Consider the following 57,671-nt stretch of genomic DNA (forward strand, 5'->3'; position numbering starts at 1 on the left):
TTTTCGGCCATTACCAGACAGGTGACATTACCCACCGCCACACATTATACCCGGGAACTCTACGAGGCAGGGTATCAGCTTCTTAAGAAACACTGGCCGTCAAATCGGGGGGTACGGTTAATCGGGATCAGTCTCAGCGGATTTCAGACAGAAGCAGTCCCGCAACAACTTTCTATTTTTGATTTATCCCCGGCGAAGGCCACCGAAAATGATGACCGCCAGCGGAAACAACAAAAAATTGATGAAATCATGGACCAGGTGCGGCTCAAACATGGAACCGATAAAATTGCCCGCGCCTCACTCCTGCATCGCAAACCCAAACACCCCTGAAAAAGCCGTTTCATTCCAGCGGCTTTTCCAGAATGTCTTCCATGATTTCATTTGAAAGACGCAACGCATCCTTTCGACTGTCTGCCGGTGCGCTGATCATTTTTCCTGTTTCCTGATTCCAGAACTTTTCCGAACTTTCTATCCCAAACATTCTGACAGGTTCCAACACGGCGATGGTGACCCTGCTCATGGACTCATCCACATAAATTGCGCCAAACTGATCCCGCTGACCACTTTCAGGGTCGCGGGCCATCAACAGTTCCCCTGACTCACGCAGCAGAAAATCCAAGTCTGTCAGCGCCCTGTCATTCAGCCAAATGGTCCCTCGAAATCGTTTGTGATCAAACAGACGGCGTTGGATAACGCCTTCAATCCTCAGCTGATAAGATGTCATTTCTTCGGGCCGTCCCAAACGATATTCAACGGCAGGCAGTTCCCGCTCAATGCTGCGGGGTATTGTATACAGCAGGCCTGTCGATGGTATGGCCAGTATAATCAGGTAGATGAATGCTCTTTTTAACTTTGACACCACATCCGCTCCTTTGACTTACCCATTGGTTGTCACATAATAGGTGCTTTTCAGATCCTTCATCTCATTATAACCCGACAAATTTACTCGTGCAACTTGGCTAATGATCACAAAACCCCGGCAGTTTGAAGTGTCATCACTTCAAACTGCCGGGGTTTTTGATGTTATAACAAACCTTTTTGCCGCAGGTCACGCTGACGATTCAAGATAAATGCCAGAATTTGATCCTGCTGTGTTTCGCTAATTTCACTGAATCGCATGCCCAGTTCATAATGACGCTCATCTGCCTGATGCTGGCATCGAATGATCTCTGCCTTGACTGTCAATTCTTCCGGGTCAAGATAAAGAGTACATATCACCTGATCTTTTTCAGCAAATGGCTTGTGTGAAATGCCCTTAGCCCCTGAGCCACTGATATCATGAATAATGGCTTCGACCTCATCGAAGGTGACCCGGCTAATCACGCCTGTGGACAGGCTTTTCAGTCGGGCTGTCAATAGACAGGGCAGTCGGAAGTAGTCCCTGCGCTGCATTTTGACAGGTTCTCCATCAACCGCCAGCCGGCAGGCCTCCACTTCGCCCAGTCTGACTTTTTGGAGAAAACGGGCTCGAAAGCTGAAAACCCCATTCTCCCGATAATACACCACATTCAGTTGCTGCCCCTGGTGCAAAGCGTACTCCATCCCCCGGTGGATGGGGACTGCCAGATATAACGCTTCTTCATCCTGCTCCAACAGAAGGGATTTCAATACCAGTGTTTCTCCTGTATTCCTGTTCGTTACCTCCATGTTTACTTTTTCAGAGACAAGCAGCTCCAGATTCATCGGCGCCTTCCTTTCCATGGTGTCCTGGTTTAAAACGATTCGCTCATAAAAGTTATCTACCCTTTTAGCAGCGACATATACTTATTATACCATTCTATTGGAAGGATAACGCCGGATCAACCTTCTTATGCTGTTGTTTGAAATTTTTTCATTAATAGGTAAACTGCATGATCCCCTGATTCATTTCTTCTGCCAGTTGAGCCAGGGTTTCACTGGCACGGGCAATTTCATCCATGGCAGCTGTCTGTTCTTCGACAGAGGCTGAAGCCTGTTGAGTACCGGCAGCATTTTCTTCAGAAATTGCCGACAAGTTTTCCATCACATGTATCATTTCCTGTTTTTTCTGCTCCATGGCCTTTCCCGATGCGTTCAAATATTGAATCACCACTTGCATTTGCTGCACAGCTTCGTCGATACCTTCAAATTTACCGGCAGTTTCCTGCACACTTTCATGCTGCATCTCCACCAGCTTTTCCATTTTATCCATGGTAACCACTGCTTCTCCTGTCCTGTCTTTCAGCGACTTGACGATCCCATCAATTTCAGTTGTAAATTGACTGGACTGCTCTGCCAGTTTGCGAATTTCTTCTGCCACCACCGCGAATCCCCGCCCGGCTTCCCCAGCCCTGGCTGATTCAATAGCGGCATTCAACGCCAACAGGTTTGTTTGTTCTGCAATGCTTTGAATCATGGTACTGGCAGTTTCAATCTGTTTGGCCCCTTCATCAGTCATTCGAATAATCTGTTTCACCGCTTTGGTGGCTTCACCACTCTCTGTTGTTTTCGCCACCACCAGTTGCAAACTCTTGTTGCCTTCATCCTTTAAGGCACCTACTTGTTCTGCCGCCCTGTTAAGCAGTACCACTTGCTGCTGATCATCTTCAATCAGCCCCCCCAGTTCAGAGATATTGACAACGCCTGTTTCAGTGTCACGTGCCTGCTGAGAAGCACCGTCGGCTATTTCTTCAATGGTTTTGGCCACTTCATTGGCGGCTGTGGACGACTGATGACTGGTGGCCGTCAGTTCTTCCGAAGAAGAGGCCACCTGCTGGGCGTTTTCGCTGATCTGTTTAATGAGGGTAATTAAGTTTTGCTGCATCGTGGCCAGAGAGCTGGCAATAATGCCAATTTCATCGCTGCGGTTGCGGTAGCGCATTGCTTCGCTGTTTTCATCAAAAGACAGATCATATTGCGCCAGTTGTGCGAGCGCTGTAGAAAGCCTGGTAATGGGAGTGGCAATGGAGCGGCCTATGAAAAAGGCAATGGCAGCTCCCAACACCAGAAACACCAAACTGCCGATCAGCAGAATAGTACGGAGCTCATTGAGTCCTGACAACACTTCTGCCCGATTGGCTGTCACCACCAGAATCCAATCGGTGCCGGCCACAGGCGCATACCCGTTGTAAAGGTTATTGCTATTGAAGCTATAACTGCCCACCCCGGTTTCATTACGCAAGATCGATTCAAAGGTTGCCGCCAGAGGCGTCAGTGAAGCATCCTCCTGCGCCTGGACAATGGGCGTGAACTGGCCCATCACATACTCCCGGTTGCCATGAGCCACCACCGTGCCTTGACGGTTAATGGCATAAGCATAGCCTGTTTCACCAAATCCCATGGTATCGGTGATCAGACTGAGGGCATTGCCGTCTCTTCTGGCAATCAGCGCTCCGTGAACCCGGTCTCCATCCATGATGGGAACCGCATATGTCAACACCGACTGATCGGTGACCCGGCTGATGATCACATCTGACACATTCCGTTCTCCTGCCAGCGCCCTTTTGACGTATTCTCTGTCTGCCAAATTTGTTGTGTTACCATCAGAAATATAACGAACGTTACCATCGGGCGTGACAATACCGAAATCAAGATATCCCAGACGCTGAATATCTCTACTCAAGCTCTCCACCTGTTCATCCCAGTTCATTCCACTTACAGCGGCCCGGGTGGCCAGTTCCTGCAAAATTTCCAGCCGGAGCGACACCATTTCAGAGACCAGCCGCGCCCCATCTTCCGCCTGACTCAGCAGTGCCTCTTCTGCCTGGCCGGTAATGATTCGATCACCAAAAACCAGGGCTGTTACTCCCAAGCCTGCAGAAATCAACAATACCAGCAGACTCACGTACAAAATAATGCGTTTTGATAAATTCATGATGCCCAACCCCACTTTCTCATTTTATTATTTTTCATGTACCCTTCTGTACCTTTCGTTCATTTTGGTCATGCGTCATGAACAATATGTACGTTAGCCATAACTAACATTCCATTGTTATTATATTCATAAATTGTCTCATTGGCAAGAAAAACCAATCCGATTTTTATATTGTTGTCAATGACTCAATATTGCCTGTCATCACTGAAAACGCCACTTTTTGAATGATTTTCGTATTTTTCTTAAAATGATGACAATTTCACCGAGTTTTATTCAAAATAGTCTTGCAACATTGAAATTCCGGGTATATAATGGTGCTGGTACCTGTCTGTTTATTAACAACTCAGCTTTTGGAGGTGACCGATCTGGATATGATTTTTATCGCCCTGGGGTGCGTTGCCTTCCTTTTTTTCACGCTTTTCGACCTGCATAAATTGTTTTTTATTCACCGCATTTTTCACGGAACATTTTTTCTCGGTATATTTCTGGTGATCGCCGCCACTGCAGGTATTCTGATAACGGCAGAAGCCGCCTTCCATCTGTCGCCCATTCTGCGTTTGATGTGTGGGGTCATGATGGCGGCAGGATTTGCCTGGCAGTTCTACGCACTATTCTGGGCATTGCCTTTTCAGGCCACCTACCTTCATGGCGAGCTTCAGTCGCTGGTCATCACTTCAGGCGCTTTTGCCCTATGCCGCCATCCGGGTGTGCTGGGTTTTGGCGTGTTTTACTTTTTTTTCTGGCTTGCTTCGGGAGTTCATTTCATTCTGGTTGCAGGTGTGATCTGGACCATCATGGACATCATCCACGTATCTATTCAGGACCGCTGGCTGTTCCCCCGCAGTTTTCCGGGCTATGGTGCCTATCAGAAACAGACTCCGTTTCTGGTGCCCACCGCCGCCAGTTTAAAACTGTGCATCGATACATTTAGAGAGGGCCGATGGGATGAATCTGGACAGAAAGCTTAAAGAAAAACGCTATGAAGAGATTTGGCAGGAATACTGCGGTTTTCTCGACCTTACCATTGATGAGTTCATGGACATTCAAAAGCGCCTTCTCATGGAGCAAATCGGCCTGTACGGCAACTGTGAGCTGGGGCGCCGAATCATGGGTGACCACCTTCCCGAAACCGTGGAGGCGTTTCGCCGCACAGTTCCGCTGACAACTTATGACAATTATGCAGATCTGCTGCTGGCCAAGGCAGAAAACGCCATGCCCTCCAAGCCGCTGCTGTGGATTCAAACTACCTGGGAAGGCGGCACCAACCCGATTAAACTGGCACCCTACACTGAAAGTATGATTCAGTGCCATAAGGGCACTTTCATCACCTGCATGATTTTGGCAACCAGTCGAAAACGGGGGGAGTTCAGCCTGCGCAGCGGCGAGAAATTCCTTTATGGAATGGCACCCCTGCCGTATCTGACAGGAATTGTCCCCCATATGATTTCTGATGAATTAACCGTTCACTTTCTTCCTCCCACAAAAGAGGCTGAAGCCATGAGTTTTGGCCAGCGGAACAAAGTGGGGATGAAAATGGGGCTCAGCCAGGGTGTGGATCTTTTCTTTGGCCTTAGCAGTGTCATCATGGTCATCAGCCGCCTGTTGGCTGAGAAAAAAAACAGCTCTGAGAAAACGGGTTTTTGGGGTCGTTCTCCCCGGGCTACTTTTCGGCTGCTTCGCGGATGGTTGCGCAGCCGGAAGCAGAAGCGGGGCATCCTTCCCAAAGATCTCTGGCAACTGAAGGGCCTGATTTGCGCCGGTACCGACACTGCCTCTTTCAAACCGCAGATTGAAGCCTATTGGGGTATCAGGCCCCTTGAAATTTTTGGTGGTACAGAGCCCACCTGTATCGCAAGCGAAACCTGGGCCCGGGACGGTTTGGTTTTCTTTCCTGATGTCTGTTTTTACGAGTTTATTCCCCGTTCAGAAATGGATCGGGATTTTCAGGACCCCGACTATATCCCCCGCACCTATTTAATGGATGAGCTTCGGGCCGGCGAGGAGTATGAACTGGTGATCAGCAGCTTAAAGGGTGGCGCATTTGCCCGTTATCGGGTGGGTGATGTTTTTCGGTGCCTGCGTGTGAAGAACCCGGAACAGGGTGTCATGCTGCCTCACTTTACTTATGTGGACCGCGACCCCCATGTGATTGATATTTCCGGATTTACCCGCATCTCTGAAAAAACCATCCTGAAGGCCTTTGAGCTGTCACGGCTTCAGATTGGCGAATGGTTTGCCGTGAAGGATTTTGATGAACAGGATCGTTCCTTTTTTCATTTGTATCTGGAACTTCATGAAGAAAGCAACAGTTACGCTGTTTCCAGGGAAATTATCAAAGATCATCTGGCCATCTATTTCCGTTATGTTGATGCCGATTATAAGGATTTGAAAGCATTACTGGGAATCGACCCACTGGTGGTGACCATTTTGCCCGGGGGTACTATCAAACGTTACAGGCTGAAATTCAATCGTAAACTGAGACGAATGAATCCGTCTCATTTTGATGTGATTGAAATAAATAAACTGGCAAATGACAGTCTCTAGAAAGCAGGTGAGTGCATGCCTTTAAGCCAGTTTTTATTCTGGGGAGTGCCTATTATTGCATTGGTCAGCTACTGCCTTCTGATGCTGTTTCTTGTGCTGTCCACCAAAGACAGGTACATAAAAACATTTATGCTGGTGCTGGGGGCCCTTATTCTCTGGACGGCTTCTGCACTGTTCATGCGGATGGACCTGTCTCCCGGCTCTCTTTTCTGGAATCGAATCATGGTGACCGGCATGTTTTTCGTGCCCTTTCTCATTCATGTATTTGTTTCAGTCTTGGGGGGCCGTCTGCGGAAACTGCCTCTTTTTGTTGCGGGCATTGCCCTGACAGCTGCCTTGGCTGCCAATTTCAGTGGCATGGTGGTACAGGAAGCAGCCATCATCAGCACCCCCATTTTCATTCATCAGCAGCCCACCCTCTATCGGGAACTCACCTATAAACTGGGACCCCTGGCCATTCCTGTTTATATCCTCTTTTTCCTGACCATTTTTTCGGTGCTGGTGCAGGCTCGCAAAGCTTCTCAGGCAGGCACAGCTCCCGTTGGCTCCATTCGACTGGTGGTCACCGGAACCATCATCATGTTTGTCGGCGTTGTCCTCAACCTGGTACCCATGCTTGGCCGCTATCCCCTGGATATTCTGGCCACTTTTATCAATGCCCTTTTACTGGTGGTGGCAATCTACAAGTACCGCATGCTGGAGCTGCGTTTCATGATCACCAGAGGGCTGGCTTTTTTTGCTGTTGTCGCCGCTCTTATCACCGTTTATCTGCAAGGTCTGTTATGGGTTGACCATCGGTTCACCCTCTTTTCCGGCAACCACAGCACCCTCATCACTTTAATGCTCATTATGCTCATTGCAGCCACCTTCCAGCCGCTGATCATTCTTTCCCGAAAAGTGGTGAGTCTCATCTTTCAAAAAGCGGATTACTCCCGTCGCCAGGCTTTGAAAAATTTCAGTCTCACCATTTCAGGTGTTTTAAGCCTTGAAAAAATCTGCGAGTCTCTCACCGACGCAGTTCAATCGGTACTGCGAACGCGCAAAATATTTGTGATGACTTATAGTGAAAATTCGCAGACTTATGATGTTTTCCATTCGTCATCCCATATCTATCACCCTGAGCTAACCCTTGAAACCGACCATCCACTACCCGTTTGGTTTCGAAAAAATGAAACCAGCCTGACCAGCCAGGCCATGAAGTCACTGCCATACTTTAAGTCCATGTGGGATCAGGAGAAACGTCTTTTGGATCAACTGGATATTGAGGTCATTGTCCCTGTCAAAAGCCGCAACGAACTCACCGGAATGATCTTACTTTCCAGCAAAGAGGATAACCGCCCCTACCAGCCGGATGATCTGGATCTGCTCACTTATCTGGGCACTTCCACCGGGGTGGCCTTTGATAATGCCCGGCTGTATGCAGCTGCTCAGGCAGAAGCGCACACCGACAGCCTGACCAAGCTTTACAACCACCGGTATTTTTGCCGTTCACTGGCTGAACAGATTGAGCAGGTTGGTTCCGGAGACTTATCGCTGCTGCTCATCGATTTGGATTACTTCAAGCTCTACAATGACCTTTATGGTCATTTTGACGGTGACAGAGCACTGCAGCAGATCGCAGCGATTCTTACACGTCTGGTGGGCACCAGGGGCATTGTCTCCCGCTATGGCGGTGAGGAGTTCACAGTTTTACTTCCCCATCATCCCACGCAACAGGCCTATGAGATGGCAGAAAGAATTCGCATCGAAATTCAGCAAACCTTTATGAATTCCGACGACGTGACTCAGCAGTTTTTAACTGCCAGCATTGGCATCTGCACCTACCCCCGATCCGCTCCCAATGGTGATGAACTGTTGAAGCGCGCTGATTTTGCCATGTATACCGCCAAAAACAAAGGGAAAAATCAAACGGTTATTTATACGCCCGCATCGGCAACAAACCCATCTTCGCCTTCAAAGAGCCAGCCCGGGGGTAACTTCGACGCCGAACCTTCCTATGCCGCCACCATTTATGCCCTTACTGCTGCCATCGATGCCAAAGACCAGTATACCTTTGGGCACTCCCAGCGGGTGGCAGAATATGCTGTCACTCTGGGAAAATCACTGAACCTTGACCCTTCTCATTTAATGATTCTAAAAGAAGCAGCCCTGCTCCACGATATCGGTAAAATTGGAATTCCAGAGCAAATCTTAAATAAAACCGGACCGCTCATTCGCGATGAACTGGAAGTCATCCGAAAACATGTTGAGATGTCCATTACCATCGTCAAACATCTGCCTTCGCTGACCTATGTGCTCCCGGCTGTTATCGGCCACCACGAACGCTGGGATGGCAAAGGGTATCCCCGGGGAACTCAGGGAGAGAACACACCCTTGCTGGCCCGCTGCCTGGCCATAGCCGATACCTTTGATGCCATGACCTCCGACAGGCCTTACCACCGGGGAATGGGCATTCATGACGCGTTGCATGAAATTGAACGCAATGCCGGCACGCAGTTTGATCCCGAACTGGTGGTGCTTTTCAGCAAGCTGGTCAAAAATAAAACCATCAGCATCAACCAAAATTACCGAAACTCTATGGTGGGCTAATATTCATCATCCAAAACAGCACTGTCCCTATGAGAACAGTGCTGTTTTGCTTGTTTCGGTTACTTTTCCTGCTTATGATGTCGGGTTTAGTGGTATGAGTAAATGGTAAGAAACAGCTAAATGGAAAGGAGTTTTTACCCATGAAGGTCGTTGCGTTTAATGGAAGTCCAAATCCCAGGGGAAATACCTTCCAGGCACTGGGACTGGTTTTGGAAGAGCTTGAAAGTCAGGGAATCGAAACCCAGATCGTGCAGGTCGGCAGTCAAATGATTCGGGGATGTACTGCCTGTAATCAGTGTCTCAAAAACCGGGATGAAAAATGCGTGCTTCCCAATGATCCTGTCAATGACTGGATTCAGTTGATCAAAGAGGCTGACGGTCTTTTACTGGGTTCACCGGTTCATTATGCAGCCCTGGGTGCCACCATGAAGGCTTTTCTTGATCGGGCCTTTTATGTGGCAGGTATGAACCGCAGTCTCTTTCGCCACAAGGTGGGGGCTGCTCTGGTAACAGTTCGGCGTTCAGGAGGGCTGCCTGCCTTTCAGCAGTTGAACAGCTACCTGCTGTATTCAGAGATGCTGATACCCACTTCCAATTATTGGAATGTGATTCACGGAGCCCGCCCTGGCGAAGTGCATGAAGACGCCGAAGGTGTTCAGATTATGCAGGTGCTTGGTCAAAACATGGCATGGCTGCTTAAACTGAAGGATCACGGCAATACCGTGATCGAACCACCGCCACTGGCCCGCAAAGTGATGACCAATTTTGTGCGCCCACTGGAATGAATCGACAACACTGCAAAGGATGATGTGCCATGATCCCCCTCCGCGACGATGTTCCCAGCCGCAGTGTCCCCTGGATGACCTGGTTGCTGATTGCCATCAACTTGTTGGCTTTTCGTTATCAACTCTCACTGTCACCGGAAGCACTTTCCTCTCTGGTGATGAATTATGGCTTTATACCGGCAGACTTTAATCGCCTGCTGGTACCCGGCACCGGGTTTCCCGCCGCGCTTCAGGTGGTGCCATTGGTCACCAGCCTGTTTCTCCATGGCAGTTGGCTTCATCTCATCAGTAATCTGTGGAGCCTGTGGCTTTTTGGTGATAATGTGGAGGACACCGTGGGACATTTCAGATTTTTTCTCTTTTATCTGACAGGCGGCGTGGCGGCATCGCTGGTTCATTTTCTGTTTCAGCCCGCTTCCACCCTGCCCACCATTGGTGCTTCCGGCGCCATCGCGGCTGTGATGGGTGCTTATGTGATCATGTTTCCTCTGGCCCGCATTACAACACTGGTGCCCATTTTCTTTATCCCGCTGTTTTTTCAGGTTCCAGCACTGTTGTTTATCGGTTTCTGGTTTATTTCCCAGGTTTTTTCAGGGGTTTTCACACTGTTTGCCCCCATGAATGGCGGCGGTATTGCCTGGTGGGCCCATATCGGCGGATTTCTTTTTGGCGTGCTTGTCATCCCCTTTATAAGAAGAAAGCGCTGGCAGTACCGGTGCTTTTATGAAGACGGACATTATCACTGCCAGTATGATTAACCTTTATTCATTTTCATATAAAAGCACCTGCCGGTTAACAGCAGGTGTTTTTCGTTACATGAGTTTCAGCGTGGGCAGTTCCAGATCTTTCAGAAACATCTTTTTCGTCAGCTTCACTTCCACCACATTATCCCGAAAAGTCATGACCGGGCTTACAAAGAGGGTAATGTCGTGATAGGGAAGCTCCATGAACTTCGAGGTATCCTTTGGCTTGTTAAAGATCAGATTCGGAATCATTGTTCCCCCACAACAACCCGCCGGCACCATCAGTTCCATGGTTAACTTTCCGCCTTTTTTACGCAGGTACTCATACGTGGCCTCATCCATTTTGACATCCATTATCAAACGCCCCTTTCATCCTATCGAATGACAAAGACCTCATGCCATCCAGTATTAGATGAATATCCATTCATAGTTGTTTTAAACACAAAAGAAAACCCACTTGTCGGATAGCATGTACGCATTTCCAACAACCGGGTTCTCTGAGGGGCCATTTCATCATTTTGTCTTTGTTTTCATGCAAGAAAAACTCAGACCAGCATTATCCTGCCAGCCGCTTCCCCAGGGCACGGCAGTTTTCAAGAGCTTCATCATCAGGGTTCAGCCGGGTAATCAGCCCGTCATCCACCAGTTGGGCTCCAGCTGCCTTCATGCGTTCCTCCCAATCGTGCATCCATTCACCATTACCCCAGTCATAGGAGCCGAACAGTGCCATGGGTTTCCCCGTTAGTTCGCCACCCACCAGTGTTTCCACAAATGGTTCCATCTCGCCTTCTTCCAGCACTTCGGCACCCATTGATGGGCAACCAAGTGCAGCTGCATCGGCCTTCCACACATCTTCAGGGCTTGCATCTGACACATTCAGCAGCACCGCTTCGCCGCCGCCCGCTGTGATACCTTCTGCAACGGCCTGTGCCATTTGTTCTGTATTGCCTGATCCTGTCCAGTAAACCACTGCCACTTTTTTCATATGTACTGCCTCCTTATATGTGAATGGTTCATGTGTTACCGTCAGCAGGCGGCTTGTATAACGCCGCGGGGGTCCAGCCTTTCCATTTGAAGCCGCATTTGCCTTCTGGCTTCCTGAATCAACCGATATCGCCGGTCTGAAGGCTCAGGGTCACCATATACTCGCCAGCCCGTCACCTTTGTGAGTTTCAGTGAAGGGTGTCCAATAAATCCCATGACGTCTTTCAATGGATATCCCAAAAATAAACCGATTTCATGAGGTAATGTCCCATTTTCCATATTATCAACCAATTGATCAAGCAATTTTTCCAATGTGTCATTCACCACATAACCCCGCTGTAATAAGAAACGTTGATTGCGGTGGTCATCCACCATGTTCTGCAGACTCTCAAAATGGTAGAAGAGCACTCTGTATCGTCCGTTGACAGTTTCAAAAGTGCGATAACCCACCTTATCACTCTGGTCAAGAAGTGCGGTAATGCTGCTCAGGTGACGAAGCTGCTCTTCGGCAGTCAATCGAAAACACAGCAACTCAGCAGTTTTAGCCCCTAAAAGCACTGGTGCAAGTTTATCTGCCATCCATCGCAAAAAAACATGATGATGGCTTAAGCTGGTCTGAGAACACTCTTTTTCTCTGCTTTCATCGCAAACCTGCCACCAGCACTGGTCTTTTGTCGGCGTCATAAACACCCTCCTCGCCTGCATATTGTGATAACGATTATCATTATCGCAATCAAAACTTTATCATACTCCTTGCTTCATTGTCAAGGCTTTGCTTTTTAAAATAATGGATATTCTGCGAACATGTCATCTTACGTTTGCGAGATAATTTTCATGCTGAGTGATTGATACCAGTTTTTTCCTCCTTTGTTGCATTACCTTGTGAAGCGGGATCACTTCTGCTATCATGGGAAGTGTGTTCATTCACTCTATTTCATCAGAAATTGACAAAGGATGCTGCCCATGAACCTGATTATCTTCGGCTTACATTACCAGAAAACACCATTAACCATCCGGGAACGGGCTGTTTTTCGTTCCTCAGAGATGGAGCATGCGTATGCCCGCCTGCTTCAAAGTCAGTATATTGAAGGCGGTGTGATTTTATCCACCTGTAACCGCAGCCAGCTGATTTGCCATGTCTCGGATCTTTCAGCCGCTGCCACCACTCTTTTTCAGTTTTACCTGGATTTCTTCCATTTTTCGAAGGATGAGTTGTCTCCCTGCTGTCAGACTCTGACAGGTCGAGAGGCCGTCAGTCATTTTTTTGAGACTTGTTGTGGCCTCAACTCTCTGGTCTTGGGTGAAGACCAGATTCTTGGACAGGTGAAAGAAGCCTGGTTCAACGCCCGGGATTTTCAGGCAACCAATAAAGTGTTGAACCGGTTGTTTCAGGAAGGCATTACTTTGGGAAAAAAAGTGCGTGCTGAGACGAAAATCTCTGAGACCCCCCTCTCTGTGGCTTCCATCGCCGTTCGAATGGGCCAACAGTTTTTCACCGATCTCTCGGACAAACGGGTACTGGTCATCGGAAGAGGCGAGATGGCCCGGCTGGCTCTGAATCATCTCGGTGATACGGCAGTTTCAGAGATCTATGTGAGCAGCCGGCAGTCTCTGATTCTCAGCGATCTGGAAAAACGCAGACGGTTGATTCCCGTTTCTTATGAGGATCGGTACCGTATCGCTGCCGGAGTGGACTGGGTGATCAGCGCCACCGCCGCCCCTCACATTGTTTTTGAGAAAAATGCTTTTCTCCGGGAATACCGGGGGCATGCCTTGCTGTTGACAGACATCGCACTTCCCCGGGACATCGACCCGGCTCTTTCAAAGGAGCCCACTATTCAGCTGTATGATCTTGACATGTTGGAAACCGTTGCTCAGGAAGGAATGGAGCACCGATACAGCCAGCTCTCCCTGATTCGACAGCGCCTCAATGAGGCAATGAAACAGTTTGAGGAGTGGTGGCACTGTCTGCCGGTTTTCCCCCGCATTCAGGCCATTCAGGAATACTCCCACGCACTCACTACTGGAGAGCTGAAGCAACTTTTCCAGCAAATGCCTCATTTAACACCTGGTGACCAGGAGCAGATCACCGCTTTTGTGTTCAGCCTGACAAAAAAAATGTGGCGCACCCCCATTCATCAGTTAAAGCAGGAGGGTCTTGAAGGCCGGGGAGAAGCTGCCGGTGCTCTATTGGATCGCCTGCTGAACAAACCCGAACCACATGAAGAAATATTGCCTGCACTGAAAGGAGAATCTCAATGAATCATTCCGCCTCACAACAGCTTTTTCAGGAGGCCAAAACCCTCATGCCTGGCGGCGTAAACAGCCCGGTGCGTGCCTTCTCTGCCGTAGGTACCGATCCGGTATTTATTCGAGAGGGTAACGGTCCTTTGATCACCGATGTCGACAATAATACCTATCTGGATTATGTCCTTTCCTGGGGTCCCATGATTCTGGGCCATGCCGACCCGGATGTGGTGGCGGCCCTGCAGAACGTGATCGGCAAAGGCACCAGCTTTGGAGCGCCCACCGAAGCAGAGAATCAACTGGCCTCCCTGATGATCGAAGCCGTTCCTTCTCTGGAAAAGGTGCGTATGGTAAACTCTGGTACTGAAGCTGTCATGTCCGCATTAAGACTGGCCCGGGGTTACACCAACAGATCTAAAATCGTTAAGTTCAACGGCAATTATCACGGGCATTCCGATGCACTGTTGGTGAAAGCCGGTTCCGGTCTGCTCACCCATGGCATTCCAGGCAGCCCGGGTGTGCCTGAAGGAGTGGTTCAGTACACCCTGACTGCCCGTTTTAATGATGAAGCCATGATCAGAGACATTTTCGAAACTCATGGAAACGATATTGCCGCGGTGATTGTGGAACCGGTGGCGGGAAACATGGGTGTGGTGCCCATGACCCAGTCTTTTGCACACCTGCTGAGATCCTTAACCAGTCAGGCCGGCAGCCTGCTGGTTTTCGATGAGGTAATGACCGGCTTTCGACTGGCTTTCCAGGGAGCTCAGTCACTTTATGGCATCACTCCAGATTTAAGCTGTTACAGTAAGATCATTGGAGGCGGTCTCCCTGTCGGTGCCTTTGGCGGCCGAAAAGACATCATGGATCACATGGCGCCAGAAGGGCCTGTTTATCAGGCTGGTACACTTTCCGGCAATCCTCTGGCCATGACTGCCGGCCATGCCACTCTAAAAAAACTGCAGGAACACCCCGGCTATTACGACCAGCTGAATCGACAGGGGAGCCGGCTTGCTCAGGGCCTGCGGGACCTCATCAAAAAACACAGAACACCTGCCCAGGTAAATCAGAAGGGCTCCATGTTATGCCTTTTCTTCACTGAATTCACTGAAAGCGAAGTCACCGATTTTGAATCGGCGGCAGCCTGCGATACCCAGCGATTCGCCCGTTTCTTCAGGGGCATGCTTTCACGGGGCATTTATTTGCCCGCATCCCAGTTCGAAGCCTGGTTTCTCTCAGTACTGCATACCGATTCACAGATTCATCAGACACTGGAAGCTGTTGATGCCACGCTCAGTGAAATCAACTGATAACGCACAGCAGGCGGCAAATGTATCGCCATGCATTTCGACGAATATCTCATCTGTTTCTGCATTTCGTTTCCTCAACGCTAAAAAAGCTGAAAGCCCCCAATCAGGGACTTTCAGCTTTTGTTTTGTTCATTTGCTCAATCGTCGTATCTTACAATCAACATGTCGCACCCTGTATGATGAAGCACTTTTGTGGAAACACTTCCCAGCATCACCCGGCCAAAACCACTCAGGCCGCGGCTTCCCATTACCAGCAGGTCTGGTTTTTCCCGTTCTGCCACCACCAGTATTTCTTCTGCCGGTTCACCGTAGGCCAACAGGGTTTCATATTTACCCTCATACGATTCAAACTGCTCTTTTGCTCCATCAAGGATTTTCTTAGCACTGTCTTCAATGACCCTGTCAACCTCATCACTCAGCTGAAAATCGCTGCCCGTGTGATAATGAATGGCCCTCAGCTTTTTCACCACTGTTAATATCAATACTTCCGAACCAAATTTTTCTGCCATGGTTCGGGCTTTCTGCAGGACTTTCAGGGACATTTCCGATCCGTCGACGGCCACCAGAATTTTTTTCATCGTTGATCCCTCCTGCAACTCATCTACCTGAAGCATCTTTAGACGGAGACTATCACTGGTTTCCGATTACCAACTCTCATTGGTAGCATACCCATTATGTGGGGTATTATGCCGCCAGTTCCTTTTTCATTCGATTCATTTCCCGTTTCATCCAGATGGAGGTGAAAATGGTGGAAAGGCCGTCTGCCAAAGGAAAGGCAAGCCAGATTCCCATGAGACCCAGGCCACCAACCCGGGGAAGTATGGCCACCAACGGAATGAAGAAAAGCACCTGTCGTGACAGGGTCAGCACCAAGGCAGGAACAGCTTTCCCCAATGATTGGAATAGAGCGGCACCAATGATCTGCACTCCCACCACCGGCACCATGGCAATGACCACACGAAGGGCCAACACGCCGTATTCCAGCAATGCCGGATCATCGTTAAAAAGACGGATGATGGTTTCAGGAAACAATTGCCCAAAAATGGTACTGAATAAAGCCAGCGCAGTAGTGCCAATGATGGAAAGACGCACCACCTCGCTGACGCGATCCATCCTTTTGGCACCGTAATTAAAACCGGCAATGGGCTGCATTCCCTGAACAATGCCAAACATGGGCATGAAGAGGAACATGATCACCCGCTGGATGATGCCGTAAACAGCCAACGCAAGCTCACCACCATAAAAACCCAGGGAGTTGTTCAGGACGATGGCCATGAGACTTCCCGCCGCCTGGCGGGCAAAAGATGATGACCCCACCATCATCATATCCTTTTGAATCTGCCAGTTCAGCTTCATATGCTTCCATTGAACTTTCAGACTGCTATGCTCTCCATAGAAGTACGCCAGTATATAAACCAGAGAGATAAACTGGGAGATGATGGTGGCCAGTGCCGCGCCCCGAATGCCCATCTGCAAGGGGAAAATAAAGAGGTAATCCAGAAATATATTGGCAATGGTACCCACCAGCATGGAAAGCATGGCGGCACGTGCATTCCCTTCTGCACGAATCAGGTTATTGGCAGAAATCACAAAAGGAAAGTAGAGGCTGCCAACGAGTATCACCTGCAGGTAATCTTTCGCGTAGGGCATCAGCAGATCGGTGGCTCCAAAAATACGCAAAATAGGATCTATGAAAATCAGTCCCAAGGCGCAGATGATTATGCCCATCAGTACGACGGCGATGTATGAATTGCCCACCACATGAAGGGCCTTTTCCCGGTCTTTTGCCCCCAGATATCGGGAAACTGCTGAAGCTGCACCGATCCCAATCATTTGAGCCATGGCCATGATCCCCATCTGAACAGGAAAAGCAATGGTGAGCCCTCCAAGGGCCATATACCCCACGCCCTGTCCGATGAAAATACTGTCGACAATGTTGTAAAGGGCATTCACCATCATGGCAATGGTTGCAGGAATCGACAATCGCAGCAGAATAGTACTCATTTTTTCATGTTCCATTTGATGACTACGACTCAAATTAGGTCAGTCCTCTCTCATTAATAAAACCCTGTGATGGCCTACTCAGTGGTGTGTGTCCCTTCACATTCTTTCAGGTTTTTAAGTGTATTGTCCGAAATTCGTTTCAACATGCTGTACAGCTGTAGACGTTCCTCAGGAGAAAGCACCTCCAGCATTTTTTCATTCCACTCCATGATTGCCTGGTGAAGTTCTGGCTGAAGCTCACGTGCTTTGTCTGTAAGAAACACATGATAAGCTCTTCTGTCTTCTCTGTTTTTCGTGCGCCGGACATACCCTGCTGCTTCCAGTTTACTGATGGCGCGGGCGGTGGTGCCCTTGTCAATTAAGAGTTTCGCAGAAAGTGCTTCCTGGCTGAGACCATCGTGATGATACAAAATCAGCAAAAAAGAGTACTGACCACTGCCTATGTCATGAGCCTTCATTTTTGCCGCCAGATGTGCCTGTCCCAGACGGTTCAACATGGAGATATATTTTCCCGTGAGCATTTCATCAGGGGTCATGATGCCACATCCCTTCTTTTTGAAAATTCCTGGTGTTCACATCAATGGAAACAGTTGCATCAGCAACCATTAGTAGTATACGCCTATTTGGTTGTTGATGCAACTGTTTTTTTCCTTGCACTGAAAAAACCTGCAGATATGACACTGCAGGTTTGACTGTGGCAAAGTACGATGAAGGTAAGGGTTTATGCAGCTGCAGATTTGATTTTGCCAGAATATGATGAGATCACTAATTTTGATAGCAGTAAATCTTAGAATAGTGAAAAGGACCGGCTGTGACATTCAGTTGCTTATGAGGCATCCCGGGTTCTCATGGCTGTTGCATTAACATGAAGGCCTTTTAAAACATACTTAGCCACCAAGCCCGTCATAATCCCCGTCACAACACCGGCCACCAGCAACACCGGGAAGTACAGCACAAGACTTCTTGTCTGCACCACCGTTGCTGCCATGGCCAACTGCCCAACATTATGAAAGACAGCCCCGGCAACACTGATTCCCAGAATACTAATTCCCTGAACTCTTTTCAGGAGCAGCATCACCACCAGGCTCAGCAGCCCTCCTGCAAAACTGTACATGGCGCCTCCAAGACCAGCAAAGAGCAATCCGCTGAGCACCACTTTCAGCACCATCAGGCCGAAGGCATGGCGGTTACTCATCATGTAAATGGCATAAAGCAGCACCGTGTTTCCCAGTCCCAGCTTAATACCCGGCATGGTGGCCGTCAGGGGAATAAAGCGTTCAAAATACCCCAGCACCAAAGCCACCGCCGTCAACAAGCTCATTCTGGCAATGGTTTGTGTATTCATTTTCATTCATCTTCACCTTCATCTTTCACCAGTTCGATGGCAATTTCATTGGGAAGGCAAATGATCCAGCCACCCAAAATACGGGTTTCCAGATTCTCCAGAGTCACTTCTCCCTGATGAATGCAGTCCTGACTGTCACAGTTGGACGCATGCATCACGACGCCTTCCTCCCATACCCTGATTTCATTGTGTTTGCCGTTTCTGTCTATGATTACCGTCTGGGGTTCACTAAGAGGGATTCGCTGGTATTCCTCCTGCCCGGCATAAATCACTGCATAATGTTCATCGACATCACGGTCGTTCAGCATTAAGCGTCCCACCGCCAGCGCCGCAAGGGCCACCAACAGCACCATAACAACCAGCTGTACATCTTTGGTCTTCATTAATCCTTCACTGCTCCTGTCTTTCAATCAATTTGTTTTGAGTTGATGTGACGCTATGAAAGCAGACTTCTTTTTAATATGATTATTCTGCAGGTACTAACCTCCATCAGGTTATCAGATTGTGAACAAAATCGCAAGTGCTCTCACTGGCGAAAGTTCGACGAAATTGATCAATACATTTGCATATGCCTGCCCATTTCTACGCTTCCCTTAAACGGCTTAACCGTTTTTCAAGCAATCCGGTGGTGGTATACACCCCGATGAAGACCAGTAGTCCGCCGGTTAATTGCACCAGTGTCACAGGAACACCCAGCATGAGATTGATCCCTGCAGTAAATACGGGGATCAAATTCAAAAAGATGCCTGCCTTCCCGGCATTGATCTCCCGGAGAGCCACATTCCAGAAAATAAAGGAACCCACGGAGGGAAACAGAAAAATGTAAACAATACCAAGAATTGCCATGGGCGGCAACTGATACAAGGTTGAAAACTGAGGTGCGGCAAAGGGAGTTAAGATCACAATGGCCATAAGGGCAGACAGGGCTGTGGCCGTGATGGGAGGCACCTGGGCCAGTCGTTTTCCAATGATGGAGTAGATGGTCCATACGGTAATGGCCCCCAGCATCATCACATCTCCCCGATTAATTTGCATGGCAATGAGCTGCGCAAGACTTCCCCCAGTGATGATCACCAGCACACCGGTGAACGACACAAAGATCCCCAGGCTCTGAATGCGTGTCAGTTTTTCCCGCAGCAACACCGCTGATACTATCACCAGCAGCGCCGGGTTCAAGGCACTGACCACTGCCGCATTGGTGGATGAAGTATACGTAAGCGCCGTATATAGAATCATATTATAAGCAATGATGCCGGACACAGCCATGCCAGCCAGTACCCGCCAGGATTTCACCGCCATTTTCCAGTCTGGTTTCTCCATTTTCTGGGCAATGACCAGCAGCAGTGCTGTTGCCGGTACCCAGCGAACGTAGGTGAGCAACAGGGGACTCATCTCCCCCACCACATATTTTCCAAACACATAGTTGCCTGACCAGAACAAATTGCAAAATATAAGCAGGAGCCATGCTTTCCGTTGATTCATAATGTGATTCTCCTTGTCAAAAGTCTTATGTACCAGTATGCATTTTTTTGATAAAAAATGCAAGGGTTCAACGACTTTCTTTCAAAGACCGGGGGGCAACTCAATTAGAGATATGGATGACCATGCAACTGCCGGTACTCTGTGGGCGCCATCCCGTAAGTATTCTTGAAAATCCGGCTAAAATAATGTTGAGAACGGTAACCCACCTCCACTGCCACTTCATAAATCGAAGTGCTGGGATGTCCTGTTGCCAATATTTCAGCTGCTTTTTTCAGGCGAATGTCCATGAGATACTCTGTAAAGGAATGCCCCATTTCCTGCTTCATCAGTTTGCTGATGTGGCACTTGCTCACATTAAAATGATCAGCCAACCGGGTAAGGCTCAGTTGATTATCCTCGTAATGACTGTCGATATAGGCCTTAATACTGCGCACTAAACAGGAATAGTGTTGTTCAGCAGCTTCAGGGGCTGCCAACACCTGTGTTCCCAGTTTTTCAGAAAGCTGGTCGAAGAGACGGTCAAAATCCTTTTGACGTACCGGTTTTAGAAAAAAGTCAAACACACGAAGTTTGATGGCCCGATGGGCATATTCAAAATCATCATGTCCGGTGATGACCACAACAACAGCTCCGGGGGCAGTGTGTCTTATTCGATCAATGGCTTCCAGCCCGTCCATTCCCGGCATGCACACATCCATCAAAATCACATGAGGCTCGCACGCCTTCGCCACCTTCAATGCCTCTTCCCCATCATGGGCTTCTCCCACCACCGAAAAAGGTCCTCCATACATCGATACCCACTGAGAGAGGCCGCGTCTGATTTTAGGTTCGTCATCGACTATGAGTACACGATACATGTCAAATCCCCTTTCTGATTTCTGGAAGAGTCGCCACCACACGGGTTTGCCCATTTTCAGAGACGATTCTTATTCCATAGACCTCCCCGTATTCCAGCCGAATTCGATGATTCACGTTATAGAGTCCCATGCCTTTGATTCGGTGATCCCGCTGGTTTGATTGAAGCATTTGATTCAACAGGGCCACTGTTTCAGGATCTGTCTGGGCATCATTGGTGACTGACAATTCAATTCCCGCAGCTGTTTTGACAGCGTTGACCATCACTTCACCGCCCATTTCTTTTTTGGCAACCCCATGAATAACTGCATTCTCAATGAGTGGTTGAAGCAATACCCGAATCACCAGGCAGTCCAACAACGATTCGTCGTAATGAATGGTATAGTTCAGGCGATCTTCGTACCTGACCTTTAAGATTTGAAGATAACTGTCAGCGTGTTCCATTTCCTGATCCATGGTAATTTTTGATTTTCCGCCGCTGAGTCCAATGCGAAAGTAACTGCTGAGGGCATCGATCAGCGCCACCACTTCTTCGGTATTTTCCTCCATTTCAATCCACTTGATGGTATCCAGTGTATTATAGAGAAAGTGAGGTTTAATTTGTTCCTGCATAATTCTCAGGCGCATCTCTTTTTCCTGGTAGTTCATTTTATCCAGGGTGGAGACCATTCCGTTGAAGTTACCAATCAGTCTTCCGATTTCATCCTGTCGGCGTGTTTCAAGTCGTACCGTCAGATCTCCTTTTTCCACCTGTTTCATACGTTCTTCCAATTGTTCAATGGGTTGAATAATCGTTTTGAACCCTAACGTCGTCAAAAAACTCATGATAATGGAAACCAGAATCCCAAAAATAATCAGGGAATTTCGAATGCGATGGTTCAGCCCGTTCATGTTGTCCTGACAAATGAAATACTTTAGAGACCAACCTCTGGCAGCCTGGATCTCTGTCTGGAAAACCTGGCATTCATCCACACATCTCTTTAGATTTTCCTCCTCTTCACCTAACAGCAGTGGCTCGCCTCTGATCATCAGCTCACCCACGCCATCGTACACCTTTATTTTACCAATAATGCGCAGAATGCTCTCCATGGAAATTTCAGCAAACAAAAACTCGATGTCCCGATTGACACCTCCCACCCGGTAAAGTAGTGTCACGGTTCGTTTTCCTTCACTAAAATTCAACCTGCTTAGTTTAAACCGGGCACTCTCCAACAGTGCCTCCCGATAGTGAGATTCCTGGGCAATGGATTTGCCTATACCATCTTGCCCCACTTGATATCCACCGTATTTGACGATTCCCATATCCAGATAATGATCGTTTTTTTGAACATACGTCTCATTGATATAATCACGTGCTTCAATGCCGGACATTTCAGAGTTAATGATATGATCGGCCATCATCTGCATCTCAATTTTTCGCTGTTCAATCCAGTGGGAGATCTGGTTCGCCCGGGCGTCCACCAACTGACTGGTTTGCTGATGGGTGATTTGACTCACATCTGCTTTTATTTTTTGGTTCATGACATAGAGATATCCTGTTAACAGGATGGCAAAAGTTAACAGGATGACAGTGATCATTTGTGCTTTGATGGAATACCTCATGGGGAATGCCTGCTTTCTTAATGGAGAATGAGGTTGGGTAATAGTGGAAAGGATGCAGGGCATGGCCGGCAGTTTAAGATATTTTTTGGATGTGATTGTTCCATGTAACTCCTGTTACCTTCATGGCCGCTTCAAGAAGGGTGCGGGCATACGGGTGCGCCACCTGATCCAAGGCCTTCATATCTCCCACTTCTTCAATAATCTCTCCCTCTTTCATAAACAGCACCCGGTCACACAGGTAAGTGACTGCCAGCAAGTCATGGGTGATGAAAAAATAGGAGAGTTTCATCTCTTTTCTCAGCTTGACAAGCAAGTCAAGGATCTGCAGTTGAATCGTGACATCCAGAGAGCTGATGGCTTCGTCCAGTATCACCAGGTCTGGCTGATTGGCAATGGCCCGGGCAATGCAGACTCTTTGCAGTTGCCCCCCACTTAGTTCATGGGGGTAGCGGTCCATGAATTTTTCAGATAAGCCCACCGTTTCCAACAGACGTATGTTATGTGACTGAAAGTCCTTTGATGCCATTTTATTGGCAATTTTCAAGGGTTCCTCCAAAATGCTCTTCACCCGGTAACGCCGGTTCACACTGGTGCCATAGTCTTGAAACACCACGCTCATTTGTTGTCTCACCTGCTGATAACCAGTGCTGTTTACCAAATGATTCCGAAAATAAACGGTGCCGCTGTCTGGCTTCTCAATGCCCATCAACAAGCGCCCCAGGGTGCTTTTGCCACTGCCGCTTTCTCCCACCAGCCCCACGCATTCACCCTGCTGAATGGTTAAGGAGACTCCTTTGAGAACTGTTGTCTGTTCCGGTTTCAACCATCTACCCGGCTTTCGATAACTTTTTGATACCTGATCTGCCCTTAATAGCATGAGTGTCACCTCCGTTTCACATATCGATAAAACTGATTTACCAGCGCCTGGCGTGTTTCCACTAGTTGTTGAGCTTTCGGATGCTGAGGATGATGTAATACCTCTTCTACCTGGCCCCGCTCCACAATGCTGCCTTCGTTCATGACCACCAGCTGGTCAGACAGGCGTGCCACCACGTTCAGGTCGTGGGAGACAAACACCAGGGCAGTTTTTCTCATTTTTTTGAGACTCTCAAAGAGTTCCACCACCGTTGCCACATTCACCGCATCCACTGCGGTGGTGGGTTCATCGGCAATGATTACGGCCGGCTCCATGACCAGCGCAATTGCGATCATGACGCGTTGCAGCATACCGCCGCTGACTTGATGGGGATACTTTTGAATGACTTCCATCGGTTGATGAATGTTTAGCTTTTCAAGGGATGCGGCCGAAAGAATCAATGCCTCTTTTTCTGATATCCCCTTATGAAGGGTGATGGATTCTGTCATCTGTTTACCAATTGGTTCAAGGGGATCAAAGGCAGTCATTGGGTGTTGGAGAATCATGGCAATTTCGCTTCCCCTCACTTTTCGCAGGGTTGTATCTTCTGCGAGAAGCAAATCCCTGCCCAAAAAACTGACTTTTCCTGTCACATGAAAGGGCGGACGCAGTAATCCTAAGATGGCCTTACAGGTAATGCTTTTACCACTGCCGCTTTCTCCCACAATTCCCAGGCATTGGTTCTTTTCTATTTGAAATGAAACATTCTGAACCAACATGTCTCTCTGACCATTTTTTTCAAAAGAAACACTCAGGTCTTCCACCTGCAATATTGTTTCAGCCATGTTACCCCTCCTTCGGGTCAAGGGCATCCCTGAGACTGTCACCCAGCATATTGAAGGATGAAACCACCAATACCAACGCAATACCAGGCCCCAGCATCTGAGTCGGATGTGTCATCAGCGCATTTTTGGCTTCGCTGAGCATTGCTCCCCATTCCGGTGCCGGTGGCTGTATTCCCAGCCCCAGAAAAGAAAGTGTCGAAATACTGATCATCACCCAGCCCATGTCCAGCGATGCCAGCATGACTATTTCTGACAGAACTGCTGGAATCAGGTGATTGATGATGATAAAACTTTGACTGGCACCCACTGCCTTGGCGTAATTAACGTAATTCTGGTGTGTATGGCGTTTGACGCAGGATCGAATCATACGGGCGTACCAGGCCCATTTGATTGCAATGGTGGCGATCACCACATTTCTCATGCCCACGCCCAGCATGCCCACCACCGCCAGCACCATCACCTGACTGGGGAAAGACAGCATGACATCCACTGCCCGCATAATGATTTCATCCAACCAACCCTTGCTGTAACCGGCAATCATGCCCACCAGCCCTCCCAATGTAATGGTGCATACTGTTGTGAGCAGCGAAAGAAAAATGGTGGGTCGAATACCATGCAGAAGCCGCGATAATTGGCAGCGCCCTAAATGATCTGTTCCCAGGGGAAATTCTCTGTCGGGGGATGCATATTTTTGAATGATGCGTGTTTCCATCGGATCGTTGGGAGCCACCACAGGAGCGAAGATTCCCAATAGCACTGTGATGAAAATAATGGTCATCGATACCAAAGCAACCTTGTCTTTCAGCAGTTTACGGATCATTTTATTTCACCTCTTGCAGTCTGGGATCCAGCATGGCCTGTGTGATATCTGCCAATAAATTACACAGGATAAACAGCACCCCCATCATTAGTATGTATGCCTGTATCACAGGATAATCCCGGTTAAAAATGGCAGAAATGCATAAGCGGCCGATACCAGGCCATGAAAATATATTCTCTACCACCACTGTCCCTGAAATCAGTTGCGCCACACTCATTCCCAGTGCAGCAATGGATTCATGCAGCGAATTTTTAAGCACATGCCGGCCGATGATGCTTTTTTCTTTCAGCCCCCGGGTTCTGGCATAATACACGTAATTCTCTGTCAGGTTTTCCAGCATGCTGTTACGGATCAGCCGCATATAGGTGGCAATATAAGTAAGACTCAGGGTGACAGCCGGTAAAATAATGGCCCCTGACTGCTGATTTCCACCTGTCGGCAGTATTTTCAACTTAACGGCAAACAGCCAGATCAGTAAAATTCCCATCCAGTAATTGGGTACCGCAGTGGCCACAAAAATGAAGATCCGCATGGCTCTGTCTATCAGCCGGTCTTTATACACAGCGCATATGATCCCCAGTGGAATACTGACACCCACAACAATCATAAAGCTCATTCCCGCCAGTTTTAAAGTGGCCGGCAGACTTCTGAGAATTTCGCCGGAAACAGACCGATTTTTGTTGATATAGGATTGCCCAAAATCAAAACGAGCGATCTGTTTCAGCCACGAGGCATATCTGGTGAAGAAAGGCTGATCAAGCCCCAGCTCCTCTCGCATGATGGCGATGGCTTCATCGGTGGGGATAATTTCATTGACCCGCAAAGCCACTTCCACCGGGTCTGATGGAATTAAATGAATCAGTCCAAAGGAAATAAACGTGACAACCAATAGCATGGGGATGGCCAGCAAGATTCTCCTGGCAATATATTGTTTCAAGACAGATTCTCCTCTCTAACGTCATTTCTCATGGATGCCATTCATAGCAAAGGGAAGGTTCTTCCCCATGGAACAGAACCTTCCGCTTTGCTTTCCTGACAGCGTCGTTATCGGAGACGCATCTGCTCAAGGGGTACTTCGAACTGTGATGGGTTGAACGTAACATTTTCAACACCATTACGGAAGATGGCCCGGTTTCTTTCATATGTCAGTGGTACATAAATCGCTTCTTCGTGAAGGTAGGTGAGGATTTCATTGTATAATTGCTGCCGATCACCTTCGTCGGTGGCTATAAAAGCCTTGAAGATATTGTCGTGCAGTTCCTGCACTTTTTCCAGTCCCTGTTGTGCCGCATAATCGCCATAAACAGCGGGCATGCGCATCCCTCCCAGAAATGAATGGGGGTCATAGGGAGTTCCCCAGGAAATATTGAAGGTAATGCTGAAGTCTCCGGCTTTCATGCGGTCCCGGTAAGATTGTTCTTCTTCACCGGTGATGGACAGTTGAATTCCAATTTTCTTCAGTTCACCCTGCATGTATTCTGAGATGGTTTTTTCTGTGACGCTGTCAATGTTATAATGCAGCTGAACTTCCATGGGTTTTCCGTCTTTTTCCCGTATTCCGGTGGCAGTATTCATGGACCACCCTGCATTTTCAAGGAGTTCATTAGCTTTGTCCAGCGAATAAGTATAATCTTCCAGACTAACATCACAATAAGGTACGGTGGGTGCCAGTAGTCGTGCAGCTGGTGCTTCCAGCCCATGGAAAATGGCTTCCGAGATTTCTTCCCGATTCACTGCCGCATTAATGGCCTGTCGAACCAATCGGTCGGATAAGATCGCATCAGTGGAATTCATAATCATCATTCTTGTGGCCAGCGGATCTGAAAGGACACCACTGAACCCGGGCATTTCTTCGAAACGCAGATAGGTTTCAGCATCCACCATGTTGGTACCGTAAATAATATCAATTTCACCTGTTTCCAGTGCCAGCGCCCGAATTTGGTTGTCTGGAATAACCCGGGCAACAATCCGCTGAATTTCAGGTTTTTCACCCCAATAAGTGTCATTGATTTCAAAGACAGCGTACTCATCGATATGATTTTCTGCCAACACGTATTTACCTGTACCGATCATGCCGTCAACCCCATCTTTGGTGGTACCGTCGATGAAGCAGTTGGGAGAAATAAATCTGAAGGGGCGTGTGACTGCCAGCTCAGTGAGCAGTGGATAATAGGGCTCTGACAGCGTGATTCGAAACGTCATGTCATCAACCGCTTCAAAGTTCTCCATCAATCGAATGCTTTCCAGCCATCCATGGCGTTCAATATTATCGTAAATCGCTTGAAAATTTGCATAAGCCACATGCGCATCAAAGGGGTGTCCGTCTGAGAATGTCACTTCTTCCCGAATGTCAAAGGTATATGTTCGACCGTCTTCCGAAATGTGCCAGTCTTTTGCCAGCCAGGGCTGGATGCCTTCTTCGGTGATCATCACCAGTCCCTCAAAAATCAAGTTCTGAGCAAAAAGCTCACCACTGTATAGATGAGGATTCAAATCACGAATGTCTCGAAAATTGACATAAACCAGCTCTTGCAGTTCTTCTCCACCTGTCACTTCATTGTTTCCTGTCCCTTGCTGACTTTCGGCGGTATTACCGGAGGCACCGGTGCATCCGGCCAACAGGGCCATGACCAGCAGGCCCACCAGGATAACCATCGTTTTACGCTTTAAAAATTTCACCTATAAGCACCCTTTCTATGATTCAATCAAGTATTCTCTCTTTGATGGTTTTCAAGATCAGTTTGTGGTTATCCTGCGCAGTTGATAACAATAATCATTATAATTGCACCTCGCGTCATTGTCCATGCACAATGACGGTTTTTTGTGTCTCTTTTCACACAAAAAAACGGTGCCTCACCCGATTGCTGTGATGCACAGTTTTAAAATCATTATAAGTTGCCTGAAACATTGTTCGATTTTTTTTCGAATTTCTATGTCTTGTCCAGCGCTCTGCGCAGCTCCCGAACAAAATTGAGGGCAGGCCGAATGCCTTCATCTTCAAGAAAACCCTTTTCCAGGGCTGCCACCAGGGCACTGCCCACAATGAAGCCGTCTGCCAGGCGGCGGATCTGTTGAATCATTTCCGGCGAAGAAATGCCAAATCCCAGCGCGGTGGGGCAGGCACTGTGGCGGCTTACTTCTTCCATGAACGGAATCAGATTCTCAGACAAATCCTGACGGGCACCGGTGACTCCCAATGAGGCAATGCAGTAGAGAAAGCCCTGGGCTTCGCCTGCGATCTGCTGAATGCGATGCTTTGAAGTGGGGGCCACCAGCCGGATTTCAGTCACCGGCAGCGGTGTCAGCGGCTTTCCATGGTAATAACGGGATTCCCGGGGAAGATCCGGGATGATGAGACCGTCCAGTCCGGCATTTGCCGCCTGTTGCCCGAAGGCTTCCCACCCGTATTGAAACAGGGTGTTCACATAAACCAGCCCCACCAGCGGGAGTTCCGTTCGACGCCGTGCTTCTTTTATCAGCTGAAAATAAGCATTGGGCGTCATGCCCGCTTCCAGCGCCCGCTGAGCTGCCCGCTGCAAGACGGGGCCGTCGGCCAGGGGGTCTGAGTAGGGCATTCCCAGTTCGATAGTATCAGCACCGGCAGCCTCCAGGCCCGTGATCATTTCCAGCGTGACACTGGCACTGGGGTCACCCGCGGTGACAAAGGGAATCAGGGCTTTTCTGCCGGCCTCTTTAAGGGATGTAAAGCGGTGTGCGATGCGGTTGTTCATGGATGCAGCCCCCTTTCTGGACGGCTGTCGTCGCCGTCATCACAGTATGCATGTCTTTGTCTCCCCGCCCGGAAAGATTGATAATCATGATGGCCTCCCGCGGCATTCCAGGTGCCTGGCGCAGAGCATAAGCAATGGCGTGGGCGCTTTCAAGAGCGGGAATAATCCCTTCTTTTTCTGACATCAGGCAAAAGGCAGCCAGTGCTTCCTCATCGGTGACAGACTCGTAGCGAACCCGCCCGCTGCCTGCCAAATGAGCGTGTTCCGGTCCGATACCGGGATAATCCAAACCGGCGGAGATGGAATGAACTGGTGCGATGCCGCCACATTCATCCTGCATCAAATAGGTGAGCATGCCATGAATCACCCCCACACTGCCTCCATTGATGGCCGCCGCGTGATGGGGGGTGTGCAGCCCCAATCCTGCTGCTTCCACCCCCACCAGTGCCACTTTTTCATCCGGCACAAAGGCATGAAAGATTCCCATGGCATTGCTGCCGCCACCCACACAAGCCACCACCATCTCCGGCAGGCGGCCTGCCTGTCGAAGAATCTGCTCCCGGGTTTCTTCTCCAATGACTTTCTGAAATTCCCGCACCATGTATGGGTAGGGGTGTGGCCCCACCACCGAACCGATAATATAGCAGGTATCCTCCACCCGGGCCACCCAGGTGCGGATGGCCTCACTGGTGGCATCTTTCAGGGTTCCGGTGCCGGCATCCACGCCGGTAACCTTTGCACCCAGCAGTTTCATTTTTTCCACGTTCACGGCCTGGCGGCGAATATCTTCGGTGCCCATGAACACTTCGCAGTTGAGACCCATTTTGGCGCAAATGGTGGCGGTGGCCACTCCATGCTGTCCTGCACCGGTTTCTGCGATGATGTTTTTTTTGCCCATGCGCCGGGCCAGCAGGGCCTGTCCTATGACATTGTTGATTTTATGGGAACCGGTATGGTTCAGGTCTTCCCGTTTCAGAAAGATCCGGGCACCTTTCAGGTGCCGTGTTAAGTTATCGGCCTCGTACAGCGGGGTTTCCCGCCCGGCATACTGGCGTAGCAGCGTTTGGTATTCTGCCATGAAATCCGGGTCAGTCAGCGCTTCCGCCAATCCTGCTTCCAGTTCATGCAGTGCATTCATCAGCGTTTCAGGGACATATCTGCCGCCAAATTCGCCAAAATAACCATCAAACAATTCTTGGGGTGATTTTTCATTCATCATGGGTATTCCTCACTTTCCTGATAAAGATACCTATCTGCCGGGGTGATTTTTCACCCCGAATCTCAACACCGCTGCTGACATCCACCACCGTGGGTGCCACTTCCTCCAGGGCCTGTCTCACGTTATCCGGCCGAAGGCCGCCTGCCAAAATCAGCGGTTTTGGCAGCGGTACACCGACAAGCCATTGCCAGGGAAAGCTTTTGCCAGTGCCTCCGGCCCCCCCGATTCCTGCTGCATCCACCAGGTAACCATCCACTTCGTACCGGTGCAGGTTTTTCAGATCATCCAGTGAAGTTATTGGAAAGGCCTTCCAGACCAGCCATCCTTCCCTGCGGAGTCGGGCGCAGGTCTCGGCAGATTCACTGCCATGGAGCTGCAGGATTTTCAGGCCGGCCTGGCGGCCGGCAGCATCCATGGCTGCCACCGTTTCGTTCATGAACACCCCCACCGGCACCGTTTCTGAAGGCAATTGAGCAATCAGCTCTCTGGCCGTTGCCACACTCACCCTTCGCCGGCTGGGGGCAAAAACAAAACCCGCATATTCCGGTTTCATTTCCCTTATCACCGGCAGCACTTTTTCGTTCATTAGTCCGCAGATTTTAACGGCTGTCCCCATTTGCTTTTTCTCCTTCCATGGTTTTCACACGATTATTCATTGATGACTTCCTACACCGTTTCTTACTGCCAGCTTCCTGCACAACAGTTATTTTTCCGCCAGTTTTCATCATCCCGTTTCCACCAGCAGCTTCAGGGCATTCCCGGGATCTGCCGCCGTCACCAGGGCCTCTCCCACTAATATTCCCTGAATATTCATCTCATTGAGTTCTGCCACGGTATCAGGGGTTGAAATGCCGCTTTCACTGATACAGATAAACTCACCCGGAATAAGGGGCCTCAGCTGACGGGTGGTTTCCAGGCTTATCTGGAAGGTTTTCAGGTTCCGATTGTTGATGCCGATGAAGTCCCGTTCCCGCTGCAACGGCAGTGCCAGTACCCGTTCCACTTCTTCCCTGTTGTGGACTTCCATCAGACACTGAAGTCCCAAAGCCTCTGCCTGACGGTGCATGGCAGCCAGTTGATCCCCGGGCAGTGCGGCGGCAATGAGCAGCACCACATCTGCCTGGAGCAGGCGGCTTTCATAAAGCTGGTATGGCGTTATCAGAAAATCTTTGCGCAGTACGGGACATTTCACCCGGCGGCGTACCTGCACCAGATCTTCGTCACTCCCCTTGAAGTACTCAGGTTCTGTGAGTACTGAAATCACCGCTGCCCCCGCTTGTTCATACCAATCTGCCTGCTTTTCCGGGTCTAGTGTCATGTTTAAAGGGCCTTTGGAGGGAGAAGCCCGTTTGATTTCTGCAATCACCGCCATGGCGGCTTGTTGATCAAAAGCCCGGGAAAGACTTCGGGGAGAGAATGCCGGCGTCTGATCTTCCAGCGCTTTCATCAGCTGATGAAGCGGTTTGGCTGCTTCTGCTGCTGTCACCCGACGACGCGTATGTGCCAGAATTTGATCTAACATGACGCCGCCTCCCGGAACCCTCCCGGTGCTGCCTCATAACTCCTTAAAGCCGCCAGTTTGGCAGCAGCACTCCCATTTTGAATCAGTTTTTTTGCCTGAAGCACACCGGTTGCCAAGGTGGCGGCTTTGCCTGCCACATAGAGGGCGGCTCCGGCATTGAGGGCAATGAGATCTGCCGCTTCCGGCCGCTGGTTTGAAAAAGCCCCTTCGATCACCCGGGCATTGAAGGCTGCATCTCCCCCGATCAGCACTTCAGCATCACACCGTTTCAGCCCCACCGCTTCCGGTTCAAGGCTGCCTGCTGTCAGGGTTTCCGGTGTGACTTCACATAGGTAGCTGGTGCCTGTCAGCGTCAGCTCATCCATCCCATCACTGCCATGAACCACCAGCCCCCGTTGAATCCCCAATTGCTGTAATACCTGAGCCATGGGAGTCACCAGTCGCCGGTCATAGACCCCCAGCACCTGATAGGCAGGCTTTCCGGGATTTGCCAGGGGTCCCAGCAAATTGAAAATGGTGCGGAACCCCAGGGTTTTCCGTACGCCTGCCACCTGCTTCATACTCTGATGATAGTCCGGGGCAAAGAGAAAGGTCATCCCCACTGTCTCCAGCGCCTGGCGGGCAGCTTCAGGCTGGTGGTGAATGGCAATGCCCAGGGCCTCCAGCACATCAGCACTGCCACATCGACTGGATACAGCGCGGTTGCCATGCTTCATCACCTTCACGCCCCCGGCAGCAGCCACCAGGGCGGCAGCCGTGGACACATTGAAGGTAGTCCCTCCGTCACCACCGGTACCGCAGGTATCCAAGGCATCAGAAAAGCTGACCGGCAGAGGCAAGGCTCTGGCTCGCAGCACCCGGGCAGCGGCGGTCAGTTCTGCCACCGTTTCCCCTTTCATGCGCAGTGCGGTTAAAAAAGCAGCTGTTGACACCGGATCTGCCTCTCCGGTCATGATGATCTCCATGGCTTCCGTCATGGCGGTCTCTGGCAAAGGCTGGTGGTTCAACAGGTGTGCAGTGTGATTTTTAAGTTGATTCATGTGATGCTCCTTCCTGCCGGCTCATGTGCTCCGGCTGGTTAATGAATTGCCTCAAAATGGCTTTCCCATGTTCTGAGGCGATGGATTCGGGGTGGAACTGAAGCCCGGTGATGGGAAACCGCCGGTGCTGCACTGCCATGATTTCTCCAGTCTCTGTTTCAGCCGTTACCTGCAACTCCGGGGGCATTTTTTCCGGATCTGCCACCAGAGAATGGTACCTGGCGGCAATGAAAGGACTGGGCAGCCCTGCCAGCAGCCCGGTCTGCTGATGAACAATTTGAGAAGTTTTTCCGTGCACCCGTTGCCTGGCAAGGACAATTTTTCCTCCGAAAGCTTCACAGATGGCCTGATGGCCCAGGCAAATCCCCAGAGTGGGAATTTTGGGGCCCAGTCGCCGGATAGCCTCAATGGAAATGCCCGCTTCTCCGGGAAACCCCGGGCCGGGAGAAATGATGAAATGGGAGGGATTCATGGCTTCCAGCTCTTCCACCTTCACCTCATTATTTCGAATCACCCTGATTTCCGGCGAAATTTCACCCAAGTACTGATACAGGTTATAGGTAAAGGAATCGTAATTATCAATGAGAATCATCATAGGCTCGTCCTCCTTGGGGGCACAGTATTTCCAACAGGCTGGCGGCTTTTCGCCGGCTCTCCTCATATTCCGATGCAGGAATAGAATCTTCCACAATCCCTGCCCCCGCCTGCACATGGGCTTTCCCCTCATGAAACACCACGCTGCGAATGGTGATGCAGGTATCCATACTGCCGTTATAGCCCACATACCCCACAGCGCCCCCATAGGGTCCTCTGCGTTTGGTCTCCAGTTGATCGATGATTTCCATGGCCCGGATTTTGGGTGCTCCTGAAAGAGTGCCGGCGGGTAAACAGGAGATCAGGGCGTCAAATGCACTGTTACCCGGTGCCAGTTCTCCCTGCACCTGACTGACCAGATGCATCACATGGGAAAACTTTTTGACCACCATGTAAGGAGCCACTGTTACGCTGCCAAAGGCGGCCACCCTCCCCACATCATTGCGGGCCAGGTCCACCAGCATCAAATGCTCTGCCCGTTCTTTATCATCTGCCAGCATTTCTGCCGCATACGCGTCGTCTTCCTCCGGTGTTTTCCCCCGGGGCCGGGTCCCGGCAATGGGGCATGTTTCCACCCGGCGCTGTCGGGTTTGCACCAGCATTTCCGGCGATGCACCGGTGAGCTGAAAATCACCGTAGTCGAGGAAAAACAGGTAGGGTGAAGGGTTTTGGCTGCGCAGGGCCCGGTAGGTATCCAGCGGGTCTGGCGCCGGTTGAATGGTATATCGCTGAGACAGCACCACCTGAAAGATATCTCCCTGACGAATGTACTCCTTGGCAACTTTTACCTTTTGACTGAAGCTCTCCATTGTTTCGGTGCTGGTTAGTTGAGGCGTCCCAACCGCGTTTTTTTCTCCCCATCGGCTCTCTGAACCCTCTGATACCCCGGTTTTGATGATCAGCGGCTGCCTCACCCGTTCTTCCATTTGCTCCATCCGCGCCAGACCAGCTTCATAAATCACTTTCAGACGCGGCAGTTGCACCGGTTTTTCCGGAATCAGCACATTCACCATGAGTATAATGATCTGCCGGGCATGGTCATAGGCGGCCAGTTCATCCACCAGCAGGAAGCAGGCTTCCGGCAATCCCAGGTCATCCTCTGTTTCATCCGGCAGCCGTTCATACTGGCGTATGGTGTCATAGGCCATGAACCCCACGGCTCCTCCGGTGAAATCCGGTCCTTCCTCTGAGGTCTCACTGCAGAGGCGGGTGGGTTGAAGAAGTTGTTGCAGTTTTTCCAGTACCCGACCCTGTCCCTGTTGACCCTCAGCGCCGCTCTTCCTCATTACATCCGCGTTCGGCACCGTCTTTAACTGCCATTCCAGTCCCCGACTGCTCAGCCGGGCGGTTGGACAGCTTCCCATGTAGGAATACCGCCCCCGTTGCACACCATCGGCCACACTTTCCAGAAGAAAAGATCCTCCCGGCTGTTTCAGTTTCTGATACAGGCTAATGGGCGTTTCCATATCTCCCCCAACTTCTTTTTTCAGACAAATGCGTTTTTGTTGCGCTGCCATTTGCTGAAAGGTTTCCCATGTGATCATTTGTTGCACCTCCTGCTTTGTCTGTTGATCCATTCCGTCATGACAGCTCACTGTTGCTGCCACGCAAAAAACACACCATCCCCTTGTTGCAGGGACGATGTGTTTGACAACCACCGCGGTGCCACCCATTTTAGATGCCGAAGGTCTCACCTGTGGCTTTTCCGGGAAATAAAAAACGCACTTCATCCCGGATAGGACGAAATGCATTGATTCCGTGTTGCCACCTATGTTAGACAGCTTCAGCCATCTCACTCTTGCAGGTACGGAAGCCTTGGCTTCGATACCCTGCCCTGATAACGTGGGGCTGACGGCGACCGCTACTTTCCGTTGATTTTGCGGCGCTTCTCCGGGAACCATTCAACAGGCTGTTCTGCACCGGGCTTTCACCTTTCCCGATTCGCTGTGGCGTCCAGTTGCTGTTTACTTTTTCCCTTCACCGAATTTATGGTGTGAAGTATGAAATTTGTACCATCATACCCGGTTTCTTTTTCATTGTCAAGTCCATTGATGTATTTTTCTCAAGTTTCTAAAGGTCTCTTGATGTGTTTGGGGTTATTTTGTGCTTCAGGTGATGATGAAGAAAATAAGCTGAACACCCCCTTGATGATGTTCAGCTTGATGTTTATTTATTGGTTCAGATATTTTTCTTTACTCTCCCCAATAGGCTTTCTCCAGCTCCGCAAGGTCAAACTTTTTCATTTGTAAAAAAGCTTTCGTCACACGCTGCAGCGTTTCCGGGTCGGATGTTGCCATCATGTCATTCATAGCCGTGGGAACAATTTGCCAGGAAACACCAAACTGATCCTTCAGCCAGCCGCATTGCTCTGCCGAGGGGTCTGCCGACAGGACTTCCCAATAGTAATCAATTTCTTCCTGGGTGTCGCAATTGACAATAAATGAAATGCCTTCACTGAAATTAAATTCATGATCATAGGCACTGTCCATAATGGAAAAAGACTGGCCTTCCAGTAGAAATTCTGCAAAATTCAGCATCTCAGGCTTGTTGGGAGGGAAACCGTCTCCGTACCTTGACACGGCCTTGACCTCAGCCCTTCGAAACATTTGTGTGTAATACTTTATCGCTTCTTCAGCCCGACCACAGTTTTCACCCACAAACATCAGAGAAGGTCTGATTTTAGCATTGACAGGTGCGTCTCCCACATACATCAATTGCCAGGAAACACCAAATTTGTCCTCCACCCATCCATAAAGCTGGCTGAAGGGGTAGGTGTCCAGAGGCATCATCACCTGTCCGCCTTCAATAAAGGCTTCCCAATACCGATTGACTTCCGCTTTGCTGGTGCAGGATACCATGAAAGACACCGATGGGTTCACTTTAAAGAAAGGCCCTGCTGAAATCATCATCAGGTTATGGTCTTCAATGGCCAGAGTCACGGAGTCAACATCACCGGAGGGTGTTTCCGGGATTTTGGTTTGACTCAGTAGTCTGCTGTTTTCAAAAACCTTCAGGTAGAATTCTCCCACTTCAACGGCTTCTTTGTCAAACCATAAGTGAGTCATGATCTTGTTAATTCCTTCCATCTCTTCACCTCCACCATTCTCCCGGTAACCATCTTCATTTTTCTGGAGCATGTTATTGGATGCTCACTACTGGCCAGTTTCTCCAGAATCCAGGTCCAACTGCCAGGGAATGCCAAAACGGTCAGTGATGGACGCGTAGGCTTTTGACCAGAAGGTTTCCTGCAGTTCCATTTCGACACTGCCGCCTTCTTTTAACCGGTCATAAAGCCGCTGGATTTCCGTGATGTCTTCACTGACAACTGTCAGACTCACGTTGTTGCCCATCTTTAAGGGTGCTCCCATTCCCGGCAGGCAGTCTGAAAACATAACCAAGGTACCGTTAATGTTCAGTTGTGTATGCAGTACCAGGTTTTTTGCCTCTTCAGGGATGGTGATCCCCTCCTCTGGCGGCATTTGGCCAAATGTCATCACGTCTTGCATCTGGGTGTTAAAAACGTCTGCATAAAACTCAACGACTTCCCTGCAATTGCCATCAAAATTAAGGTATACACTCAATGCCATTATCAAAACCCCTTTCTTGTTTTATTTAATTTTATCATCTCATCTTCTTGCATGTTTCTTATGGATTGCTTTTTTTGAAATCATTGCTGCTATTCTTGTGTCACGGTGTCTTCATGCTTCTTTTTCAAGTACGCACAGCCGGCTCTATTTCTGACATTCCTCACAGTAATAAATACTGCCACCCAAATAGGCTTCCTTCTTAATTTTGGTACCACAAACCAGACAGGGCTTGTTGGCTGTATTTTTGCTCATTCTGGTCTTATAACCTCCTGAATTGCCAAATAAATCTTTTTCTGTGTCTCTACCACCCTTGGCAGTCATTTCTGTCAGGGTGCTTATCACAGCCTCATACAACCTCTCTATTTCCTTTTCAGTAAATGTACTGCCTTTCCTTTTGGGATGTATGCCTGCATGAAAGAGTATGTCCTGCAAAACGCCGTTGCCTAATCCCGGAATTTTTTGCTCTGTAGCCAGCAGGGCTTTGGCGCTTCGTTTTTTCGCTTCGGGCGCGGAAATAAGACCGTCAAAATAGGCTTTGGTGAAGGCATCTGTCATGGGTGATAGTTTTTCCTGTGCCTGCTGGTAGTACTTATTTTCAAGCTCACCTTCCCTAAAACACAGTAGCCCGCCATACATTTGGACGGATGCGCTGATGGCTGTGGCATCCTCAAATTCGATGAGAAGCTGATGCTTTTGAGGTCGCATCTCTTCTTTCCCGTGAAATCGGAGATGAATGCCTTCACTCAACAGAATCACCGTATCCTCTCCTCTTATTTCAACAAAGCTTCCGACGGCGATGGCTTGATCCACCTTCTTGCCTGCCAGCAGTTCATGATATTTTTCCGGTTCGCCATGATACCATGTAAGTTTATGGGGAGACTGGGCTGCTACTACATGACGAATTCTTTTTCCTTTCACCGTTTCATTGATCTGTTGGGCCAGTACAATTGCCTCAGGTATTTCAATCATTTTCAGATCCTCCTTTTCCACACATTCACCCATTCAAACCATTATCTCCTGGATCATTTCAAATAGCTTCCATTCAATTTCCGTTTCTTCATTAAAACCGTCTGTCCCCGTCAAGAGACCATGCATCGAGTCTCTTATTGGCAATATGATCTACATCAGTCCGTAAGCGTCTCTGTATATTTATTTTATCCCACTCGTTGATATATTGACAGAGTTGCCCTCTCAAAAAATCGACTCAAAGACCAGTATTGATAAAATAGCCAAACCTGAAGGCATCATTTACATTTCTTCTGCCGCTCTGGCATAGGCTTTTCGATGATGTGATTCAGATCAGCCGGATCATGTAGAAAAAATTTTTTCTGCGCCATTAAAAACCAGCAACAAAATCTTCTGAAATGCGTCTCCATGAATGGAACGATATATTTTTTATTTATTTTGTAAAGAAAGAGGGAGTAACCATGAAAAGGCGATTGTCAATGGTATTATCAATGTTTATGTTGGTGGGGTTCATTTGGGGTGGAGGCCCGGGGGTAACAGTGTGGGCCAACGATCCACCGGGCATCCCCATAGGCCTGACGGCTACGGCCACATCTCATTCCACAATTAATGTCACCTGGACACCCGTTGGTGATGCCCAAGGTTATGAACTGTACCAGGGTGAACAGTCTATCGGAGAAATGACCGCCAGCAGCTTTGAACACATTGGCTTAACGCCAAATACCAGCTATACCTACAAAGTGCGCAGCTTCAAAGATGTGGAGGAGATGGACGGCGAAACTCCCATCACCACCAGGATTTACTCAGGTTTTTCCAGTTCTGTAAGTGCCCTGACACCACCCGCTCCCGTCAGCATACCAGCAGCGCCTGCCAGTTTAACAGCCGTCGCTTTGGATGCTGCCAGAATACGCCTCACCTGGACTGCGGGCGCAGGTACTGTTGATGGTTTTTATGTTGAGCAAATGCCGGTAGGAGGTTCCTGGCAGCAAGTGCAAACCATCACCAACCCCAGCACAACCACTTTTGAAAGTACCGGATTAACGGCAAACACCACCTACTACTACCGGGTGAGGGCCTATAACAGCGGAGGTCTTTCTCCTTATTCCAACCAAGTGACCATTGCAACGCCAGCATTGGTTGTGGTGCCTTCAAAGCCAACGAATCTCACCATTAGTCAGGTAACAGCAAATCAAATGACGCTGACATGGAAAGATAATTCCGGTAATGAAACCGGGTTTAAAATTGAGCGAAAAACCGGCAACGGCACCTATGCCGAAATAGCCACCGTTGGTGCCAACGCTGTCACTTTTACCAACACCGGTCTTAACGGCAGTACCACTTACAGCTACCGGGTAAGGTCTTATAACGCTGCCGGCAACTCCGATTATTCCAACGAAGCAACCGCAGCCACTTTATCTGTCATACCCGCCAAGCCCACCAATCTGTCTGTTTCACCGATGAGTAATAATCAGGTGACTTTAACCTGGAAGGATAATGCCACCAACGAAACTGGGTTCAAGATTGAACGAAAAACCGGTAACGGCAGTTTTTCAGAAATTGCCACTGTAGCTGCAAATGTGGTCACTTTTACGAATACCGGGCTCAGCAATAATACCGCTTACACCTATCGGGTACGGGCTTACAATGCTGCCGGCAATTCCGATTATTCCAACGAAGCCACTGTCGCTCCCCTTGCTGTGGCGCCTGCAAAGCCCACGAATCTGGAGGCCTCTCAGGTGGGTGATAACCAGGTAAAGCTGGTGTGGAAAGATAATGCCACCAATGAAACCGGTTATAAAATTGAACGCAAAACCGGCAGCGGCAACTATTCAGAAATTGCCACTGTTTCAGCCAATATCACCAATTATACCAATACCGGGCTCAGCAACAACACCACCTATACCTATCGGGTACGGGCTTACAATGCCGTTGGAAACTCTGATTATTCCAACGAAGCCGCTGTTACCATCGCTTCAGTGCCGGCCAAGCCGGACGAGTTGAAAATTACTTCCACCAGCACTGATCGCCTGACCATCACCTGGAAAGATAACTCCAGCAATGAAAAAGGCTTTCGCATTGAGAGGAAGACTGGCTCAGGCAATTTTTCTGAAATCGCCACTGTTTCGGCCAATGCTACCAGTTACACCAATACCGGTTTAAGCAATAACACCACCTATACCTACCGGGTAAGAGCGTATAATGATGCCGGTAATTCCAATTATTCAAACGAAGTGTCGGGAAAAACCGGTGTGGCACTGACCAAGCCAGAAAACCTTGAAGCAAGCGAAGTCAGCACCGACCGGGTAACCCTCGCCTGGAAAGACAAATCCGACAACGAAAAAGGCTTCATCATTGAACGAAAAACGGGTAGTGGCAGCTATAGCGAAGTTGCCACAGTAAAATCCAACACCACCAGCTACACCGATACTCGACTGAGCAATAACACCACTTACACCTATCGAGTCCAGGCATACAATGATGATGGCCGTTCTGAGTACTCAAACGAGTTGAAGGTGACCACCGGACTAACGCCCGAAAAACCGACAGCTCTATCAGTCACCCTTGTCGCTGCTAACAGTATTAAAATTGAGTGGAAAGATAACTCAGACAATGAAACCGGCTTCAAAATCGAACGAAAAATTGGAAATGGCAGCTATAGCGAAGTTGCCACAGTTAAATCCAATACCACCACCTATACCAACACAGGGCTTCAAAATCGCACTGAATATACCTATCGTGTCAGAGCCTATAATGAAACCGGTAATTCAGCGTTTTCAAACGAAATAAGCGCCGTAACCGGTTTGGTGCCGGAAGCTCCGGACCAGTTGACCGTGACCAGCGAGGAAACCTACCAGATCTCTCTTGCTTGGCGTGACCGGTCCAGCAACGAAGATGGGTTCATCCTGGAACGTAAAACCAGCACAGGAAGCTTTACCAAAGTAGCCACTTTGTCGGCAAACACAACTGTTTATATCGATCGAAACCTGACCGGCGGACAGAGCTACACCTACCGGATCAAGGCCTACAACAACAGCGGTGAATCTCCAGTTTCCAACGAAGTGGTTGCCAGAACCAAGTTGGAAACAATCGTTCCACCCATCACAGAAGTTGTCACCCGCCTTGCCATCGGCAGTAGCCAGTACCAGGTAAACGGACAGCTGCGACAGATGGACGCTGTCCCTGTTATTTATGAATCACGCACACTGCTGCCCATTCGTTATGTGGCAGAAGCTGTTGGTGCCACCGTGCAGTGGGATGCCATGACGGAAAAGGTAACAGTCATGCTGGACAATACAGTGGTGGAACTGTGGATCGGCAACAATATCGCAAAAGTCAACGGTGTTTCCACTCAAATCGATGCCAACAACAGTCAGGTAAAGCCCCTTATTTTACCGCCGGGCAGAACCATGATTCCCCTTGCCTTTGTATCAAGAAGCCTGGGCTGCAATGTTCAGTGGAATGACCTGACCCAGGAGGTAACCGTCACTTACGCTGGCAGATAACTGCAGCACTGTTGAAAAAAAGGTCATTGCGTAAAATCCGCAATGACCTTTTCATTTTTTCTTTAGAAGGGAAGATAAAAAGGGTGATAATGATGGAGCGGCCCTACTCCCCCACCAATGGATAATCCCTGGCGAATACCTTCGGACACATACGCCTTGGCCTTTCTCACCGCCTGCTCCAGAGAATCTCCCCGAGACAGATAAACGGTAATGGCAGAAGAAAGGGTGCAGCCGGTGCCATGGGTATTTTTCCCTGGTATTCTGTCACAGGTGATGCGTCTCATTTCATTGCCGTCGTACAAAATATCCACTGCCTCCCCGGTGTAATGACCGCCTTTCACCAGAACCGCCTTCGGACCCAGCCTGAAAATCCGCTGAGCCGCCGCTTCCATTTCTTCAAGGGTTTGTATGCTGCTCCCGATCATAACCTCTGCCTCGGGGAGATTGGGTGTGACCAACGCTGCCAGAGGCAGCAGTTTTTCAAACAGGGCCTTCTCTGCCTGGGGTTGAAGCAATCGATGATTGCTTTTGGACACCATGACCGGGTCCAGCACCACGTTGACTGGGCGCCACTTAATCAGCATTTCCTCAATGGCCTCAACAATGGCTGCACTGGAGACCATGCCTATTTTTGTCCCGTGCACCTGTATATCGGCATACACTGCATCCATTTGCGCCTTCACCATTTCAGGACTGATATTCTCCACCCCTGTAACACCCTGGGTGTTTTGGGCGGTAACAGCTGTAATCACACTCATTCCGTAGGTTTGCAGAGCTCCGAAAGTTTTCAGGTCGGCCTGAACGCCGGCACCGCCACTGGAATCTGAGCCGGCGATGGTTAACAGGTTTTTCATCTCATCATCTCCTTCAAACGACGTGATTGATCCGGCTTAAACTGGTGAATCACACTTGTTTGCCTTAATCACCGGCCTTCCCCAGCGCTTCCATCAGATGCATCACCTGATAAAAATCGTCATAGGCTCTGGCAGAAATGCCTTCCCGGCGGCAGAAATCCAGCAGTTGCTTTCGTGCAAAAACAATATCCACTTTTCTCACCGGACAATAGTCAGAAACACCGTCGCCAATATAGATGGTTTTTCGACCTTCTACGGAAAACCGACGAATCAACTGGCATTTGCACACCCCACAGTGACCACAATCCGGTTCATGGTGGGGTGTCTCAATGTCAATCTCTGGGTTGAAAACAATTCGATTGGCATACACAGGGAGTGAAATGCCTGCTTTTTTCAACAGATGATGAATGTACAGCTCATAGCCGTCACTGAGAATGTATAATCGATGGCCTGCTGCCTTCATAACTTTGACAAATTCACCGAATCCTTTTTCCAGAGGGACACTTTCTGCAATCTTCAAAATGGCCTCCGGATCGTTACTTCGAAATGTGCGGAATGTCTGCCGTGCACACTCTGTTGTTGAAATCTCCCGATTCTCCCAGCGTTGATTGATGGCTTGCCAGCCTTCACCAGCCAGCGCTTTCACCATGGCATGACACACGTCTGCTGTCGTAATGGTGCCATCAAAGTCAAGAAAGATATCATAGACATCATCACTTGTATGAGCGCAGGTTAAGTTGTCCATTGAAGCGTCAGCTCCTTCGCGGCTTTCTCAGGTTCAGCATGTCCCAAGACAGCCGAAATCAACGAAACACCTGCCACACCTGTTGCTTTCACCTGTGACAGGTTGGCTGCTGAAATGCCGCCAATGCCCACGACGGGAATACCCACGCTCTTCACCACTTCTTCCAGTGTCTTCAGTCCAATGGCTGTCCCCGCGTCTTTTTTGCTGTCTGTGGGAAAAACGGCACCGGCGCCGATGTAGTCTGCTCCCATGCGCTCACCATATGCGGCCGATGACGGGCTTCCCGCAGAATATCCCAACAGCTTCCTGTTTCCCAGCCATTTCCGGGCCACTTCCACCGGTAAATCCCCTTCACCTATGTGTAACCCGTCGGCATCTGCTGCCAGTGCTATATCCAGCCGGTCATTCACAATCACTGGTACCCCAAAGGGGGCTGCGATTTTTTTCAGGGTACAGGTGATGTCATAAAATTCCCTGGACCCCACCTCCTTTTCCCGCACCTGCAGCAGTGTTACCCCTCCTTTCAGCGCCTGTTGAACCTTTTCATAAAAATGGGTTTCTCCCGTAAGTGTTCGATCGGTGACCAGGTACAACCGATAATCAATTTTCATTGAATGTCGCCTCCCTCGTGATAGGATCCTTCACCTTTTCTCCTCCCAAGACTTAACCCCAGAAACACAACGATCACCGATGTTACCATGGGCATGATAAAACTCAGCAACAGCTGGTTCGCCATGAAAAAGGGGATTCCTGTGGCAATGCCTGCCACAGAGGCCACAAGGGCTGTCATGTCTGTCATTTTTTCGTTGTACAGCCCATAAAACAGGGGAAAGGCAACCCCGGCACACAGCATGTCCGCCAGCAGGAAAAGGAAAAGCACGCTGTAGCCTCTGGAGGCGATCACCGCCACCGGCAGTATAATGAAAAAGGCAGCCCAGCGGGCCATTTTAATGAGAGATGCTGTTTCCCATGTTTTCGACACATGCTGACTACTCAATGCCAATGTGGCCGCCAAGGCATTCAGCAGCGTATCCACCGTACTCATCACCAGTACCACTGCCAGCATTAACACCACCAGCATCAGCCCCGGCGGAAAAAGTGCGTACACCAGAGAAAACATGGCGGCAGACGGATTGTCAGCAAAACCCATACCCACAGCCACCATCCCCAGATAACCTGTCATCAGCATCACGGGTACTGCGATGCCAATGCAAATGATCAGTGAGCGACGGATGGCCCGCGTGTTTCGGGCGGCGTACATACGCTGCCAATACCCCTGATGAAATAAGTTGGCCACCATTACGGCTATGCATAAGGTGAGCCCAAATTCAATCCCACCGGCGTTGTTGAGGCGAAATAGCTGAGGCGCACCCAGCGCACTTGCCTGAGCCATGGCCCCAATACCTCCCAGAGAGTTCACCACACCAGTTCCCACGATAATAAGCAATAACCCCATGAGTCCCATCTGGATCATGTCAGTGAACATGGAAGCCCGCAACCCGCCATAGGCAGTGTAAATCATTGTTCCCGCTCCCACTACCAGTGCTGTGGTCATCAGGGGAATACCGGCCGCTTCCTGAATCACCAGCGCAATGGCTGTGAGTTCTGCCACAAGATGTACCAGCATGTAAAAAACGGACAAACCTGTTGTTAATCCCTGCATCCAGGGACCATACCGCTGTTGCGCAAAATCACTGAGGGTGCTTCCCTCCGGCAAATAGGCCCTTATGCGGGGACCCAGCCACATAAGAATCAGATAAAGACCTGCCAATCCCAGAGAATAACCGATAATACTGCTAAACCCTCCGATGGCACCAGCCTCAGGCGGTGTAAACAGGATAAAGACGCCTAAAAATGAAGCCAGAAAAGTGGAGAGCAGCATGCCCGTATCAGCTGTTCCTCTGGCCGTTAAAAAATCGTCTGGTGACGGCTTTTGTCCCCGGCTGTGCACCACGCCCACCATGGTAAACACAAGTACCACCAGCACCAACAAGCTTACGATCAACCATTCTGAAAATATCATCTGCTGTTCCTCCTACACGTTGTGACTGCCTGTCGACAACGATGTGATGCACCATCGATGTCATTCATCATTGTATTGAATCAGTTTGTGAAGGTGTGATCCACTTCACTTTACCGGATGCTGTCATGATTTCTTCTGTCAGCCGATGAATTTCATCAATCAGCTTCACTTTGAAGGTGCCCGGCAAGTCACCATCTGCACTGGCCGCGGCCTGTTCTCCTGCCAATGAAATCGCCAGCAATCCCGCCACGGTTCCTTCAAAAGACGACGCTGCTGCTCCACAGAAACCGGCAATAACAGCCCCGGCCATACACCCGGCTCCGGTGATTTTAGTGAGCATCTGAGTGCCGTTTTGAATCACTGCCACCCGGGTACCATCGGTCACCACATCCTGCTCTCCCGTCGCCGCTACCACACACTGCCAGTCTCTGGCAAGGGATACGCAAGCTTCAACGGCGTCTTTCCCATCATCAACAGAATCAACACCCCGCACTTCTGTTTTGATCCCTGCCAGTGATTTGATCTCTCCCAAATTTCCTTTCACCACATGGATTGGATATTGGCTCCTTAATTCTTCAATGTAATCAATGCGGCTTGGAATCGCTCCACAACCCACCGGATCAAGTATCACGGGAATCTCTTTTTCTGCCGCTCCCCGCAGCGCCTCTTTGATGGCCAGCCGTTGCTCCGGTGTCAGGGTACCAATATTACAGTAGACGGCTGCCGACAGCTTGCTGAATGCGTAGGCTTCCTGCTCCACTTCACACATGGCTGGAGAAGCGCCACAGGCCAGCAGCACGTTGGCGCAGTCATTAATGGTCACATAGTTGGTGATCACCTGCACCAGCGGTGTCTTGCGTCGGGTTTCGGATAAAATACCATTTAATTTCATTTTGGACATTCCTCCTGTTTTTAGATTGCAGCGTTCACTTAACCCCTAGGCACCACCGCCAGCAACGCAAAAAACTTCCCCATCAAAGAGGAAGTTCAGAAGTTCATCGAGCACCTGTTCCACAGAACCATCCGCCAAGCACCTGCATCAGGGCTATGGGGAGAATTTTCGGAGTGATCGAATCGACAGCTTCCTACGGTGGGATGATCCACATCAGGTTCAAGGGTAATGAAGAAGTTCATTTCTCAGCCTTTTCAGGCACCCCTGCTGTAACGCTATGCATTTGTCTGCTTCATTGTAGCACTTTGAAGAAATTCTGTCAAAGAGCTGCTTTTCGATTTGACGCCTTTGCAGATGAAGCTTCAATATAGATGAAGTTTCAATCAATTATCCATGAGTACAGCAACTTTTCCGCACCACCAGTGTGGGATTCAGTGTCTGCTGTGATGCCTGCAGCTTTCCACCCTTCAGCCTTTCCATGAGCATGGAGGCCGCCAATGTGGAAATGGCTTCACGCGGCTGATGAATGGTAGTGAGTTCTGGCGATGTCATGAATCCTTCACGGATATCATCATAACCCATGACACTGTAATCCCGGGGAATCACCAGCCCCTGCTCCTGAAGGCCTTTGATGAATCCCAGGGCGGCTTGATCCGCATGAAAAAACACGCCGCTGGTTTCTTTTAACAAGCCTGCCACTTTGCCCGCCAGTTGTTTGCCGGCCTCCCAGGTCAGTTCTTTCAGTGTCAGTACATGGGATTTCGCCACGCTGCTCCCGTGAATTTGCAGCCCTGCCTGAAAGCCTGCCAGACGATCCGTAAATTCTTTTTCGCCGGCATAGTGTGCCACGGTGACACAGGCCAGCCGCCGGTGTCCCAAAGACGCCAGATATTCACCCGCCAGAAATCCACCCCTATAATTGTCATGATGCACCCAAAGAGTGGATGTTTCTTCTTCCGCCCAGGCAGGTACCAGATGATAAAAAATGGAGGGAACGCCTTCCTCTTCCAGCGCTGTCACGGTTTCACGACTCATGGTTGAAGAGGCAATGAGCAGCCCGTCCACTTTGCCCTGACGTACCAACCGCAGGGCATGGTTCTCTTGTTCCTGGCGGCTGCCGTCATAGGCAACAATGCAGTCCATTTGATTTTTTCCCAGCATGACCCTGATTTGTTGCAGGAGTTCGTCCAAAAAAAGACTGGTTTCACTCACCTGGCAAAAGGGCACGATAACACCAATGGTGTCTGTTCGGTTGCTGCAGAGTCCCCGGGCATTTTGATTGGGCACATAGTGCATTTCTGCAGCGATCTGCCGGACGCGTTTTCGGGTTTCTTCCGATACCAGGGGACTGTTATTCAGGCATCTGGACACCGTTGGATGACTGACTCCAGCTCTTTTGGCAATGTCCTTAATGGTGACCTTCATGCCCTTTCACCTCCGCAAGCCGCCTCTTCACCACTGGATTCAGTACAAATGACAGGTAACGGCACCTGTTGTAACTGTTCGGATAGATGAACACCATTCACTGCCAGTCTCACATCTTTCCCAGTCATCGAGCTGACCTGCCCCTTTGTCTGCTGGCGTCTCCACAATAGGATCACTGTCGAAAGCAGCCAGCTGACCACCGCTCCTGCCAGCAAAATCACCGGTAACCCGGTGACGCCTGTCTGTTCGATGGTATTGCCGGTGATTCGGGGAGCCAGTACGCTTCCCAGAGCCAGAAATGTAAAGACCACAGATGTGGCGCTTCCCACTGATTGGGGAAAGGCATCTGAAATCAGCACCACAATCACTGGAAAAACGCCTGCCAACAGCAGTCCCATCAGCGGCAGCATGAACAGTGTCATCACCGGCGAAGGAAAAAGAACCCATACAGCCGTCACCAGCACATAGCCCGTCAGAACGCCTGTCAGGTAGCGTTCGTAACCCATTTTGTCGGCTAATCGTCCGGAAAAACCCCGCCCGATGGTGAACGTCATCCAAAAAACGGCGGGAATTAAGCTGTAGGGAACCCACTGCTGGTTGCCTGCCTGAAACCAGTATTCACTAATCCATGAACCCACCGTCTGCTCGGTCAGGGGATATGCAAATGCCAGCAGCCCAATAAGCAGCAGCAGGCCACTGAACCCTTTTGAATGTTTACTGCCGCCAGTGACCGTTTCAGGAAAATGGATTCGCAGTAATAGTCCCTGCATTATGATCACCATCACCAGGCAGACACCATAGGCCAACCGCCAGTTTCCCAGTCTTACTGTCCATGTGGCCAGCAGTGGTGCCACCACAGCTCCCAGGCCAAAAAATAAATTTAGATAACCCACTTCTTTCCCTTTTCCACGGGTGGCAAGGGTGGCCATGGTCACACTGGCTCCCGTCTGATAGAGACCGAAGCCGCTGCCGGTGACAGTTAAACCCGCCAGAAACCAGTGAAATTCCGTGGCAAATATCATCATGGCAAATCCTGTTGCCCACAGGATCCCTCCCAGTATCAACGTTTTCTTCCGATTCAGCCGGTCCATGATAAAGATTCCGGCAAACATGGAAATCAGCAGTCCGGCAGAAAGACCCGCCATAGCGCTGCCAGCCTGCTGAAAGCTAATTTGAAATGCATGCCGTATCTCGGGTAATAGTGCTGCCAATTGACTTCCTGAAACACCCATAATGAAAAATGACAGAAAGAGGAACAATTTCAGTGGTGTGTAAGAGCCGGCGGTTGCTGCACGATTCATCATCAATCAACTCCCTTCATACTACCATAAACCTTTGAAATCCTGACATTCCTCAGGACTACCACTCACCCTATTGAGGAATGCAGTCGATTGCACACGTGTGCATTTCTTCAAAAAAAAGATTGCACCTAACGTGCAATCTCATTATACCGATTTCACTCATTCATGTCAATCATTCATTTTTTTCTGCCAGTCTTGCCACCTTAACAGTCTTACTTGATCTCCGATGATTTCTTCGTGGCTTCAGTCATGAGTATGCGACGATTCCCAACTGACACAAATCCGGTTTCTGCCCTGCTCTTTTGCCAGGTAAAGAGTTCGATCCGCTTCTTGCAGCAGTTTTTCCGCTGTCATCTCTTTGTCGGGGATGATGGAGACCACACCCAGGCTGGTGGTCATTTCAAAGGAGTGGCCCAGATATTCTCCCATTGCCTCGCTTTTTTCAACCGCTTCTTTAATGTTCTGTGCCACCCGAAGGGCACCCTCCTGCCCGGTATCGTATAGCACCACCACATATTCATCCCCTCCAAAACGGGCAATGAAGTCGGTTGTTCGGGGGAGCACCGCTGTTGCAGCCTTGCCGACAGTGACCAACACTTTGTCTCCCACCACATGACCGAAGCGGTCATTAATTTCCTTAAAATGATCAATATCGAACATTAACAACGAAAAGGGAACCTGGCTGCGTTTTGCCAGTTGCAAATGTTCTTCCATCATGGTGTTGAAGTAACGTCGGTTGAACAGCCCGGTGAGGGGGTCACGGGTGGAAAGATGCTCCAACTGCCGGTTGGCTTCTTCCAGCTTCAGGTTCATGGCAGCCAGTGTTTCATTTCGCCTGCCCACCAGGCGACTTTCCCGAATTTGCATCAGAAAGGCAAAGAGTGCAATGATCAAAACGCCGTATCCCACATAAGCCAAACTGCTTCGGTACCAGGGTGTTGCAATGACAAAACTCACCATTGCAGGTTCAGTAACAGCTCCCCGAACGGTTTCTGCCTTGACAAGCAGGCGGTATTCTCCCGGTGGGAGATTGGAATAAGTGGCATAATCACGGTTTCCGGAATGAATCCAGTCTTGATCAAAGCCTTCCAGATAGTGGGAAAACCTTACTTTATCAGGTGCATCATAATCCAGTGCCGCAAAACGGAAGCTGAGAAAGGTATCCTGAGGGCCAAAATGCAGGGTTTCATCGTTGAAAAACATGCGTTCAGGCTGATAGGGATTCTGAAAAAGATCAATACCTGTAATATATACCGGAGGAATCACAGTGGGTCCCTGATCTTTCATCCCTGAAATGACTGTAATGCCATGAACACCTCCAAAATAAAGGTCGCCGTTTTCATCTTTATAATGAGCACTGTTGAACTCCCAGCCGCCAATGCCGTCATCTGGTGTCAGAGCCAAAAAATCTTCTGTTTCAGGATCAAAAACAGAAATGCCGCTGTGAGTGGCGATCCACAACCGCCCGTCATCTCCCACAAGCATTCCCGTTACCACATTGCTGGACAATCCATCTTCTTCAATGTAGGTGGTAAAGGTGTCGGTGGATTCATTGTATCGGGCAATCCCGCCGCCCACTGTACCCACCCAGATCTGTCCCTGGTCATCCTCCAGAATGGTTCGAATGGTGTTGCTGGCCAGTTGAGTTTTATCACCTGACAGTCGCCGGTGCGTTCGAAAACGGTCACTGCCCGGCTCAAGTACGTTGAGTCCATTGTTGGTTCCCACCCAAACACGGTTGTTGCCGTCAACATGAATCGCATAGATCAGATTGTCAGACAGGGAACTGTCAGCCTGGCCGGTATGTTCAAAATGCGTCAGGTTACCCGTAGTGAAATGATATCTGAAAACACCATGGGTATAAGTGCCAATCCACAGGTAGTTCTCCTGTTGCGCCAGTGCGTAGACAATCACATCTTCCGGAAGCTCTGTCAGCAGCGAAAATGTATCTGTTTCAGAATGATAGATCACTACGCCGGCACCCGTTCCCAGCAACAACTGACCCTCGTCGGTACAGTGAAGTGCCACCACGCTGTCCGAAGGCAGTGATTCGGGGTTATCAGGGTCATGCCTGTACTTAACCATAGTATCTGTTTCCGTGTCGTAGCGTTCCACCCCACTGTTGTAAACTGAAATCCAAAGCCGATTTAATTGGTCTTTCACCACGGTGTTTATTTTGCCTGCACTCAGACTCTGGCTGTTTTCAGGGTCATTGCTAAGCCGCACATAATTGGTTTTGCGTGGATTTACCTTGCTGAGGCCTCCGCCGTTGGTACCAATCCAGAGAATGCCGGAGTGATCTTCCAGCAGAGAATAGACCACCGAGTGAGGCAGTATATGGCCTTCGCCTTCGCCTGAAAAGTGATAGGATCTTCCGTCGGGCAGCTCTGCGTAAAGACCGCCGCCCCAAGTACCCACCCAGCGGGTGCCGTCACGGGTGGTTGTCATCGCATATACCCGGTTGTCTTCATAGGTGATGGTCTCGACATCACTTGTCTCCAGATTCACCATTGCCACGCCGCCGTCCCACAAGCCCAGCGTCAGCATGCCTGGAATCTCTTCATGGATGGTCATCACATAAGAAGTAGGCAAATCCAATTCAAGGGTTTCAATGTTATCTGTTACAGGATTATAGTAGAGCAATCCCTCATAACTGCCCACCAGAAGCCGATTGCCCGTATCAACGTGAAGTGCCCGTACCACATCGCCTGGAACATCGTATTGTTTCAACGTGCCTGTCTGAGGGTCAATTCGGTTCAGGCCCTTCATGGTGCCCACCCACATATCCCCCTGATGATCCGGGTGAATGGCAATGACCACAGGATTGGACAAGCCATCGTCTTCCACCGTATAGTTGATAAAGGTATTTTCGTCAATAAGCAGCCGTGAGATCCCCTGGTAGGTGCCGATCCACAGTTCATGGAGTACTTCGTCGTAATACATGGTTTGAATCAGATTGTGCACCAGCCCTTCATCATCAAAGGGATTATGGCGAGTGACATACATGTACCGTCCGTCAAAACGGTTCAGCCCACCCTGTGTGCCAAACCAGAGGAAACCATTGCGGTCTTCAATCATCGAAGACACTGAAAGATTTGAAAGACCGTCATCCCGATTTAAGTACTCAAATGATGGCAAGGTGGATTCTTCCCAGAAGGCCTGCACTGATCCCACTGTCATACCCGCCAGAAAAATACAACAGACAATCAAAATGGCTGCCAAGCGTATAGTATGGATCAATGAACAGCTGTCTGATTTTTTCAAGATGAACCCTCCTCTCCCGGGCATATTTTGTCACTGGATAAAACTGTTCGTTGATTCATACCCGATTTCGAAAGAAATACGCCGGTAAGGTCACTTGAAGGCATGGGGCGGTAATAGTAATAGCCCTGCAGCAAATCACAGCCATACTGATCAAGCATATCTGCCTGCGCCTTGGTTTCCACCCCTTCGGCCACCACTTTTTTATCAAGGGCATGAGCCAGGTGAACCAGCGTTTGCACAATTGCCTGATGCTTATCACTTTTTTCAAGATCACAAATAAAGGATTTATCGATCTTCAGTTCCTGTACCGGCATGGTCTGCAGGCGATTCATGGAAGAAAACCCAGTTCCAAAATCATCCAGCGATATCTCCAATCCCAATGCTTTGATCTGTTCCAGGTTCACCATGGTTTCTTTGGGATTCATCATAGCAATACTTTCGGTGATCTCCAGCTTCAGGGTGGTGCGTGAGATCCCGGGCTGTTGCAGCTGTTTCTTCAAACGATTTAAAAAGAGCGGATGTTGCAGCTGTTTGATGGAGATGTTCACCGATACCGGTACCAGTTCAATGCCCATGTGCCACCAATGCTCCAAATGGGTGTTTACCTGATTCAGCAGCCACCAGCCTATGTCCAGGATTTGTCCTGTTTCTTCGGCAATGGGGATAAACTGCCCCGGCGGTATCATTCCTTTCGAGGGATGCCGCCACCGTAACAAAGCTTCAACGCCTTTGATAGCCCCTGTATGAGCTTCCACCTGCGGTTGATAATAGACTTCAAACTCCTGTAATTCCAGTGCCTGGCGAAGTCCTGCACCAGTCTCCAGTTTGTAGCGAATATGTTCATGAAGGTCACGGGAGTAATAGGCTGCTGCATTTCTTCCCCGCTTTTTTGCCAGGTACATGGCAGCATCTGCATGAGCAAATAATGTCTGAGGATTCTGTGCATCAGCAGGGTAGAAAGCGATTCCAACTGAAGTGCTTAGGTAAAGATCCAGTTCGTTAATTTTCATAGGTTGATTCATGGCACTCAGCAGCTGATCCACAAATTGGTGAAGCCCTTGCCGCTCTTTCATCTGTTTCATGCAAATCATGTACTCATCCCCCCCCAGCCGGGCGATCATGGCATTGTTTGGGCGAAGATCTTTCAGTCGGGCTGCCACTTCCACCAGAACAAGATCACCCACTTCATGACCGTACATGTCATTAATCAGTTTGAAGTCATCAAGATCCATCAGCAGAAACGCCACCTCTGACTGTTCCAAATCCCCTTCCTCGATGGCTTGCTGGAGATAATCATTGAATGCACGCAGATTGGGAAGTCCTGTCAGTTCATCGTGATATGCCATGTGTTTCAGACGTTCTTCACTGATCCGCAGCAACCGGTCCTGCTGGTGCAACTGATCCAGCTGGTCTCCCAGCACCTCTTCCATGGCGCGAATTTGCTGATATGATGCTCTCAGTTCGGTCATCTGGCGCCGAATAACGCCATAACGTACGGTCATGAGCAATACCGCCAACCCCAGGCCGCCCAGCAGCATTCTCTGATACTGCTGCTGCCGTTGTCGGGCCAGACTGTCTGCTGAGGGTTTATGAAAATACTTTTGATAGATGCGTTCATAGGTACCATTTGCCTGCAGGGTTGCCAGCCGTTCGTTGATCAGCGAAACCAGTTCAGGCCGTTCTTTTGAGATTCCAAAGTGGTAATCTCTGGGATATAAATCAGTTGCATGGGCCACCACCCGGCCCTGAAGCCTGTTTTGAATGAGGAAGTGACGAAGTGCCTGCTCTTCGGCAAAAATCAAATCTATTTGACCGGCCAGAAGTGCCTGCACAGCCACATTCAGATTGCGGTAAACTTGATGAGGCTCGACTCCCAGCCGTTCTTTGAGAAGTACTTCATCTGAATAGCTCTGTCCGACACCGATCCGATAATCGGCCAGCAACTCCATGGAAAACCCCGAGAGTTCAGCGGTACCAAAGAAGCCATTTGTAACACCGGCAATGGGATTCGAGAACAGCATTACTTCGCTGCGCGCCTCTGTTTTTGCAAGCGAACTGATCACATCTGCCCTTCCACTTTCAATGTGTTCCAGGACATTGATCCAGTTCATTCCCTGAACTTGAAGATGGTAATCTGTGCCTGCCATGATGTATTCCAAAAGCTCCACATCAAAGCCATCCAGTCCGGCCCCAGACGCATAAGAATAGGGCGGATACGTATCGTCCGCATAATAACGAACGACCGTCGCTTCCGCCCGGTTTGTAATGGTCATGCCGATTAAAATGATCGCAAGGGTTGCCAGTAACACTTTTTTTATTATCAACCGCTTCATTGGAGACTCCTTTGGAAGCCGGCGTTTACCCAGATGCTTTCAAGCAGGTCAGCTGCCGTACCAAAGCCATTTTATCAAAAAAACCGGCCCCTCTGCAACTTATTTCTTTTATCTTATCCTGACAAAATCAGCCGTTCTTATCATATTTATGTCAACCTGAACTGTCCCACAGCCGTCTGAAGTTCCTGGGCAAGCACCGCCAGTTCATGGCTGGAGGAAGCAATTTCCTGCATGGAAGCAGTCTGCTGCTGTGCCGCTGCCGATACGTTCTGCACTTCAGATGCCACACTTTCTGCCGACTTGCGGATGATTTCCGCTGCCTGGGAAACGTTGCGACTCCCTGAAGTTACCTGTCCAGTGACTTCATTCACCTCCCCAACGGCTTCATTCATCTGCTGAATCAACGTGACAATGGATTTGAAGGCAGCTTCAGCATCCTGTACCACTTCCATACCTGAGGCTACCTGCAGCGTTCCGGTTTCCATGACTTCATTAGCCCGACTGATGTTATTGTCGTTATCCATAATGAGGTGATTGATTTCTTCAGTGGCCTGCTGAGATTCCTCTGCAAGCTTTCGCACTTCATCTGCCACCACAGCAAATCCTTTTCCCTGTTCGCCGGCTCTTGCTGCCTCAATGGCTGCATTAAGTGCCAGTAAATTGGTTTGTTCTGCAATGCTTCGAATAACGCCGATGATCTCGTTCATCTTTCGGCTGCTTTCAGTGATCTGTATCAGGCCACCTTTTACCTGGTGATGGCTGGTTTGAATTTCCTGCATCTGAAGACTTACCCGATTCATTTCCTGTTGGCCTTTTTCAGATTCACCCCTCACAGAGTGGCTTAATGATTCAATGCCTCCAATATGCTGCGCCACCTGCTCCATGCCTTGTGTGATGTGGCTGATTTCCTGTGTAACCGCCAATATGGATTTCATTTGGCTGTCAGCACTTACTGCCACATGTGTGGCAGACCCAGCCACATTCTGTGAAGCTTCAGCAGATTGTCCCGTGGTAGCTGTCAGTTGTTCAGAAGCGGCAGCCACTCTTTGAGAGGATGTGACAATTCCTGCAATCAACTGGCGAAAAACATCAATGGTCTGTTGCAATACCAGCGCCAGCGAACCGATCTCATCCTTCCTTTTCAGTAAAGATGGTGCAACATCAACGGAAAAGTCACCTCTCCCAATATAACTTGCCTGATTTTCCAGCTGTTTTAATGGTGTCAGCATGAGTTTGGAAGTGCCCAGCATAAGAATGGCGATCCCCAGCAGGGAAAGGATACTCATGATGAAGATCATGCGCATGCGTATGCCCGCCACCATTTCACCCACCAAAGACGCGGGATAATCTCCTCCCAGCACACCCACCACCTGACCAGCTTCATTGAAAACCGGTATTTTGCTGGTCACCAACGCACCCCACTCTTCAGTCTCGTAAATCTCAATCATCACTTCCTGGCCGCTGAAAACCAGCTGTGCATCTTCAATTTCGTCAGGTTCCACTTCATCGCCAAATGCACTGAAATCATCACTGGCAGGGTCACCACCATCGACTATGTATACCAGGGTGCCATCTGTCAAAAACGCTTCTGTATATAGATATTGGAGACCCGTAGCGATTTTAACCTGTTCCAGGTAACGACGTAACGGTTCATAATAGGAGTGTTGTGCAGAAGCCATCTGCACCATCTCCTGAAAAGCGTCACCATTAATCTGAACAGCAGTCGCCCGGAGAATGCCCAGCTGTTCTGACATAAGCTGTTCTGTCAGATTCTTTCTGTATGTATCCACCACCGCCATGACAACGGCTGCATTCAGCAGCACCAGTATTGCTGTCAGCAGCCAGAATACCCGGCCTTTCAACGATCCTCTTTTTTGATTGACTTTAATGCCGCTTCCCATAGTCTTCCTCCTTCAGGTGTGTGTTTCTGTTGTTCGCGTCATTTTCGCGGAAATTCCCCATTGATTGGAATATTCTTGCAATTATCATGCCATTTGAGCGTCTCTTGGATCTTTACGCTCAAACCCTCTCCATAACAAAAGCCAAGATGTCATCCACTGGCTGATTTCTGCTGTTTGAGTCTGATTTTTGAGACCAATGGCGTTCTTTCATCCTCTTGTCAATGGATTTCAACTTCTTATCATCCATGTCTCAAAAAAAAGAAAACACCGAAGGCGTTTTCCAAATAATGAGAATAAATATCGTTTGTCCGTTTACTTCTTACTGATCTTCAAGGTCAGTATCGAGGATGGTTCTGATCTCCTCCACTTTTTCGGCAGTCAAAGGTTTTGTGCGATGTTTTGCCTCAACAGATGCCATCATCCCTTCGCCGTTTTCCCAAAACCAGAAGCTGCTATGGTGAATGACGCTGCTGCCATCAATCAGATAAACCGCCACATCTGGATACCGGAGGGTTTCGGGTTCTCCTTCGGGTTCTCCTTCAGCCATGCAACCACGGTAAAAAGCCTGGTATTCAGCGACCCGCTCATCTTCAATACGTCCCATCAAAACCGCCTTACCTTCCTCTCCCTGACGGTACAGTTCAAGCTGAACAGGTTGTTCTTCTGTTGTCATATGGAGAAAAACGGCAATCAACATAATCATCCCAACGAGAATCAGTGACTTCTTCATACCTGATCATCCTCAGTTGCTTCCTCTGCTTCCACCACTGCTTTTAGTAGCAGGCGTCTCTGAAAGGCCCCGCGTCGTTCGCTCTTCATCAGGCGCAACTCTTCAAACTCAGTTCGGGAAACACATCGAAAATCCAAAATGGCATAAATAACCTCCACCAGATCCACCAGCTCATCAATGCTGTGTGTTTCATGGTATTCGGCCGCTTCCTCATCCAGTTTTTCATGCAGTTTTTCAAGATATTCACCGGGGTCAAGGATTTCTGTCACCGCTTTTTTACCTGAAGCTTCAATAATTTCTGGTATTCTGTCTCGAATGAGTTTCTGGTATTCAATGGATTTCATCATATCCTCCTGTAACAACGTGATTTCATTAATCAACAAACATCTTAACGGCTGAGTTAACTTTCATTTTCTATATTATACCATTAGCATTGACATATTTCGACTGTCGCTGAACATGAAACAAACCGGCACGTCTGCTGATTCAACAGTCGATACCGGGCTATGATTATTTTCTGGTGAACTTAAGAGATACCGGTGTTGTTACTTCAGTTTGAACTGATCCAACCCTGCTTCGATGGCTGCAGCCAGATCTGCCAACACTTTGCTTGACTGAGCAATTTCGGCCATGGCTGCAGTCTGTTCTTCAACAGATGCAGAGGCTTCCTGTGTACCGGCAGCATTTTCCTCTGAAATGGCCGAAAGATTGGCAATCACACCAATGATTTCGTCTTTTTTAGCTTCCATTTGTCGGGTGGACTGGTTAAGATCTGCCAGTGCCTGGCCCATCTGCTGAATAGCATGATCAATTCCCTGAAAACGCTGGTCTGTTTCTTCCACGCGCTGGGTCTGTAAGCCAACAATGCTCTCCACTTTTTCCATGGTGGTCACTGCATGGGCAGTTCTCCCAGTTAAATCTGAAATAACGGTGTCAATTTCGCCTGCAAATTGATTGGACTGTTCTGCCAGTTTCCGAATTTCATCTGCCACTACGGCAAATCCACGGCCCGCCTCACCGGCACGGGCAGATTCAATGGCTGCGTTCAGAGCCAGCAAGTTGGTTTGTTCTGCAATGTTTTTAATCATGGTACTGGCATTCTGAATTTTTTGTGCGCTTTGATGGGTTTCGGTGATGATTTCTGTCACCTCAGCAGCAGCTTTGCCGCTTTCAGCCGTTTTATCCACCACCTCTTTCA

51 protein-coding genes, 1 riboswitch and 1 other annotated feature (2 of these 53 cut by a window edge) are annotated in these 57,671 nt (G+C 49.3%); of the genes, 9 read left to right on the forward strand and 42 right to left on the reverse strand.

Annotated features, from left to right (window positions below):
* Positions 1-330: the end of a DNA polymerase IV gene (gene dinB, locus QOL74_RS11895; protein WP_346771747.1), read on the forward strand. Its footprint begins 897 nt before the window's first position; the window shows 330 of its 1,227 coding nt (coding positions 898-1,227); its start codon lies beyond the left edge, outside the window; it ends in the stop codon at positions 328-330.
* A 10-nt stretch (positions 331-340) separates the two neighbouring features.
* Here dinB and QOL74_RS11900 read toward each other — a convergent pair whose 3' ends face one another.
* The 3 genes from QOL74_RS11900 to QOL74_RS11910 all read right to left on the reverse strand — a co-directional run bounded on the left by QOL74_RS11900 (position 341) and on the right by QOL74_RS11910 (position 3,832).
* Positions 341-859: a hypothetical protein gene (locus QOL74_RS11900; RefSeq protein ID WP_283409709.1), complete on the reverse strand. Its 519-nt coding sequence runs from the start codon at positions 857-859 to the stop codon at positions 341-343.
* A gap of 164 nt (positions 860-1,023) precedes the next feature.
* On the reverse strand, positions 1,024-1,683 hold the full coding sequence (locus QOL74_RS11905; protein WP_283409710.1) for a flagellar brake protein: 660 nt from the start codon (positions 1,681-1,683) through the stop codon (positions 1,024-1,026).
* A 151-nt stretch (positions 1,684-1,834) separates the two neighbouring features.
* A complete protein-coding gene (locus tag QOL74_RS11910; RefSeq protein ID WP_283409711.1) occupies positions 1,835-3,832 on the reverse strand; it encodes a methyl-accepting chemotaxis protein in 1,998 nt (665 codons plus the stop codon).
* Positions 3,833-4,203: 371 nt separating this feature from the next.
* Between QOL74_RS11910 and QOL74_RS11915 the strand changes: the two genes are divergently transcribed.
* From QOL74_RS11915 to QOL74_RS11935, 5 genes are all read left to right on the forward strand, one after another.
* Entirely contained in the window at positions 4,204-4,800 is a 597-nt protein-coding gene (locus QOL74_RS11915; protein WP_283409712.1) for a methyltransferase family protein, read from the forward strand.
* Positions 4,778-6,376: a GH3 family acyl-acid amido synthetase gene (locus QOL74_RS11920; RefSeq protein WP_283409713.1), complete on the forward strand. Its 1,599-nt coding sequence runs from the start codon at positions 4,778-4,780 to the stop codon at positions 6,374-6,376. The genes QOL74_RS11915 and QOL74_RS11920 overlap by 23 nt, the downstream gene beginning before the upstream one ends.
* A gap of 15 nt (positions 6,377-6,391) precedes the next feature.
* Positions 6,392-8,965, forward strand: a complete 2,574-nt coding sequence (locus QOL74_RS11925; RefSeq protein ID WP_283409714.1) for a diguanylate cyclase domain-containing protein — start codon at positions 6,392-6,394, stop codon at positions 8,963-8,965.
* A 140-nt stretch (positions 8,966-9,105) separates the two neighbouring features.
* A complete protein-coding gene (locus QOL74_RS11930) occupies positions 9,106-9,750 on the forward strand; it encodes a flavodoxin family protein (protein WP_283409715.1) in 645 nt (214 codons plus the stop codon).
* A gap of 29 nt (positions 9,751-9,779) precedes the next feature.
* Positions 9,780-10,508, forward strand: coding sequence for a rhomboid family intramembrane serine protease (locus tag QOL74_RS11935; protein WP_283409716.1), 729 nt, complete (start codon positions 9,780-9,782; stop codon positions 10,506-10,508).
* Between the two features lie 54 nt (positions 10,509-10,562).
* Here QOL74_RS11935 and QOL74_RS11940 read toward each other — a convergent pair whose 3' ends face one another.
* The 3 genes from QOL74_RS11940 to QOL74_RS11950 all read right to left on the reverse strand — a co-directional run bounded on the left by QOL74_RS11940 (position 10,563) and on the right by QOL74_RS11950 (position 12,161).
* Positions 10,563-10,847, reverse strand: a complete 285-nt coding sequence (locus QOL74_RS11940) for a CC/Se motif family (seleno)protein (RefSeq protein WP_283409717.1) — start codon at positions 10,845-10,847, stop codon at positions 10,563-10,565.
* A gap of 202 nt (positions 10,848-11,049) precedes the next feature.
* Positions 11,050-11,478, reverse strand: a complete 429-nt coding sequence (locus QOL74_RS11945; protein ID WP_283409718.1) for a flavodoxin — start codon at positions 11,476-11,478, stop codon at positions 11,050-11,052.
* 41 nt (positions 11,479-11,519) lie between these two features.
* A complete protein-coding gene (locus QOL74_RS11950; protein WP_283409719.1) occupies positions 11,520-12,161 on the reverse strand; it encodes a DUF3793 family protein in 642 nt (213 codons plus the stop codon).
* A 279-nt stretch (positions 12,162-12,440) separates the two neighbouring features.
* Here QOL74_RS11950 and hemA point away from each other — a divergent pair, with 279 nt between their 5' ends.
* Both hemA and hemL read left to right on the forward strand, forming a co-directional pair.
* Positions 12,441-13,739: a glutamyl-tRNA reductase gene (gene hemA, locus QOL74_RS11955; protein WP_283409720.1), complete on the forward strand. Its 1,299-nt coding sequence runs from the start codon at positions 12,441-12,443 to the stop codon at positions 13,737-13,739.
* On the forward strand, positions 13,730-15,034 hold the full coding sequence (hemL, locus tag QOL74_RS11960; RefSeq protein ID WP_430383872.1) for a glutamate-1-semialdehyde 2,1-aminomutase: 1,305 nt from the start codon (positions 13,730-13,732) through the stop codon (positions 15,032-15,034). Before hemA ends, hemL begins: the two co-directional genes overlap by 10 nt.
* 137 nt (positions 15,035-15,171) lie before the next feature.
* Here hemL and QOL74_RS11965 read toward each other — a convergent pair whose 3' ends face one another.
* From QOL74_RS11965 to QOL74_RS12075, 23 genes are all read right to left on the reverse strand, one after another.
* Positions 15,172-15,612, reverse strand: a complete 441-nt coding sequence (locus QOL74_RS11965) for a universal stress protein (RefSeq protein WP_283409722.1) — start codon at positions 15,610-15,612, stop codon at positions 15,172-15,174.
* A 106-nt stretch (positions 15,613-15,718) separates the two neighbouring features.
* Entirely contained in the window at positions 15,719-17,071 is a 1,353-nt protein-coding gene (locus QOL74_RS11970; RefSeq protein WP_283409723.1) for an MATE family efflux transporter, read from the reverse strand.
* Between the two features lie 41 nt (positions 17,072-17,112).
* On the reverse strand, positions 17,113-17,574 hold the full coding sequence (locus QOL74_RS11975; protein WP_283409724.1) for a MarR family winged helix-turn-helix transcriptional regulator: 462 nt from the start codon (positions 17,572-17,574) through the stop codon (positions 17,113-17,115).
* A gap of 290 nt (positions 17,575-17,864) precedes the next feature.
* The gene (locus QOL74_RS11980; RefSeq protein WP_283409725.1) at positions 17,865-18,389 is read right to left on the reverse strand and encodes a Gx transporter family protein; all 525 of its coding nucleotides are present in this window, start codon (positions 18,387-18,389) and stop codon (positions 17,865-17,867) included.
* Positions 18,386-18,766 carry a NusG domain II-containing protein gene (locus tag QOL74_RS11985; RefSeq protein ID WP_283409726.1) on the reverse strand — a complete coding sequence of 127 codons (381 nt, stop codon included), beginning with the start codon at positions 18,764-18,766 and terminating at the stop codon, positions 18,386-18,388. The genes QOL74_RS11980 and QOL74_RS11985 overlap by 4 nt, the downstream gene beginning before the upstream one ends.
* A 199-nt stretch (positions 18,767-18,965) precedes the next feature.
* Complete coding sequence (locus QOL74_RS11990) at positions 18,966-19,865, reverse strand: DMT family transporter (protein ID WP_283409727.1); 900 nt, start codon at positions 19,863-19,865, stop codon at positions 18,966-18,968.
* A gap of 104 nt (positions 19,866-19,969) precedes the next feature.
* Positions 19,970-20,722: a response regulator transcription factor gene (locus QOL74_RS11995; RefSeq protein WP_283409728.1), complete on the reverse strand. Its 753-nt coding sequence runs from the start codon at positions 20,720-20,722 to the stop codon at positions 19,970-19,972.
* Position 20,723: 1 nt separating this feature from the next.
* A complete protein-coding gene (locus tag QOL74_RS12000; RefSeq protein ID WP_283409729.1) occupies positions 20,724-22,322 on the reverse strand; it encodes a sensor histidine kinase in 1,599 nt (532 codons plus the stop codon).
* Between the two features lie 73 nt (positions 22,323-22,395).
* Entirely contained in the window at positions 22,396-23,199 is an 804-nt protein-coding gene (locus QOL74_RS12005; RefSeq protein ID WP_283409730.1) for an ABC transporter ATP-binding protein, read from the reverse strand.
* Between the two features lie 5 nt (positions 23,200-23,204).
* Complete coding sequence (locus tag QOL74_RS12010) at positions 23,205-24,023, reverse strand: ABC transporter ATP-binding protein (RefSeq protein ID WP_283409731.1); 819 nt, start codon at positions 24,021-24,023, stop codon at positions 23,205-23,207.
* A gap of 1 nt (position 24,024) precedes the next feature.
* Positions 24,025-24,843 carry a nickel/cobalt ABC transporter permease gene (gene opp1C / locus QOL74_RS12015; protein ID WP_283409732.1) on the reverse strand — a complete coding sequence of 273 codons (819 nt, stop codon included), beginning with the start codon at positions 24,841-24,843 and terminating at the stop codon, positions 24,025-24,027.
* A gap of 1 nt (position 24,844) precedes the next feature.
* Positions 24,845-25,780 (reverse strand): nickel/cobalt ABC transporter permease, encoded by a 936-nt coding sequence (opp1B, locus tag QOL74_RS12020; protein ID WP_283409733.1) that lies wholly within the window; start codon positions 25,778-25,780, stop codon positions 24,845-24,847.
* 107 nt (positions 25,781-25,887) lie between these two features.
* Positions 25,888-27,522: a nickel ABC transporter substrate-binding protein gene (gene nikA, locus QOL74_RS12025; protein WP_283409734.1), complete on the reverse strand. Its 1,635-nt coding sequence runs from the start codon at positions 27,520-27,522 to the stop codon at positions 25,888-25,890.
* A gap of 251 nt (positions 27,523-27,773) precedes the next feature.
* Positions 27,774-28,574 (reverse strand): tryptophan synthase subunit alpha, encoded by an 801-nt coding sequence (gene trpA, locus QOL74_RS12030; RefSeq protein ID WP_283409735.1) that lies wholly within the window; start codon positions 28,572-28,574, stop codon positions 27,774-27,776.
* Positions 28,537-29,790: a tryptophan synthase subunit beta gene (trpB, locus tag QOL74_RS12035; protein ID WP_283409792.1), complete on the reverse strand. Its 1,254-nt coding sequence runs from the start codon at positions 29,788-29,790 to the stop codon at positions 28,537-28,539. The genes trpA and trpB overlap by 38 nt, the downstream gene beginning before the upstream one ends.
* A complete protein-coding gene (locus QOL74_RS12040) occupies positions 29,783-30,409 on the reverse strand; it encodes a phosphoribosylanthranilate isomerase (RefSeq protein WP_283409736.1) in 627 nt (208 codons plus the stop codon). Before QOL74_RS12040 ends, trpB begins: the two co-directional genes overlap by 8 nt.
* Positions 30,410-30,517: 108 nt before the next feature.
* Entirely contained in the window at positions 30,518-31,315 is a 798-nt protein-coding gene (gene trpC, locus QOL74_RS12045; protein ID WP_283409737.1) for an indole-3-glycerol phosphate synthase TrpC, read from the reverse strand.
* Entirely contained in the window at positions 31,309-32,355 is a 1,047-nt protein-coding gene (gene trpD / locus QOL74_RS12050; protein ID WP_283409738.1) for an anthranilate phosphoribosyltransferase, read from the reverse strand. Before trpD ends, trpC begins: the two co-directional genes overlap by 7 nt.
* Positions 32,342-32,950 carry an anthranilate synthase component II gene (locus QOL74_RS12055; RefSeq protein WP_283409739.1) on the reverse strand — a complete coding sequence of 203 codons (609 nt, stop codon included), beginning with the start codon at positions 32,948-32,950 and terminating at the stop codon, positions 32,342-32,344. Before QOL74_RS12055 ends, trpD begins: the two co-directional genes overlap by 14 nt.
* Positions 32,934-34,493, reverse strand: coding sequence for an anthranilate synthase component I (gene trpE, locus QOL74_RS12060; RefSeq protein WP_283409740.1), 1,560 nt, complete (start codon positions 34,491-34,493; stop codon positions 32,934-32,936). The genes QOL74_RS12055 and trpE overlap by 17 nt, the downstream gene beginning before the upstream one ends.
* Positions 34,494-34,682: 189 nt before the next feature.
* Positions 34,683-34,939, reverse strand: a binding site (T-box leader).
* Positions 34,940-35,141: 202 nt separating this feature from the next.
* Positions 35,142-36,035: a VOC family protein gene (locus tag QOL74_RS12065; RefSeq protein WP_346771748.1), complete on the reverse strand. Its 894-nt coding sequence runs from the start codon at positions 36,033-36,035 to the stop codon at positions 35,142-35,144.
* 66 nt (positions 36,036-36,101) lie between these two features.
* Positions 36,102-36,536: a VOC family protein gene (locus tag QOL74_RS12070; RefSeq protein ID WP_283409741.1), complete on the reverse strand. Its 435-nt coding sequence runs from the start codon at positions 36,534-36,536 to the stop codon at positions 36,102-36,104.
* A gap of 144 nt (positions 36,537-36,680) precedes the next feature.
* Positions 36,681-37,505, reverse strand: a complete 825-nt coding sequence (locus QOL74_RS12075) for a DNA-formamidopyrimidine glycosylase family protein (protein ID WP_283409742.1) — start codon at positions 37,503-37,505, stop codon at positions 36,681-36,683.
* Between the two features lie 458 nt (positions 37,506-37,963).
* Here QOL74_RS12075 and QOL74_RS12080 point away from each other — a divergent pair, with 458 nt between their 5' ends.
* Positions 37,964-41,005: a fibronectin type III domain-containing protein gene (locus QOL74_RS12080; protein ID WP_283409743.1), complete on the forward strand. Its 3,042-nt coding sequence runs from the start codon at positions 37,964-37,966 to the stop codon at positions 41,003-41,005.
* Between the two features lie 62 nt (positions 41,006-41,067).
* On the opposite strand, the gene thiD is transcribed toward QOL74_RS12080, so the two are convergent.
* The 13 genes from thiD to QOL74_RS12145 form a co-directional block, all read right to left on the reverse strand.
* Positions 41,068-41,859 carry a bifunctional hydroxymethylpyrimidine kinase/phosphomethylpyrimidine kinase gene (gene thiD / locus QOL74_RS12085; protein WP_283409744.1) on the reverse strand — a complete coding sequence of 264 codons (792 nt, stop codon included), beginning with the start codon at positions 41,857-41,859 and terminating at the stop codon, positions 41,068-41,070.
* 64 nt (positions 41,860-41,923) lie between these two features.
* Positions 41,924-42,604: an MtnX-like HAD-IB family phosphatase gene (locus QOL74_RS12090; protein WP_283409745.1), complete on the reverse strand. Its 681-nt coding sequence runs from the start codon at positions 42,602-42,604 to the stop codon at positions 41,924-41,926.
* Positions 42,592-43,215 (reverse strand): thiamine phosphate synthase, encoded by a 624-nt coding sequence (gene thiE, locus QOL74_RS12095; RefSeq protein ID WP_283409746.1) that lies wholly within the window; start codon positions 43,213-43,215, stop codon positions 42,592-42,594. Before thiE ends, QOL74_RS12090 begins: the two co-directional genes overlap by 13 nt.
* A complete protein-coding gene (locus tag QOL74_RS12100; RefSeq protein ID WP_283409747.1) occupies positions 43,212-44,627 on the reverse strand; it encodes a sodium:solute symporter family transporter in 1,416 nt (471 codons plus the stop codon). The genes thiE and QOL74_RS12100 overlap by 4 nt, the downstream gene beginning before the upstream one ends.
* 67 nt (positions 44,628-44,694) lie before the next feature.
* Complete coding sequence (gene thiM, locus QOL74_RS12105) at positions 44,695-45,528, reverse strand: hydroxyethylthiazole kinase (protein ID WP_430383871.1); 834 nt, start codon at positions 45,526-45,528, stop codon at positions 44,695-44,697.
* Between the two features lie 164 nt (positions 45,529-45,692).
* Positions 45,693-45,795, reverse strand: a riboswitch (TPP riboswitch).
* A 111-nt stretch (positions 45,796-45,906) separates the two neighbouring features.
* Complete coding sequence (locus QOL74_RS12110; RefSeq protein ID WP_283409749.1) at positions 45,907-46,944, reverse strand: LacI family DNA-binding transcriptional regulator; 1,038 nt, start codon at positions 46,942-46,944, stop codon at positions 45,907-45,909.
* A complete protein-coding gene (locus QOL74_RS12115) occupies positions 46,941-48,248 on the reverse strand; it encodes an MFS transporter (RefSeq protein WP_283409750.1) in 1,308 nt (435 codons plus the stop codon). The genes QOL74_RS12110 and QOL74_RS12115 overlap by 4 nt, the downstream gene beginning before the upstream one ends.
* A 240-nt stretch (positions 48,249-48,488) precedes the next feature.
* Positions 48,489-51,509, reverse strand: coding sequence for a ligand-binding sensor domain-containing diguanylate cyclase (locus QOL74_RS12120; RefSeq protein ID WP_283409751.1), 3,021 nt, complete (start codon positions 51,507-51,509; stop codon positions 48,489-48,491).
* Positions 51,506-53,842, reverse strand: a complete 2,337-nt coding sequence (locus QOL74_RS12125; protein ID WP_283409752.1) for an EAL domain-containing protein — start codon at positions 53,840-53,842, stop codon at positions 51,506-51,508. The genes QOL74_RS12120 and QOL74_RS12125 overlap by 4 nt, the downstream gene beginning before the upstream one ends.
* Positions 53,843-53,988: 146 nt before the next feature.
* Positions 53,989-55,743 carry a methyl-accepting chemotaxis protein gene (locus QOL74_RS12130; RefSeq protein WP_283409753.1) on the reverse strand — a complete coding sequence of 585 codons (1,755 nt, stop codon included), beginning with the start codon at positions 55,741-55,743 and terminating at the stop codon, positions 53,989-53,991.
* A gap of 319 nt (positions 55,744-56,062) precedes the next feature.
* Positions 56,063-56,473: a hypothetical protein gene (locus QOL74_RS12135; RefSeq protein WP_283409754.1), complete on the reverse strand. Its 411-nt coding sequence runs from the start codon at positions 56,471-56,473 to the stop codon at positions 56,063-56,065.
* A complete protein-coding gene (locus tag QOL74_RS12140; RefSeq protein ID WP_283409755.1) occupies positions 56,470-56,817 on the reverse strand; it encodes a nucleoside triphosphate pyrophosphohydrolase in 348 nt (115 codons plus the stop codon). Before QOL74_RS12140 ends, QOL74_RS12135 begins: the two co-directional genes overlap by 4 nt.
* A gap of 201 nt (positions 56,818-57,018) precedes the next feature.
* Positions 57,019-57,671, reverse strand: the 3' end of a protein-coding gene (locus QOL74_RS12145; RefSeq protein ID WP_283409756.1) for a methyl-accepting chemotaxis protein. 1,084 nt of this gene lie beyond the right edge of the window; only the last 653 of its 1,737 coding nucleotides appear in the window; its start codon lies beyond the right edge, outside the window; the stop codon is at positions 57,019-57,021.

The sequence above is a fragment of the Anoxynatronum buryatiense genome, assembly GCF_900182905.1.
Classification (GTDB): Bacteria; Bacillota; Clostridia; order Peptostreptococcales; family Tindalliaceae; genus Anoxynatronum; species Anoxynatronum buryatiense.

Bases quoted from the DNA above. Each gene is read 5' to 3' on its own strand.
- QOL74_RS11985 (WP_283409726.1), bottom strand. From the start codon at position 18,766: ATGAAGACCAAAGATGTACAGCTGGTTGTTATGGTGCTGTTGGTGGCC.
- QOL74_RS11925 (WP_283409714.1), top strand. From the start codon at position 6,392: ATGCCTTTAAGCCAGTTTTTATTCTGGGGAGTGCCTATTATTGCATTG.
- opp1C (WP_283409732.1), bottom strand. From the start codon at position 24,843: ATGATCCGTAAACTGCTGAAAGACAAGGTTGCTTTGGTATCGATGACC.
- QOL74_RS12110 (WP_283409749.1), bottom strand. From the start codon at position 46,944: ATGAAGGTCACCATTAAGGACATTGCCAAAAGAGCTGGAGTCAGTCAT.
- hemA (WP_283409720.1), top strand. From the start codon at position 12,441: ATGAACCTGATTATCTTCGGCTTACATTACCAGAAAACACCATTAACC.
- QOL74_RS12005 (WP_283409730.1), bottom strand. From the start codon at position 23,199: ATGCTATTAAGGGCAGATCAGGTATCAAAAAGTTATCGAAAGCCGGGT.
- QOL74_RS12125 (WP_283409752.1), bottom strand. From the start codon at position 53,842: ATGAAGCGGTTGATAATAAAAAAAGTGTTACTGGCAACCCTTGCGATC.
- QOL74_RS11995 (WP_283409728.1), bottom strand. From the start codon at position 20,722: ATGTATCGTGTACTCATAGTCGATGACGAACCTAAAATCAGACGCGGC.
- QOL74_RS11920 (WP_283409713.1), top strand. From the start codon at position 4,778: ATGAATCTGGACAGAAAGCTTAAAGAAAAACGCTATGAAGAGATTTGG.
- QOL74_RS12070 (WP_283409741.1), bottom strand. From the start codon at position 36,536: ATGGCATTGAGTGTATACCTTAATTTTGATGGCAATTGCAGGGAAGTC.
- QOL74_RS11975 (WP_283409724.1), bottom strand. From the start codon at position 17,574: ATGACCCCTGATGAAATGCTCACGGGAAAATATATCTCCATGTTGAAC.
- QOL74_RS12100 (WP_283409747.1), bottom strand. From the start codon at position 44,627: ATGATATTTTCAGAATGGTTGATCGTAAGCTTGTTGGTGCTGGTGGTA.
- QOL74_RS11965 (WP_283409722.1), bottom strand. From the start codon at position 15,612: ATGAAAAAAATTCTGGTGGCCGTCGACGGATCGGAAATGTCCCTGAAA.
- thiM (WP_430383871.1), bottom strand. From the start codon at position 45,528: ATGTCCAAAATGAAATTAAATGGTATTTTATCCGAAACCCGACGCAAG.
- trpE (WP_283409740.1), bottom strand. From the start codon at position 34,493: ATGATCACATGGGAAACCTTTCAGCAAATGGCAGCGCAACAAAAACGC.
- QOL74_RS12135 (WP_283409754.1), bottom strand. From the start codon at position 56,473: ATGAAGAAGTCACTGATTCTCGTTGGGATGATTATGTTGATTGCCGTT.
- QOL74_RS11905 (WP_283409710.1), bottom strand. From the start codon at position 1,683: ATGAATCTGGAGCTGCTTGTCTCTGAAAAAGTAAACATGGAGGTAACG.
- QOL74_RS11910 (WP_283409711.1), bottom strand. From the start codon at position 3,832: ATGAATTTATCAAAACGCATTATTTTGTACGTGAGTCTGCTGGTATTG.
- QOL74_RS11980 (WP_283409725.1), bottom strand. From the start codon at position 18,389: ATGAAAATGAATACACAAACCATTGCCAGAATGAGCTTGTTGACGGCG.
- QOL74_RS12140 (WP_283409755.1), bottom strand. From the start codon at position 56,817: ATGAAATCCATTGAATACCAGAAACTCATTCGAGACAGAATACCAGAA.
- QOL74_RS11940 (WP_283409717.1), bottom strand. From the start codon at position 10,847: ATGGATGTCAAAATGGATGAGGCCACGTATGAGTACCTGCGTAAAAAA.
- thiE (WP_283409746.1), bottom strand. From the start codon at position 43,215: ATGAAAATTGATTATCGGTTGTACCTGGTCACCGATCGAACACTTACG.
- QOL74_RS12055 (WP_283409739.1), bottom strand. From the start codon at position 32,950: ATGATGATTCTCATTGATAATTACGATTCCTTTACCTATAACCTGTAT.
- QOL74_RS12000 (WP_283409729.1), bottom strand. From the start codon at position 22,322: ATGAGGTATTCCATCAAAGCACAAATGATCACTGTCATCCTGTTAACT.
- QOL74_RS12040 (WP_283409736.1), bottom strand. From the start codon at position 30,409: ATGGGGACAGCCGTTAAAATCTGCGGACTAATGAACGAAAAAGTGCTG.
- thiD (WP_283409744.1), bottom strand. From the start codon at position 41,859: ATGAAAAACCTGTTAACCATCGCCGGCTCAGATTCCAGTGGCGGTGCC.
- QOL74_RS11990 (WP_283409727.1), bottom strand. From the start codon at position 19,865: ATGAATCAACGGAAAGCATGGCTCCTGCTTATATTTTGCAATTTGTTC.
- QOL74_RS11915 (WP_283409712.1), top strand. From the start codon at position 4,204: ATGATTTTTATCGCCCTGGGGTGCGTTGCCTTCCTTTTTTTCACGCTT.
- trpB (WP_283409792.1), bottom strand. From the start codon at position 29,790: ATGAATGAAAAATCACCCCAAGAATTGTTTGATGGTTATTTTGGCGAA.
- QOL74_RS11935 (WP_283409716.1), top strand. From the start codon at position 9,780: ATGATCCCCCTCCGCGACGATGTTCCCAGCCGCAGTGTCCCCTGGATG.
- QOL74_RS12075 (WP_283409742.1), bottom strand. From the start codon at position 37,505: ATGATTGAAATACCTGAGGCAATTGTACTGGCCCAACAGATCAATGAA.
- QOL74_RS12130 (WP_283409753.1), bottom strand. From the start codon at position 55,743: ATGGGAAGCGGCATTAAAGTCAATCAAAAAAGAGGATCGTTGAAAGGC.
- trpA (WP_283409735.1), bottom strand. From the start codon at position 28,574: ATGAACAACCGCATCGCACACCGCTTTACATCCCTTAAAGAGGCCGGC.
- trpC (WP_283409737.1), bottom strand. From the start codon at position 31,315: ATGTTAGATCAAATTCTGGCACATACGCGTCGTCGGGTGACAGCAGCA.
- QOL74_RS12065 (WP_346771748.1), bottom strand. From the start codon at position 36,035: ATGGAAGGAATTAACAAGATCATGACTCACTTATGGTTTGACAAAGAA.
- QOL74_RS11950 (WP_283409719.1), bottom strand. From the start codon at position 12,161: ATGACGCCGACAAAAGACCAGTGCTGGTGGCAGGTTTGCGATGAAAGC.
- QOL74_RS11930 (WP_283409715.1), top strand. From the start codon at position 9,106: ATGAAGGTCGTTGCGTTTAATGGAAGTCCAAATCCCAGGGGAAATACC.
- QOL74_RS12010 (WP_283409731.1), bottom strand. From the start codon at position 24,023: ATGGCTGAAACAATATTGCAGGTGGAAGACCTGAGTGTTTCTTTTGAA.
- QOL74_RS12115 (WP_283409750.1), bottom strand. From the start codon at position 48,248: ATGATGAATCGTGCAGCAACCGCCGGCTCTTACACACCACTGAAATTG.
- QOL74_RS12080 (WP_283409743.1), top strand. From the start codon at position 37,964: ATGAAAAGGCGATTGTCAATGGTATTATCAATGTTTATGTTGGTGGGG.
- QOL74_RS12090 (WP_283409745.1), bottom strand. From the start codon at position 42,604: ATGGACAACTTAACCTGCGCTCATACAAGTGATGATGTCTATGATATC.
- trpD (WP_283409738.1), bottom strand. From the start codon at position 32,355: ATGAATCAACTTAAAAATCACACTGCACACCTGTTGAACCACCAGCCT.
- QOL74_RS11945 (WP_283409718.1), bottom strand. From the start codon at position 11,478: ATGAAAAAAGTGGCAGTGGTTTACTGGACAGGATCAGGCAATACAGAA.